This window comes from Enterobacter cloacae complex sp. IR5412, from assembly GCF_049237385.1.
Lineage (GTDB): Bacteria > Pseudomonadota > Gammaproteobacteria > Enterobacterales > Enterobacteriaceae > Enterobacter > Enterobacter intestinihominis.
Map to the genome: position 1 here is coordinate 119,038 of NZ_JBMKHQ010000008.1, position 43,451 is coordinate 162,488.

Annotated in this window: 50 protein-coding genes; 32 read left to right on the forward strand and 18 right to left on the reverse strand. The window is 56.7% G+C overall.

Translation table 11 applies throughout. The annotated features are described in order from the left end of the window. A partial coding sequence (locus ACOTX2_RS15685) for a signal recognition particle receptor subunit alpha (protein ID WP_421625940.1) occupies positions 1-692 on the reverse strand: 692 nt, incomplete at its 3' end. A 126-nt stretch (positions 693-818) separates the two neighbouring features. Here ACOTX2_RS15685 and rsmD point away from each other — a divergent pair. Together rsmD and ACOTX2_RS15695 are read left to right on the forward strand one after the other, a co-directional pair. Further along, complete coding sequence (gene rsmD / locus ACOTX2_RS15690) at positions 819-1,421, forward strand: 16S rRNA (guanine(966)-N(2))-methyltransferase (RefSeq protein ID WP_022649669.1); 603 nt, start codon at positions 819-821, stop codon at positions 1,419-1,421. Then, positions 1,405-1,686, forward strand: a complete 282-nt coding sequence (locus tag ACOTX2_RS15695) for a DUF1145 family protein (protein ID WP_046620682.1) — start codon at positions 1,405-1,407, stop codon at positions 1,684-1,686. The genes rsmD and ACOTX2_RS15695 overlap by 17 nt, the downstream gene beginning before the upstream one ends. 87 nt (positions 1,687-1,773) lie before the next feature. On the opposite strand, the gene ACOTX2_RS15700 is transcribed toward ACOTX2_RS15695, so the two are convergent. Continuing rightward, entirely contained in the window at positions 1,774-2,133 is a 360-nt protein-coding gene (locus ACOTX2_RS15700; RefSeq protein WP_022649671.1) for a DUF2500 domain-containing protein, read from the reverse strand. A 129-nt stretch (positions 2,134-2,262) separates the two neighbouring features. Between ACOTX2_RS15700 and ACOTX2_RS15705 the strand changes: the two genes are divergently transcribed. Continuing rightward, positions 2,263-2,889 carry a lysoplasmalogenase gene (locus ACOTX2_RS15705; RefSeq protein ID WP_022649672.1) on the forward strand — a complete coding sequence of 209 codons (627 nt, stop codon included), beginning with the start codon at positions 2,263-2,265 and terminating at the stop codon, positions 2,887-2,889. Between the two features lie 76 nt (positions 2,890-2,965). Further along, positions 2,966-5,137, forward strand: a complete 2,172-nt coding sequence (zntA, locus tag ACOTX2_RS15710) for a Zn(II)/Cd(II)/Pb(II) translocating P-type ATPase ZntA (protein ID WP_063148116.1) — start codon at positions 2,966-2,968, stop codon at positions 5,135-5,137. 89 nt (positions 5,138-5,226) lie between these two features. On the opposite strand, the gene ACOTX2_RS15715 is transcribed toward zntA, so the two are convergent. The 4 genes from ACOTX2_RS15715 to tusA form a co-directional block, all read right to left on the reverse strand. Continuing rightward, the gene (locus ACOTX2_RS15715) at positions 5,227-6,513 is read right to left on the reverse strand and encodes a TRAP transporter large permease (RefSeq protein WP_022649674.1); all 1,287 of its coding nucleotides are present in this window, start codon (positions 6,511-6,513) and stop codon (positions 5,227-5,229) included. A gap of 10 nt (positions 6,514-6,523) precedes the next feature. Then, the gene (locus tag ACOTX2_RS15720) at positions 6,524-7,033 is read right to left on the reverse strand and encodes a TRAP transporter small permease (RefSeq protein WP_023298808.1); all 510 of its coding nucleotides are present in this window, start codon (positions 7,031-7,033) and stop codon (positions 6,524-6,526) included. Positions 7,034-7,045: 12 nt separating this feature from the next. Next, positions 7,046-8,017 carry a TRAP transporter substrate-binding protein gene (locus ACOTX2_RS15725; RefSeq protein ID WP_022649675.1) on the reverse strand — a complete coding sequence of 324 codons (972 nt, stop codon included), beginning with the start codon at positions 8,015-8,017 and terminating at the stop codon, positions 7,046-7,048. A gap of 234 nt (positions 8,018-8,251) precedes the next feature. Beyond that, positions 8,252-8,494, reverse strand: a complete 243-nt coding sequence (gene tusA / locus ACOTX2_RS15730; RefSeq protein ID WP_000130627.1) for a sulfurtransferase TusA — start codon at positions 8,492-8,494, stop codon at positions 8,252-8,254. Positions 8,495-8,663: 169 nt separating this feature from the next. Between tusA and ACOTX2_RS15735 the strand changes: the two genes are divergently transcribed. The 20 genes from ACOTX2_RS15735 to acpT all read left to right on the forward strand — a co-directional run bounded on the left by ACOTX2_RS15735 (position 8,664) and on the right by acpT (position 25,315). Next, entirely contained in the window at positions 8,664-9,329 is a 666-nt protein-coding gene (locus tag ACOTX2_RS15735) for a 7-cyano-7-deazaguanine/7-aminomethyl-7-deazaguanine transporter (protein WP_063148115.1), read from the forward strand. Between the two features lie 72 nt (positions 9,330-9,401). Continuing rightward, positions 9,402-9,959: a DcrB family lipoprotein gene (locus ACOTX2_RS15740; RefSeq protein WP_022649677.1), complete on the forward strand. Its 558-nt coding sequence runs from the start codon at positions 9,402-9,404 to the stop codon at positions 9,957-9,959. 135 nt (positions 9,960-10,094) lie between these two features. Beyond that, positions 10,095-11,144, forward strand: a complete 1,050-nt coding sequence (locus ACOTX2_RS15745; protein ID WP_003861270.1) for an AI-2E family transporter — start codon at positions 10,095-10,097, stop codon at positions 11,142-11,144. A 125-nt stretch (positions 11,145-11,269) separates the two neighbouring features. Then, complete coding sequence (locus tag ACOTX2_RS15750; RefSeq protein WP_063148114.1) at positions 11,270-11,992, forward strand: beta-ketoacyl synthase chain length factor; 723 nt, start codon at positions 11,270-11,272, stop codon at positions 11,990-11,992. Further along, positions 11,989-12,804, forward strand: coding sequence for a lysophospholipid acyltransferase family protein (locus tag ACOTX2_RS15755; protein WP_058677289.1), 816 nt, complete (start codon positions 11,989-11,991; stop codon positions 12,802-12,804). The genes ACOTX2_RS15750 and ACOTX2_RS15755 overlap by 4 nt, the downstream gene beginning before the upstream one ends. Beyond that, positions 12,785-13,042: a phosphopantetheine-binding protein gene (locus tag ACOTX2_RS15760; protein ID WP_003861263.1), complete on the forward strand. Its 258-nt coding sequence runs from the start codon at positions 12,785-12,787 to the stop codon at positions 13,040-13,042. Before ACOTX2_RS15755 ends, ACOTX2_RS15760 begins: the two co-directional genes overlap by 20 nt. Before the next feature lie 11 nt (positions 13,043-13,053). Continuing rightward, complete coding sequence (locus ACOTX2_RS15765; RefSeq protein WP_022649680.1) at positions 13,054-13,305, forward strand: acyl carrier protein; 252 nt, start codon at positions 13,054-13,056, stop codon at positions 13,303-13,305. Next, positions 13,277-13,876, forward strand: a complete 600-nt coding sequence (locus ACOTX2_RS15770; RefSeq protein WP_058677288.1) for a hypothetical protein — start codon at positions 13,277-13,279, stop codon at positions 13,874-13,876. Before ACOTX2_RS15765 ends, ACOTX2_RS15770 begins: the two co-directional genes overlap by 29 nt. Beyond that, complete coding sequence (locus ACOTX2_RS15775) at positions 13,869-15,215, forward strand: AMP-binding protein (protein ID WP_063148113.1); 1,347 nt, start codon at positions 13,869-13,871, stop codon at positions 15,213-15,215. The genes ACOTX2_RS15770 and ACOTX2_RS15775 overlap by 8 nt, the downstream gene beginning before the upstream one ends. Continuing rightward, the gene (locus ACOTX2_RS15780) at positions 15,202-15,552 is read left to right on the forward strand and encodes a (3R)-hydroxymyristoyl-ACP dehydratase (protein WP_022649683.1); all 351 of its coding nucleotides are present in this window, start codon (positions 15,202-15,204) and stop codon (positions 15,550-15,552) included. The genes ACOTX2_RS15775 and ACOTX2_RS15780 overlap by 14 nt, the downstream gene beginning before the upstream one ends. Next, positions 15,543-17,234, forward strand: coding sequence for a glycosyltransferase family 2 protein (locus ACOTX2_RS15785; protein WP_038416876.1), 1,692 nt, complete (start codon positions 15,543-15,545; stop codon positions 17,232-17,234). Before ACOTX2_RS15780 ends, ACOTX2_RS15785 begins: the two co-directional genes overlap by 10 nt. A 3-nt stretch (positions 17,235-17,237) precedes the next feature. Beyond that, positions 17,238-17,660: an acyl-CoA thioesterase gene (locus tag ACOTX2_RS15790; RefSeq protein WP_006812302.1), complete on the forward strand. Its 423-nt coding sequence runs from the start codon at positions 17,238-17,240 to the stop codon at positions 17,658-17,660. Beyond that, positions 17,657-18,262, forward strand: a complete 606-nt coding sequence (locus ACOTX2_RS15795; RefSeq protein WP_421625941.1) for an outer membrane lipoprotein carrier protein LolA — start codon at positions 17,657-17,659, stop codon at positions 18,260-18,262. The genes ACOTX2_RS15790 and ACOTX2_RS15795 overlap by 4 nt, the downstream gene beginning before the upstream one ends. Further along, positions 18,231-20,552, forward strand: coding sequence for an MMPL family transporter (locus tag ACOTX2_RS15800; protein WP_063148112.1), 2,322 nt, complete (start codon positions 18,231-18,233; stop codon positions 20,550-20,552). Before ACOTX2_RS15795 ends, ACOTX2_RS15800 begins: the two co-directional genes overlap by 32 nt. Continuing rightward, positions 20,549-21,127 carry a DUF3261 domain-containing protein gene (locus tag ACOTX2_RS15805; protein ID WP_022651978.1) on the forward strand — a complete coding sequence of 193 codons (579 nt, stop codon included), beginning with the start codon at positions 20,549-20,551 and terminating at the stop codon, positions 21,125-21,127. The genes ACOTX2_RS15800 and ACOTX2_RS15805 overlap by 4 nt, the downstream gene beginning before the upstream one ends. A 1-nt stretch (position 21,128) precedes the next feature. Continuing rightward, entirely contained in the window at positions 21,129-22,295 is a 1,167-nt protein-coding gene (locus ACOTX2_RS15810; protein ID WP_063148111.1) for a beta-ketoacyl-[acyl-carrier-protein] synthase family protein, read from the forward strand. Continuing rightward, positions 22,295-22,768, forward strand: a complete 474-nt coding sequence (locus ACOTX2_RS15815) for a hypothetical protein (RefSeq protein ID WP_063148131.1) — start codon at positions 22,295-22,297, stop codon at positions 22,766-22,768. The genes ACOTX2_RS15810 and ACOTX2_RS15815 overlap by 1 nt, the downstream gene beginning before the upstream one ends. Then, complete coding sequence (locus tag ACOTX2_RS15820; protein ID WP_032626847.1) at positions 22,762-23,493, forward strand: 3-ketoacyl-ACP reductase FabG2; 732 nt, start codon at positions 22,762-22,764, stop codon at positions 23,491-23,493. The genes ACOTX2_RS15815 and ACOTX2_RS15820 overlap by 7 nt, the downstream gene beginning before the upstream one ends. Beyond that, positions 23,490-24,719, forward strand: a complete 1,230-nt coding sequence (locus tag ACOTX2_RS15825; RefSeq protein ID WP_023298820.1) for a beta-ketoacyl-ACP synthase — start codon at positions 23,490-23,492, stop codon at positions 24,717-24,719. The genes ACOTX2_RS15820 and ACOTX2_RS15825 overlap by 4 nt, the downstream gene beginning before the upstream one ends. A gap of 2 nt (positions 24,720-24,721) precedes the next feature. Further along, a complete protein-coding gene (acpT, locus tag ACOTX2_RS15830; RefSeq protein ID WP_022649693.1) occupies positions 24,722-25,315 on the forward strand; it encodes a 4'-phosphopantetheinyl transferase AcpT in 594 nt (197 codons plus the stop codon). 59 nt (positions 25,316-25,374) lie between these two features. Here the strand turns inward: acpT and ACOTX2_RS15835 are convergent, their stop codons facing one another. Then, the gene (locus ACOTX2_RS15835; RefSeq protein ID WP_022649694.1) at positions 25,375-25,881 is read right to left on the reverse strand and encodes a phenolic acid decarboxylase; all 507 of its coding nucleotides are present in this window, start codon (positions 25,879-25,881) and stop codon (positions 25,375-25,377) included. Between the two features lie 99 nt (positions 25,882-25,980). Here ACOTX2_RS15835 and ACOTX2_RS15840 point away from each other — a divergent pair, with 99 nt between their 5' ends. The 3 genes from ACOTX2_RS15840 to ACOTX2_RS15850 all read left to right on the forward strand — a co-directional run bounded on the left by ACOTX2_RS15840 (position 25,981) and on the right by ACOTX2_RS15850 (position 28,458). Then, entirely contained in the window at positions 25,981-26,862 is an 882-nt protein-coding gene (locus tag ACOTX2_RS15840) for a LysR family transcriptional regulator (protein ID WP_023298821.1), read from the forward strand. 32 nt (positions 26,863-26,894) lie between these two features. Continuing rightward, positions 26,895-27,689, forward strand: coding sequence for an SDR family NAD(P)-dependent oxidoreductase (locus ACOTX2_RS15845; RefSeq protein ID WP_022649696.1), 795 nt, complete (start codon positions 26,895-26,897; stop codon positions 27,687-27,689). Between the two features lie 106 nt (positions 27,690-27,795). Beyond that, on the forward strand, positions 27,796-28,458 hold the full coding sequence (locus tag ACOTX2_RS15850) for an HAD family hydrolase (RefSeq protein ID WP_063201337.1): 663 nt from the start codon (positions 27,796-27,798) through the stop codon (positions 28,456-28,458). 83 nt (positions 28,459-28,541) lie between these two features. On the opposite strand, the gene ACOTX2_RS15855 is transcribed toward ACOTX2_RS15850, so the two are convergent. After that, on the reverse strand, positions 28,542-29,567 hold the full coding sequence (locus tag ACOTX2_RS15855) for a TerC/Alx family metal homeostasis membrane protein (protein ID WP_063148110.1): 1,026 nt from the start codon (positions 29,565-29,567) through the stop codon (positions 28,542-28,544). A gap of 328 nt (positions 29,568-29,895) precedes the next feature. On the opposite strand from ACOTX2_RS15855, the gene ACOTX2_RS15860 reads away from it, so the two are divergent. Then, positions 29,896-31,230 (forward strand): MFS transporter, encoded by a 1,335-nt coding sequence (locus ACOTX2_RS15860; protein WP_045308786.1) that lies wholly within the window; start codon positions 29,896-29,898, stop codon positions 31,228-31,230. 36 nt (positions 31,231-31,266) lie between these two features. On the opposite strand, the gene ACOTX2_RS15865 is transcribed toward ACOTX2_RS15860, so the two are convergent. After that, complete coding sequence (locus tag ACOTX2_RS15865; RefSeq protein WP_063148109.1) at positions 31,267-32,004, reverse strand: IclR family transcriptional regulator; 738 nt, start codon at positions 32,002-32,004, stop codon at positions 31,267-31,269. Positions 32,005-32,173: 169 nt separating this feature from the next. On the opposite strand from ACOTX2_RS15865, the gene ACOTX2_RS15870 reads away from it, so the two are divergent. Both ACOTX2_RS15870 and ACOTX2_RS15875 read left to right on the forward strand, forming a co-directional pair. Next, entirely contained in the window at positions 32,174-32,866 is a 693-nt protein-coding gene (locus ACOTX2_RS15870; RefSeq protein ID WP_022649701.1) for an RraA family protein, read from the forward strand. Next, positions 32,866-33,810, forward strand: coding sequence for a hydroxyacid dehydrogenase (locus ACOTX2_RS15875; protein WP_045622202.1), 945 nt, complete (start codon positions 32,866-32,868; stop codon positions 33,808-33,810). Before ACOTX2_RS15870 ends, ACOTX2_RS15875 begins: the two co-directional genes overlap by 1 nt. Before the next feature lie 368 nt (positions 33,811-34,178). Here the strand turns inward: ACOTX2_RS15875 and pcoE are convergent, their stop codons facing one another. The 7 genes from pcoE to pcoA form a co-directional block, all read right to left on the reverse strand. Then, positions 34,179-34,613 carry a copper resistance system metallochaperone PcoE gene (gene pcoE / locus ACOTX2_RS15880; RefSeq protein ID WP_000723069.1) on the reverse strand — a complete coding sequence of 145 codons (435 nt, stop codon included), beginning with the start codon at positions 34,611-34,613 and terminating at the stop codon, positions 34,179-34,181. Positions 34,614-34,830: 217 nt separating this feature from the next. Next, complete coding sequence (gene pcoS / locus ACOTX2_RS15885; protein ID WP_001211180.1) at positions 34,831-36,231, reverse strand: copper resistance membrane spanning protein PcoS; 1,401 nt, start codon at positions 36,229-36,231, stop codon at positions 34,831-34,833. Further along, positions 36,228-36,908, reverse strand: a complete 681-nt coding sequence (pcoR, locus tag ACOTX2_RS15890) for a copper response regulator transcription factor PcoR (RefSeq protein ID WP_001188930.1) — start codon at positions 36,906-36,908, stop codon at positions 36,228-36,230. Before pcoR ends, pcoS begins: the two co-directional genes overlap by 4 nt. Positions 36,909-36,962: 54 nt before the next feature. Beyond that, complete coding sequence (gene pcoD, locus ACOTX2_RS15895; RefSeq protein WP_229692861.1) at positions 36,963-37,841, reverse strand: copper resistance inner membrane protein PcoD; 879 nt, start codon at positions 37,839-37,841, stop codon at positions 36,963-36,965. A gap of 55 nt (positions 37,842-37,896) precedes the next feature. Beyond that, positions 37,897-38,277 (reverse strand): copper resistance system metallochaperone PcoC, encoded by a 381-nt coding sequence (pcoC, locus tag ACOTX2_RS15900; RefSeq protein ID WP_000025662.1) that lies wholly within the window; start codon positions 38,275-38,277, stop codon positions 37,897-37,899. Between the two features lie 39 nt (positions 38,278-38,316). Further along, positions 38,317-39,207 carry a copper resistance outer membrane transporter PcoB gene (gene pcoB, locus ACOTX2_RS15905; protein WP_001378118.1) on the reverse strand — a complete coding sequence of 297 codons (891 nt, stop codon included), beginning with the start codon at positions 39,205-39,207 and terminating at the stop codon, positions 38,317-38,319. Positions 39,208-39,212: 5 nt separating this feature from the next. Beyond that, positions 39,213-41,030 (reverse strand): multicopper oxidase PcoA, encoded by a 1,818-nt coding sequence (gene pcoA, locus ACOTX2_RS15910; RefSeq protein WP_000925240.1) that lies wholly within the window; start codon positions 41,028-41,030, stop codon positions 39,213-39,215. Positions 41,031-41,264: 234 nt separating this feature from the next. On the opposite strand from pcoA, the gene ACOTX2_RS15915 reads away from it, so the two are divergent. After that, entirely contained in the window at positions 41,265-41,714 is a 450-nt protein-coding gene (locus tag ACOTX2_RS15915; protein ID WP_001023257.1) for a copper resistance protein, read from the forward strand. Positions 41,715-42,002: 288 nt separating this feature from the next. Continuing rightward, positions 42,003-42,740 (forward strand): peptidoglycan DD-metalloendopeptidase family protein, encoded by a 738-nt coding sequence (locus ACOTX2_RS15920; RefSeq protein WP_000287501.1) that lies wholly within the window; start codon positions 42,003-42,005, stop codon positions 42,738-42,740. A gap of 33 nt (positions 42,741-42,773) precedes the next feature. On the opposite strand, the gene ACOTX2_RS15925 is transcribed toward ACOTX2_RS15920, so the two are convergent. Further along, the gene (locus ACOTX2_RS15925; RefSeq protein ID WP_000843494.1) at positions 42,774-42,971 is read right to left on the reverse strand and encodes a DUF2933 domain-containing protein; all 198 of its coding nucleotides are present in this window, start codon (positions 42,969-42,971) and stop codon (positions 42,774-42,776) included. Between the two features lie 40 nt (positions 42,972-43,011). Beyond that, positions 43,012-43,451, reverse strand: a 440-nt coding sequence (locus tag ACOTX2_RS15930) for an HAD-IC family P-type ATPase (RefSeq protein ID WP_421625942.1), incomplete at its 5' end; no start/stop codon positions are given.

The window sequence follows — 43,451 nt, forward strand, 5'->3', positions numbered from 1 at the left end:
ACGCCCACGTCCGCAATCAGCAGTTGCTCTTCCAGCTCCTCAAACAGATCGTCGTCGATCTTCTTGCCGCGGAACAGACTGATAAATCCGGAACCTAAGTTTTCTTTGGTTTTGAGCAGGCTGCGCTTCAGGCGCGCGAAGAAACCTTCTTTGGTCGGTTTTTCCTGCTCCTGAACGATCTCTTCTACGGCCTGCTCTTCCACCGGCACGACGATGACCGCTTCTTCAGCCGCTTCCGCCGCCAGCGCCTGGGCCTCCAGCTCTTCGTTGGTCAGCTCTGGCTCAAGGGCCGCTTCTTCTTCCACCGCCTCAACAATTTCAACGGTTTCCGCTTCGGCCTGCCACTCTTCGGCAGAAACTTCTTCAGCTTTCACCTCTTCCGGCAGCGGCAGCGCTTCGTGTTCGATAGCGGCCTGCGGCGCTTCGGTAAGGGTTTCAACGATAACCGGCTCTGGTTTTTCGCTCTCCTGAACCTGTTCAGTAACCTCAACCACCTCTTCAGCAAAGGATTCAATCTCTTCTTTGCTGTGGGCTGGCTCTTCCGCTTCGACAACCGCAGCGGTTTCGACAGGCGTTTCAGGCTGTGACTGCTCTTCTACAACCTGCTGTTCTTCGGTTTTCTGTTCTGTTTCTTGCTCTTTTTCACCGAAACCCAACCAGGAAAAGAAGCCACGTTTTTTTTGTTTTGCCATCTGCGACTACACTCCTCGCGGCGCTATATACAGGGAAGCTAAAAAAATGATGAAATAGTCTAACACTTTACTTAATTGACATCACCGCCCGCAATCGCAGGGCATTGTTAACAGAGCTTTCCTGAGATGAAGAAACCCACCCGCGCCCCGGCCGGACAAATTCGCATTATCGGCGGTCAGTGGCGAGGCCGGAAATTACCGGTGCCGGACAGCCCCGGTTTACGCCCTACCACGGACCGCGTTCGCGAGACGCTGTTTAACTGGCTCGCCCCGTCAATGGTAGACGCCCATTGCCTGGACTGCTTCGCCGGAAGCGGTGCATTAGGGCTGGAAGCGCTGTCGCGCTATGCTGCGAGCGCCACGCTGCTGGAGATGGAGCGCGGCGTCGCGCAGACGTTGCAGCAAAATTTGGCTACGCTGAAAGCAACCAACGCCAAAGTGGTGAATACCAACACGCTGAGCTTCCTCGCGCAACAGGGGACGCCGTTCAACGTGGTGTTTGTTGACCCGCCGTTCCGTAAAGGGCTGCTGGAAGAGACATTATCGTTGCTGGAAAAAAATGGCTGGCTGGCAGACGACGCGCTGATTTACGTTGAAAGCGAAGTGGAAAATGGTCTGCCGCCCGTTCCCGTTCACTGGGATCTGCACCGCGAGAAGGTCGCCGGCCAGGTGGCTTATCGTCTGTATCATCGTCAGGCACAAGGAGGATCCGATGCCAGTACTGATTAACGTAGGGCGCTTGCTGATGCTGGGCGTCTGGGCATTTTTGATTTTGAATCTGGTGCACCCGTTCCCGCGTCCGCTGAATATCTTCATTAACGTGGCGCTGATTTTCACCGCGTTCATGCATGCCTTGCAGATGGTGATGCTGAAAAACGGACTGCCGAAAGATAGCCCACCGATGACCGGCTGGCAGCAGCTGCGGGTGTTTATTTTCGGCGTATTTGAGCTGCTGGTGTGGATGAAGAAGTTTAAGACGCAGGTGAAGAAGTAACCCCCTCACCCTAACCCTCTCCCCGAAGGGGAGAGGGGACGCTTACACCCTCTCCCCTTCGGGGAGAGGGCCGGGGTGAGGGGAAAATTACTGCTCCGGTTCAAACCCTTCAAACCGCGACCCTTTGTAGCTCAGCGTGCCTTTCTCCCCCACCGTCAGCTGGTGGTACTGCTGCGCCTCCAGTCGGAAGGTCATCTCCAGCCCGCCGGTTTCCGGCTTAAAGCTCGCTTCATAGCGCATCGTTGTGCCCGCAGGCGTCACCTGCTGCTGGCGGGATCGGCGGTCATTAAGCGGTTTCTCGCGCTTGTTCGTCACCACCACGCGCTTTTGCATCAGCGGCGCGGCATCGTTGTCGGCCTTCTCACGGCGCTGCTGCACGAAGCGAAACGAGGCGGCAATGACGATAATCGCCAGCACGACAATAAAAAACAGCGGCATCTTGCTCATTGAAAAATCCCATCAGATTATGCGGAATTCAGGATACCTCGCCTGCCCCGGCATTGCCAAACGCCCGCTCGCGTCACTACACTGGATCAGAAACTGATCATTCAGCCTCAACAGTTACAGGGAGTTAATATGCTTTGGTCATTTATCGCTGTCTGTTTTTCCGCATGGCTTTACGTCGATGCGTCTTACCGTGGCCCAGCCTGGCAGCGCTGGTTGTTTAAACCCGTCACGCTATTGCTCCTGCTGTTGCTTGCCTGGCAGGCACCGATGTTTAACGCCATCAGCTATCTTGTCCTCGCGGGGCTGTGTGCGTCCCTGATTGGCGATGCCTTAACCCTGCTGCCGCGCCAGCGTCTGCTGTACGCCGTGGGGGCATTCTTCCTGTCGCATCTGCTCTATACCATCTACTTTGCCAGCCAGATGACGCTCTCCATCTTCTGGCCGCTGCCGCTGGTGCTGCTGGTGATTGGCGCCCTGCTGATCGCGGTGATCTGGTCGCGTCTGGAAGAGATGCGTCTGCCGGTGTGTACGTTTATCGCCATGACGCTGGTGATGGTGTGGCTGGCGGGCGAGCTGTGGTTCTTCCGTCCGACAGCGCCTGCGATGTCCGCGTTCTTCGGTGCCGCACTGTTGCTGTTGGGTAACATCGTCTGGCTGGGCAGCCACTATCGCCGCCGCTTCCGTGCGGATAATGCGATTTCTGCCGCCTGTTACTTTGCCGGACACTTCCTGATTGTGCGTTCGCTGTATATCTAAATAACGCTTGACTCTGGAGTCGACTCCAGAGTGTATGCTGCGGTTAATGAGAAAATTATCATTACCGGAGACTGCCATGTCGACTCCAGAAATACCTAAAAAAGTTCCCAAATTCTCGGCACTTAAGCTCAGCCCGGTTCCGCCAAAAGAGGACTGCTGCTGCGAGGGCGCATGCGAAACGCAAACTCAAACGCTGCCTGAAAGCGGCAATCACTACAGCTGGGTCGTCAACGGCATGGACTGCGCGGCCTGCGCCCGCAAAGTGGAAAACGCGGTGAAGCAGGTGCCGGGTGTGAACCACGTTCAGGTGCTGTTCGCCACTGAAAAGCTGCTGGTCAGCGCCGAAAACGACGTCAGCAGACAGGTTGAAGCCGCCGTCAGCAAAGCGGGTTATACCCTGCGCAGCGAAACGGCGCCCGCAGAAAAAACGTCTCCGCTAAAAGAAAATCTGCCCCTTATCACCCTCATCATCATGATGGCCCTGAGCTGGGGGCTGGAGCAGATCAACCACCCGTTCGGCAACCTGGCGTTTATCGCCACCACGCTGGTTGGCCTGTTCCCGATTGCCCGTCAGGCGCTGCGTCTGATGAGAAGCGGCAGCTGGTTTGCCATCGAAACGCTGATGAGCGTGGCGGCTATCGGGGCGCTGTTTATTGGCGCGACGGCGGAAGCGGCGATGGTGCTGCTGCTGTTCTTAATTGGCGAACGCCTTGAGGGCTGGGCGGCGAGCCGGGCGCGTAAAGGGGTGAGCGCGCTGATGGCGCTAAAGCCGGAAACCGCCACGCGGGTTATTGATGGTCAGCGTGAAACGGTCGCCATCAACACCCTGCGCCCGGGTGACGTGATTGAAGTGCCCGCAGGCGGACGTCTGCCAGCCGATGGGGCCCTCGTTACCGCCACCGCAAGTTTTGACGAAAGTGCCCTGACCGGGGAATCCATCCCGGTTGCGCGCGCGGCGGGTGAAAAGGTGCCTGCGGGCGCCACCAGCGTCGACCGACTGGTGCAGTTGACGGTCCTTTCCGAACCGGGCGACAGCGCCATCGACCGCATCCTCAGGCTGATTGAAGAGGCCGAGGAGCGCCGCGCGCCGGTAGAACGCTTTATCGATCGCTTCAGCCGGATTTACACCCCCGCCATCATGCTGGTGGCGCTGCTGGTCACCGTCGTCCCGCCGCTGTTCTTCGGCGCACCGTGGGAGGGCTGGATTTACAAAGGGCTGACGCTGCTGCTGATCGGCTGTCCGTGTGCGCTGGTGATCTCCACCCCGGCGGCGATTACCTCCGGGCTGGCGGCGGCGGCACGTCGCGGGGCGCTGATTAAGGGCGGCGCGGCGCTGGAGCAACTGAGTCAGGTCCAGCACATCGCCTTCGATAAAACCGGCACGCTGACCGTCGGCAAGCCGCAGGTGACCGGCGTGTATCCGCAGGACATCAGTGAAGACGCCCTGCTGACGCTGGCCGCTGCCGTGGAGCAGGGCTCCACCCACCCTCTGGCGCAGGCGATTGTGCGTGAAGCGAAGGGCCGCGGGCTGAACATCCCTCCGGCAACGGCCCAGCGAGCGCTGGTCGGGTCAGGGATTGAAGCTGTGGTCGAAGGCAAAAAAGTGCTGATCGCCGCGGCGGACGCGCGCTCTACTCCACAGGTTGAGGCGCTGGAGCAGGCCGGGCAGACGGTCGTTACCGTGATGCAGGACGGTGTGTCGATGGGCATGCTGGCGCTGCGCGACACCCTGCGTGACGATGCGAAAGACGCCGTCGACGCGCTACACAGGCTGGGAGTACAGGGCGTGATCCTGACCGGCGATAATCCGCGCGCGGCGGCGGCGATTGCAGGCGAGCTGGGGCTGGAGTTTAAGGCCGGATTGTTGCCTGCGGATAAAGTCAGCGCGGTAACCGAGCTGAACAGCAACGCCCCGCTGGCGATGGTCGGGGACGGAATAAACGATGCCCCGGCAATGAAAGCTTCCACCATCGGCATTGCGATGGGCAGCGGCACCGACGTGGCGCTGGAGACCGCCGACGCGGCGCTGACGCACAACCGCCTGACCGGGCTGGCGCAGATGATAGAACTTGCGCGGGCGACGCGCGCCAATATTCGGCAGAACATCGGCATTGCGCTGGGTCTGAAGGGGATTTTCCTGATCACCACGCTGCTCGGCATGACCGGACTGTGGCTGGCGGTACTGGCGGATACGGGGGCGACGGTGCTGGTTACGGCGAACGCGTTGCGGTTGTTGCGTCAAAGGTAAAAGTGAAACGGCAACCGGGTTGCCGGTTCTCGTGTTTACCCCCTCTCCCCGCGGGAGAGGGCCGGGGTGAGGGCATCAGGCCGCACGCGTCACTGCATTCCTAACAGCCCCGGCAACCACAATGAAATCGCCGGAATGTACGTCACCATCCCCAGCACGACCAGCAACATACCGTAAAACGGCAGCATCGCCCGCACCACGTGTTCGATCTTCTGCTTACTCACCGCACTCGCCACAAACAGCACCGACCCGACCGGCGGCGTGATCAGCCCAATTCCCAGGTTAACCATCATGATCATCCCAAAATGCACCGGGTCGATACCCAGTGCATTGGTCACCGGCAGCAGCACCGGCGTCAGGATCAGGATGATCGGCGCCATGTCCATCAGCGTGCCAATCAGCAGCAGCATGATGTTGAGGTACATGAGGATCACGTACTTGTTATCGGAGAGCGATGTGAAGAATTCGGTGATGCGCATCGGCAGTTGCATGTAGGTCATCACCGCCCCAAACGCCGCGGCAAAGCCGATTAAAATCATCACGATGGTGACGGTTTTCACCGTGCGGCACATCAGCTTCGGCAGTTCGCTCCACTTGTAGTCGCGGTAGATAAACATGGTGACGAAGAACGCCCACAGGCAGGCCACGGCGGCAGATTCGGTGGCGGTAAAAATCCCGGACAAGATCCCGCCGAGGATAATCACCACCGTCATCAGCCCCCACAGGGCATCGAGCATAATTTTCAGCGCCTGCCTGAACGGGATTTTGTCCCCCTTCGGGTAGCCGCGCTTGCGGGCGAAGCACAGGCAGAGCACCATCAGGCTCACGCCCAGCAGCAGGCCCGGCAGCACGCCCGCGATAAACAGCGTGGCGATGGAGACCGTTCCCCCCGCCGCCAGGGAGTAAATCACCGAGTTGTGGCTGGGCGGGATCAGAATCGCCTGCACCGACCCGCTGGCCGTCACCGCCGCCGCGTATTCGCGCGGATAACCCTTCTTCTCCATCTCCGGGATCATCACGCTGCCGATAGACGCCGTATCCGCCACCGACGAGCCGGAAATCGCGCCGAAGAACGTCGAGGCGACAATGTTCACCAGCGACAGCCCACCGCGGATAAAGCCGACGAACACGTAGGCGAAATTCACCAGCCGTCGGGCAATGCCCCCTTCCGCCATGATCGCCCCGGCAAGAATGAAGAACGGGATTGCCAGCAGGGTAAATTTATTGACCCCGCTGGTGATCTGGATCATCAGCGCCTCCAGCGGCAGGTCAATCCACAGCGCGCCCGCCACGGCGCTTAAGCCGACGGCGAAGGCCACCGGCATCCCCAGCGCCAGCAAAATGGCGAGGGTGAATAACAAAACAAAAGCATCCATTGTTCACCCCTTAACTGTGATTGCCGATCAGCACGACCGGACGGTTTTCCTGCGAGCCAAACAGCAGGCGTTCAAGCACAAACAGGATCAAAATGGCCGACCCGACAGGCAGAGGCAGATAGCTTTCGCCGGAGGTCAAGAGCGGAAACTCCGCCACCGGCTGCTCCCACAGCTCAACGCACAGCCAGTAGCTGTACCAGCACATCAGGCCAGAAATAAGCAGCATCAGCAGATCCACTACCCGCGCGCACAGCCTTTGCAGCGACGCGGGCAGGCGGTCGGTAAGCATGTTGACCGCAATATGCGACCCGGCGCGGTAGCTCACCGCCGCGCCGATGAAGGTAAACGTCACCATGCAGATAATGGCGATCGGTTCCGGCCAGGATTCGCCGCGATTGAGCACGTAGCGTGAGAAGATGCCGATGGGGATGACAATCGTCATCACCAGCAGCGAGAGACCCGCCACCGCCATGGCGAGCAGGTACAGACGATCCATCCACTTCAGGTAGAGTTCGGACATACGTACTCCGGATTACTGAACGTCAGCGATGGCTTTCATCAGATCCTGATGCTTGTCGCCATACTGCGCGCGCACCGGCTCAGTGGCTTTGATGAACACCGTTTTGTCGATATCGTGGAACTTCACGCCGCCAGCCTTCATTTTTGCCAGCGCCTGGTCGTTATACGCATTCCACAGCTTGCGCTGCTCGAACTGCGCTTCGCGGGCCAGCGTCAGGATCTTTTGCTGTTCGTCAGCGCTGAGCTTGTCCCATTTCACTTTGGAGTAGAGCAGCATTTCCGGAGTGATAAAGTGGCCGCTCAGCGTGTAGTTTTTGGCGATCGGCATGTAGTTGTGGGCGATAAAGGTTGGCGGGTTGTTCTCCGCGCCATCGATCACCCCGGTCTGCATGCCGCTGTAAACCTCGCTGACGCCCATCGCCACCGAGTTCGCCCCCATCGCTTTCAGCGTGGCCAGCGCCACCGGGCTACCCTGGACGCGGATCTTCTTCCCTTTCAGGTCTTCCGGTTTAACGATCGGCTCTTTGGTGATCAGGTTGCGGGTGCCGGAATCCATCCAGCCGAGGAAGACCAGGCGCGATTTCGGGTTGGCGGTCAGCTTGTCGCCAATCTGCTTGCCGATATCCCCGTCGATCACCTTGTGCATGTGGTCTTCATCGCGGAATACGTAGGGCAGCGTAAACACTTCGATATCCGGCAGGATGGCGGCAACCGGCGCCATAGAGACGCGGATCATGTCTATCGCCCCCATCTGCGCCTGCTCAATCATCTGCTTTTCATCCCCCAGCACGCCGCCGGGGAAGACCTTAATCTCCAGCTTGCCATCGGTTTGTTGTTTGAGTTTTTCACCCATCTGCTGAACCGCCACCACGTTCGGGTAGCCTTCAGGATGCACATCGGCGGCTTTGATGGTCTGGGCAGAAACGGTGCAGGCAAAAGCAGACAGGCACAGAGCAGCCAGTAACGGCTTGAGGGTCGTTTTCATTGAGTCAACTCCAGGGTAGTGAAATAAGCGTTAAAACGATGTTTTAGTTTTTGACGTTTAAAAATTAGACTACGGCTGGAAAAAGGAGGGTGAAGCGCCTCACAAAAAGCGCGAAATTTTGAAACGATGGTTCGAAATTGTGATGGGTGCTTGTCGGGTGGCGGCTGCGCCTTACCCGACCTACTACACCCGTAGGCCCGTGCAAGCGAAGCGCCGCCGAGCATCAGGCCGCACTTACCCCTTACGAATCAAATACCGGTACGGCAAGGTCTCGGTTTGCTGCGCTACCAGTTCATGTTCCATAAAGGTACAAAAACCGGGAATATCGCGGGTAGTGGCCGGGTCATCGGCGACGATCAGCAGCGTTTCGCCGCTCTGCATGTTACGGACGGTCTTACGCACCATCATTACCGGCTCCGGGCAACGGAGGCCCTGAGCATCAAGCGTGTGGTCTGGGCTGGAAAACAGGTCGGTCATGTTCTTCTCGTTCAGGTAAAAACGGCTGTAGTTTACGCCCCGCTATCGCCAATGCAAACCAGGTTAACGATTGCGTGAAAATTAGCCATTGCAAAGTGTCGTTAAAGCAGTATCATGCGGCGGCTTTATTGGGTTCCCTCACCCCAAATATTAATCAAAAAGGTACAATATGAACTCCTTTACACAATCGCAACGCGTCAAGGCGTTGTTCTGGCTTTCGCTATTTCATCTGCTGGTGATCATCTCCAGTAACTATCTGGTACAGCTCCCCATCTCCATTTTTGGTTTCCATACCACCTGGGGCGCGTTCAGTTTCCCGTTCATTTTCCTTGCGACGGATTTAACCGTGCGTATTTTTGGCGCACCGATGGCGCGGCGGATTATTTTTGCGGTGATGATCCCGGCACTGTTTGTCTCCTACGCCATCTCCTCGCTGTTTTACATGGGAAGCTGGCAGGGCTTCGAAGCCCTGACGCATTTCAACCTGTTCGTCGCGCGTATTGCCGCCGCCAGCTTTATGGCCTATGCCCTGGGGCAGATCCTCGATGTCCACGTGTTTAACCGCCTGCGTCAGAACCATCGCTGGTGGATGGCACCAACGGCTTCCACGCTGTTCGGTAACGTGAGCGATACGCTGGCCTTCTTCTTCATTGCCTTCTGGCGCAGCCCGGACGCCTTCATGGCAGAACACTGGATGGAAATCGCTCTGGTGGACTACGCCTTTAAGGTGCTTATCAGCCTGGTCTTCTTCCTGCCGATGTACGGCGTGCTGTTGAATATGCTGCTGAAAAGACTGGCAGATAAATCTGAAATGTCCGCATTGCAGGCAGGTTAAGGGTTCGCTTTATCAGTTGTGATAAGATGAACGAATGAGCCGCTATGGCCGTTTATCGAAAGGAAGAAGTCAATGCGCAATCTGGTTAAATATGTCGGGATTGGCCTGCTGGTTGTTGGCCTTGCAGCCTGTGATAACAGCGACACCAAAACGCCTGCTCAGGGCGCGTCAGCAGAAAGCAACGCCACCGGTCAGCCGGTGAGCCTGATGGATGGCAAACTCAGTTTCTCTCTGCCCGCGGACATGACCGATCAGAGCGGTAAGCTGGGCACCCAGGCGAACAACATGCACGTCTACTCCGATGCCACCGGGCAAAAAGCAGTCATTGTGATTGTCGGTGACGATACCAGCGAAGATCTGGGTGTGCTGTCCAAACGTCTGGAAGATCAGCAGCGCAGCCGCGACCCGCAGCTTCAGGTGGTGACCAATAAGTCTATCGAGCTGAAAGGCCACACGCTGCAACAGCTGGACAGCATCATCTCCGCCAAAGGCCAGACCGCTTACTCCTCCGTGGTTCTCGGCAAGGTAGATAATAAACTGCTGACCATGCAGATCACTCTGCCTGCAGATAATCAGCAAAAAGCGCAGGCAACCGCTGAAAACATCATTAACACCCTCGTGATCCAGTAATCGTTCACCAGGATGACGTGGCCTCCGTCGCTTGCGCCGGGGGCCATTTTTTTTCCATGACTTTAAGACTAACGCTCCAGACGAAGCGAATCCGGCGCACTACAATTAGCAAGCCCCCCGGAAAAAGGAATTCTTATGACTGCCAGCCCGCCCGACAAAGCCGGACTTCATATTTTATTAAAACTCGCCTGCCTGGTGGTTATCCTTGCGGGTATCCATGCGGCGGCGGATATCATTGTTCAGCTTCTGCTGGCGCTGTTTTTCGCCATCGTCCTCAACCCGCTGGTGACGTGGTTTTTACGCCGGGGCATCAGCCGCCCGGTCGCGATTACCATTGTGGTGATGGTGATGCTGGTTGTCCTGACGGCGCTGTTCGGCGTGCTCGCCGCCTCGCTGAGCGAATTTTCCACCATGCTGCCGCAGTACAATAAAGAGCTGACGCGCAAGCTGGTCGATCTCCAGCGCATGTTGCCGTTCGTGAATCTGCATATCTCACCGGAACGGATGCTGCGCCGGATGGATTCCGAGAAGGTGATGACCTACGCCACCACGTTGATGACCGGGCTTTCCGGGGCAATGGCCAGCATTCTGCTGCTGGTGATGACGGTGGTGTTTATGCTGTTCGAAGTGCGCCACGTGCCGTATAAGCTGCGTTTTGCCCTGAACAATCCGCAGATCCACATTGCCGGCTTGCATCGCGCGCTGAAGGGTGTGTCCAAATATCTGGCGCTGAAAACGCTGTTAAGCCTGTGGACCGGCGTGATCGTCTGGCTGGGGCTGGTGCTGCTGGACGTGCAGTTCGCGCTGATGTGGGGCGTGCTGGCGTTTTTACTGAACTACGTGCCCAATATCGGCGCGGTGCTTTCTGCCGTTCCGCCGATGATCCAGGCGTTCCTGTTTAACGGTTTTTATGAGTGCATGCTGGTAGGGGCGCTGTTCCTCGTCGTGCATATGGTGCTGGGCAATATTCTCGAACCGCGCATGATGGGTCACCGTCTGGGCATGTCGACGATGGTGGTGTTTTTATCGTTACTGATCTGGGGATGGCTGCTGGGACCGGTGGGCATGCTGCTCTCCGTGCCGCTCACCAGCGTCTGTAAAATCTGGATGGAAACCACGAAAGGAGGCAGTAAACTCGCCATTCTGCTGGGTCCGGGTCGGCCAAAAAGCCGTTTGCCGGGATAACCGGGTGGAAAGGGTTAAAAGTGACGTTTATTCGCCAGCGCGACGACAACATTGTACGATGTGCGCAGCAAATCGCGCTGGCGAAGAAAAAGTCACAGAAACAAGTTTATCGCGGACGCGCGTAGATGAAATTTACACTTACCCTTATCGACTGGCAGGCAAGAGCGCCAGGACTCAGCGATGCCGACGAATGGCAGGCATGGTCACGCCGGTCTGACGCCATCAATCCTGATGCACCGCTGGCGAAACTGACCGATCTGCCGATGATGACCGCCCGCCGCCTGAATTCAGGCAGCAAGCTGGCCGTCGATCTTGGCCTGATGATGCTGCGCAAACACCGCATCGACGCCGTCGTCTACAGCAGCCGTCACGGGGAGCTGGAACGCAATTTTCGTATTCTCCAGGCCCTGGCGGCAGATCAGCCCGTTTCCCCCACCGATTTTGCCATGTCGGTACACAACTCGGCGGTCGGCAATCTCACTATCGCCGCGCGTCAGCCTGTTGTCTCTTCGTCGGTTTCCGCCGGTATGGATACCTTCCAGCAGAGCTTATGCGAGGTGCTGAGTCTGCTACATGCGGGCTACTCACGCGTGTTGCTGGTAGATTTCGACGGTCTGCTGCCGGAGTTTTATCACGCCGGGCTGCCGCCGCAGATGCCCGTCTGGCCCTACGCGCTGGCGCTGGTAATTGAGGCCGGAAATACGCTCAGCTGTGAAACGCACGCCAACCGCAGGCCTGAAGAGCCCGCGCTGCCGCAAAGCCTGCAGTTCCTGCGCCATTACCTGCGGGACGAGCGCCAGTTTACCCTGCCGGGCGAGCGCCTGCTGTGGCAATGGACGCGCCAATGAGAGGGTTACGTTCCCGCCTCGATCGGGTATGGCGCATGCTGATGACCGGATTGTGCTTCGCCCTGTTCGGCCTCGGCGGGCTGACGCTGTCGCTGGTGTGGTTTAACCTGCTGCTGATTTTCCAGCGTGACCGCACCCAACGTCGCCGCCTGGCACGCCGCACTATTTCTGCCAGTTTCCGCCTGTTCCTCGCGGTGGTACGCGGTGTAGGGGTACTGGATTACCGTTTCAACAACCTGGACGTTTTGCGCGCCGAGCGGGGCTGTCTGGTGATTGCGAACCATCCCTCGCTGCTGGACTACGTTCTGCTGGCGTCGGTGATGAACGAAACTGACTGTCTGGTGAAAAGCGCGTTGCTGCGTAACCCGTTCGTCAGCGGCGTGATCCGCGCGGCGGACTATCTGATTAACAGCGAAGCCGACACGCTGCTTGCCGCAAGCCAGCAGCGTCTGGCCCAGGGCGACACCCTGCTTATCTTCCCTGAAGGCACCCGCACCCGAGTGGGGGAAGCCATTACCCTGCAACGTGGGGCGGCGAATATCGCCGTTCGCTGCAACAGCGCCGTGCGCGTGGTGGTGATCCACTGTAGCGAACGGATGCTGGATAAACAGAGCAACTGGTATAACGTGCCCCCCAACAAACCTGTTTTCACCGTGGATGTTCGCGAACGCATCAACATTCATGATTTTTATGATGCGAGTCAGCACGAACCCGCGCTGGCAGCAAGGCAGTTAAACCGGCATATGCAGCATCAGTTAACAACCGGTCTTCAATCTTTGTCAGGAACGAAAGATGCAAGCGCTCTATCTTGAAATTAAGAATCTCATTATCTCTACGCTGAATCTGGAAGAACTTACCCCAGAGGATATTGATACAGACGCCGCGCTCTTTGGCGACGGCCTCGGTCTGGACTCAATCGACGCCCTTGAGCTGGGGCTGGCGGTAAAAAATCAGTACGGCGTAGTGCTTTCTGCCGAAAGTGACGAGATGCGTCAGCACTTCTATTCCGTTGCCACGCTCGCGGCTTTTATTCATCAACAACGCGCCTGAGAATGACCGCTATGACAGAACAACAAACGATTTATCAGGAAGTCTCTGCGCTTCTTATTACGCTGTTTGAAGTCGCCCCGGAGGATATTACCCCTGAGGCACGGCTTTACGAGGATCTGGATCTCGACAGCATTGATGCCGTCGATATGGTAGTGCACCTGCAAAAGAAAACGGGCCATAAAATCAAGCCCGAAACCTTCAAAGCGGTGCGCACGGTGCAGGACGTCGTGGACGTTGTGGAACAGCTTCAGCGCGACGCGTAACGTGCGTTCGATTCCAGTTCTTCCCGCCCTGACGGGGCTGATGCTGCTGGCATGGCCGTTTTTGATCGGCTTCGGGCTGGCGAATAATAGCCTGCACGGGATACTGCCCGTGATGGCGCTGGTGCTGCTGTTACGCGTCTGCCAGGCCCGTCGGCAGGGCGGTCCCCTGCGTTATCTTTTCGTGAGCGTGGCGCTGGCTGGCATAGCGCTTTGCGCGGCGAGCTACGTCCTGCACGCGCACCAGTGGGTGCTGTTTTATCCGGTGGTGGTGAATCTGGTGATGCTGGCGGTGTTTGGCGGTTCGCTGTGGACGGCAATGCCTGTCGTTGAACGGCTGGCGCGCCTGCGTGAACCGGACCTCTCCCCTGTCGGGGTACGTTACACGCGCCGGGTTACCCGGGTCTGGTGCGGCTTTTTTATTATTAACGGGGCGATCGCGCTGTTTACCGTATTACACGCCGATATCCGTCTGTGGACGCTGTGGAACGGAATGATAGCCTATCTCCTGATGGGCACGCTGATGGCCGGCGAGTGGCTGGTGCGACAACGGGTGATGAAAAACGATGCTTAACCCTCTCCCGCTTAGCCAGTGGCTCAGTGCCCCCCGCCCTGACGACACCCCTGTCGCCTGGCAGGACAACCATCTCTGGACGCTTGGCGATCTGCGCCACGATGTCACTCAGCTGGTCGACACGCTGCGTGATGAAGAAGGCGAGCGCTGGGCGCTGTGCATCGAAAACGGCTATCTGTTTATTGTCGCGCTGCTGGCGACGCTGCATGCGGGTAAAACGCCGGTCCTCCCTGGGCACAACCGGGCGGCGCAGCTTAACGAACAGCGGGCGCTGTTCAGCGGCGTCCTGAGCGACACCACGCTCGATTTTCAGGGGCGACAGCTGCGGGTGGCTTCCGCTCAGCGGGCAGGCCATCCCTTTTCACCGCTGCCTGCCATCGATGAGATGCGCACGATCGAGCTTTACACCTCCGGCTCGACCGGCACGCCGCAGCGGGTGAGTAAGCCGGTGGTCAGCCTGGATCGTGAGGCTCGTCTGCTGGCGGAACATTTTGGCGATCGTCTGGCAGGCTGTCACGTCGTCGCTTCCGTGGTGCTGCACCACCTGTATGGCCTGACGTTTCGTGTCGTCTTACCCATGGCGCTCGGCCTGCCGCTGCACGCCAGCCTGCTCAACTATGCCGAGCAGCTCTCTGCCCTTCCCGACGATAAACGCTATCTTTTCATCAGCAGTCCGGCGTTTCTCAAGCGGCTGGACGCGTCGCTGACGCCGCCCCCCGTCAACCTGCTCTTCTCCGCTGGCGGCGCGCTGCCCTGGCAGGAGGTCGCCGCGGTTCAGGCCTGGCTCAACGTCTGGCCGGATGAAATATACGGCAGCACAGAAACGGGGGTTATGGCCTGGCGCTACCGTCAGGAGGAAAGCATCCGCTGGCAGCCTTTCCCCGGCGTGACGTTTCACGGCGATCGCGTGACGTCGCCGCTGATCCCCGAGGCGGAGGGGGTCCTGCTGGATGATATCCTGCACTTCACGGCTGACGGGCAGTTCAGCCTCGTCGGGCGCCGCGGTCGGGTGGTCAAAATTGAAGATAAGCGCATTTCGCTCGATGACATTGAGCGCCGCCTGCTGGCGCTGGACGGCATCCGCGAAGCCGCCGCGCTGACGGTGACGCGCGGCGGGCGTCAGGGTATTGGCGTATTGCTGGTGCTGAATGAAGCGGTGCGTCAGCAACACGAACAGAGCAAAAAAGCGCAGGAGCTCGCCTGGCGTCGCGCCCTTCGCCCCTGGCTTGAACCGGTTGCCGTGCCGCGCTACTGGCGGATCGTTGATGAAATTCCGGTCAACAGCATGAACAAGCGCGTAACTGCCCAGCTACAGGAGTTGTTTCATGAAAATCCCTGAAATCGAACGCCGCGAGCCTGGCCCCGGGTATCTGGAGATAACCCTTTATCTTGATCCTGACCTGCTCTGGTTTAAGGGACATTTCGCCGTACAGCCGCTGCTGCCGGGCGTGGCCCAGCTCGACCGGGTGATGCATTACGCTGCCGCGCTGGCGCCGGGCTACCGTTTTCACAGTATTCAGAACGTAAAGTTCGCCGCCCCGCTGTTGCCGGAGAACACGGTCACGCTGCTCCTTGCCTGGCAGCCCGAACGCCAGATGCTGACCTTTAGCTACCAGCGCCATGCGGGTAACGAGCGCCACACCGCCAGCAGCGGGAAGATTCGCTTATGTCAGTAACCTTCCGTCCCTGCGTGCTGATCCCGTGCTACAACCACGGGGCGATGATGGCTTCGGTGCTGGCGCGCCTGGCGCCTTTCGATCTGCCCTGTCTGGTGGTGGACGACGGCAGTGATGAAACCACGCGCCGCACGCTTGAAGCGCTGGCGGCGGATCGTCCGCAGGTCACGCTGCTGCGCCTCGCCGAAAACAGCGGCAAAGGCGCGGCGGTGATGCAGGGGCTGAAAGCCTGTGCCGATCGCGGCTTCACCCACGCCGTTCAGGTGGACGCTGACGGCCAGCACGCTATTGAAGACATCCCCAAACTGCTGGCGCTGGCCGAACGCCATCCCGATGCGCTCATTTCCGGTCAGCCCGTTTATGATGACTCGATCCCCCGTTCGCGCCTGTACGGGCGCTGGATAACACACGTCTGGGTCTGGATTGAAACCCTCTCCCTGCAACTGAAAGACAGCATGTGCGGGTTTCGCGTTTACCCGATAGCGCCGGTAATGCGCCTGGCGGCGGGCACGCCGCTTGGCAGGCGGATGGATTTTGATACTGAAGTGATGGTGCGCCTCTACTGGCAGGGCAACACCAGCTATTTTCTGCCCACCCGCGTGACCTATCCGCCGGACGGGGTATCCCATTTCGATGCCCTGAAAGACAACGTGCGCATCTCGTTGATGCATACCCGTCTGTTTCTCGGCATGCTGCCGCGCATTCCTTCCCTGCTGATGCGTCGCCGCTCGCAGCACTGGGCGCAGCAGCAGGAGGTGAAAGGATTATGGGGCATGCGCCTGATGCTGCGCGTCTGGCAGTTGCTGGGGCGAAAGGCGTTTACCATCCTGCTGTGGCCGGTTACGGCCGTCTACTGGCTGACCGCCCGCGCTGCGCGTCAGGCGTCGCAGCAGTGGCTGACGCGGGTTAAAACGGTGATGGCACAGCGGCAAATGCCGCAACCCGCACGGCTTAACAGTTTTTCCCACTTCCTGCGCTTCGGTCATGCCATGCTGAACAAAGTGGCCAGCTGGCGCGGCGAAATGAAGCTTCATCGCGATCTGGTCTTTGCGCCAGGCGCGCAGGAGGCGCTGGGTCTTGACGATCCTCAGGGCAAACTGCTGCTCGCGTCGCATCTTGGCGATGTGGAAGCCTGCCGGGCGCTGGCCCAGCGCGAAGGGGCGAAAACCATCAACGCGCTGGTCTTTAGCGACAATGCTCAGCGTTTTAAACAGGTGATGGAGGAGATGGCGCCGCAAGCGGGCATTCACCTGATGCCGGTCACCGACATTGGCCCGGAGACCGCCATCCTCATTAAAGAGAAGCTGGATCGCGGCGAATGGGTGGCGATCGTGGGCGATCGCATCGCCGTCACCCCGCAGCGCGGCGGCAGCTGGCGGGTGATATGGAGCGAATTTATGGGCCAGCCCGCGCCGTTCCCGCAGGGACCGTTTATCCTGGCGTCCCTATTGCGCTGCCCGGTGGTGCTGATTTTTGCCCTCTGCCAGCAGGGAAAGCTGACCCTGCACTGCGAGCCGTTTGCCGACCCGCTGCTGCTGCCGCGCGGCGAACGCCAGCAGGCGCTACAGCAGACCGTCGATCGCTATGCGCAGCGGCTGGAGCATTACGCGCTCTTGTCGCCGCTCGACTGGTTTAATTTTTTCGATTTCTGGCAGCTGCCAGAGGTCAACGAGAAGGAGTAAAGGGTGCTGACCGATCCCCGCTTTACGGCTGAAGTTGAAATCACCGTTCCGTTCCACGACGTCGATATGATGGGCGTGGTGTGGCACGGCAACTATTTCCGCTATTTTGAGATTGCCCGCGAAGCGCTGCTCAACCAGTTTGATTACGGCTATCGCCAGATGAAAGCGTCCGGCTACGTCTGGCCGGTGGTGGATACGCGGGTGAAATACCGCGACGCGGTGACCTTCGAGCAGCGCATTCGCGTCCGCGCCCATATTGAAGAGGTTGAAAACCGTCTGCGCATCGCCTATCAAATCTTCGACGCGCAAACCGGGAAACGCACCACCACCGGCTACACCATTCAGGTGGCGGTGGAAGAAGCAAGCCGGGAGATGTGCTTTGTCAGCCCGGCCATTCTGTTCGAACGCATGGGGATCGCGCCATGAAGTGGATAACGCTACTCGCGCTGCTGGTAAGCCCGCTGGTGAACGCGGTCACGCTGGATGAACTGCAACAGCGGTTTGCGGAGCAACCGGTGGTGCGCGCACACTTCGAACAGACCCGCACGATAAAGGACATGCCTCAGCCCCTGCGCTCGCAGGGGGAGATGCTGATCGCCCGTGACAATGGCCTGCTGTGGGATCAAAAAGCGCCGTTCCCGTTGACGCTGCTGCTGGATGACAAACGGATGGTGCAAATCGTCAACGGTCAGCCGCCGCAGACCATTACCGCCGACACTAACCCGCAGATGTTCCAGTTCAACCATCTGCTGCGGGCGCTGTTCCAGGCCGACCGCAAGGTGCTGGAAGAGAACTTCCGCGTCGATTTCAAAGACCTGGGCGAAGGCCGCTGGTCGCTGGTACTGACGCCCGTCACCACGCCGCTGGACAAGATTTTCTCCACCCTTGATTTGAAGGGCGCGATCTATCTGGAATCCATTCGCCTGAACGATAAGCAGGGCGACACGACGGATATCGCCCTCTCCCGCCACCAACTGACCCCCGCCCGCCTGACCGATGCAGAACGCCAGCGCTTTGCCGCACCGTAACGCCCTGCGCCCGGCGCTGCTGTGGGCCGCGGTATGCCTGATCCTGCTGGGCGTGCTGCTGTCGCTGCTGCCCGGCGCGCGGCTGAACAGCAGCGTGCTCGCCATGCTGCCGAAACAGACGCTCGGCGCGATCCCTCCCGCCCTCAACGACGGATTTATGCAGCGCCTCGACCGCCAGCTCATCTGGCTGGTCAGCCCTGGTAAACAGCCGGACCCGCGCGTGGCGCAGCAGTGGTTAACCCTGCTGCAACGCAGCCAGGCGCTGAGTGTCGTAAAAGGTCCGCTGGATGCCGCCGGGCAACAGGCCTGGGGAGATTTCTTCTGGCAGCACCGCAATGGCCTGGTCGATCCGGCCACCCGCGCCCGCCTGCAAAACGGCGGTGAAACGCAGGCTCAGTGGATCCTGTCCCAGCTCTACTCCGCCTTTTCCGGCGTGAGCGGCAAGGAGCTGCAAAACGATCCGCTGATGCTGATGCGCGGCGCGCAGCTCGCGCTGGCGAAGAACAGCCAGAAGATGCAGCTGATGGACGGCTGGCTGGTGACAAAAGATGCGGCCGGGAACTACTGGTATCTGCTGCACGGCGAGCTGGCAGGCTCGTCGTTTGACATGCAGCAAACCCACCAGCTGGTGACCACCCTCAACGCGTTGCAGCAGACGCTGAAAAGCCAGTATCCACAGGCGCAGCTGCTGTCGCGCGGGACGGTGTTCTACAGCGATTACGCCAGCCAGCAGGCTAAAAAAGATATTTCCACGCTCGGCGTCGCCACGGTGCTCGGGGTGATCCTGCTGATTGTGTCGGTGTTTCGCTCCGTGCGTCCGCTGCTGCTGAGCCTGCTCTCCATTGCCATCGGCGCACTGGCGGGGACGGTCGTGACGCTCCTGCTGTTCGGTGAGCTGCACCTGATGACGCTGGTGATGAGCATGAGCATCATCGGCATCTCGGCGGACTATACGATTTACTACCTCACGGAGCGGATGGTGCACGGCGCGGAACACTCGCCCTGGCAAAGCCTGGCAAAAGTGCGTAACGCGCTGCTGCTGGCGCTGCTGACTACCGTCGTGGCGTATCTCTTCATGATGCTGGCCCCCTTCCCCGGCATTCGTCAGATGGCGGTGTTCGCCGCCGCAGGGCTGAGCGCCTCGTGCCTGACGGTAATTTTCTGGCACCCGTGGTTGTGCCGTGGCATGCCGGTTCGCCCGATCCCCCTGAGAGGGATGATGCAGCGCTGGCTGAACGCCTGGCGCGACAGCAAAGCCCTCTCCGTCGGGCTGCCGGTAGCACTGGCGCTGCTCTCCGCCATCGGGATCGCCAGCCTGCGGGTGGATGACGATATCGCCCGGCTTCAGGCGCTGCCGCAGGACATTCTGGCGCAGGAAAAAACCATCACCGCCCTGACCGGGCAAAATGTCGATCAGAAGTGGTTCGTGGTGTATGGCGCGTCGGCTCAGGAAACGCTGGAGCGGCTGGAGGCGTTTACCCCAGCGCTGGCGCAGGCGCAAAAAGCCGGAGAATTAACCCGCTGGCGCACCCTGCCGCTGAACTCGCTGGCGCGGCAGAACAGCGATCTGCAACTTCTGCGTAACGCCGCGCCGACGGTGACGAAAATGCTGCAAAGCACGGGGCTGAATGCCGTCGCCCCGAATCTGAACGCCATGCCTGTCAGCGTGGAGGCGTGGCTCGCCAGTCCGGCCAGCGAGGGCTGGCGTTTGCTGTGGCTGACGCTGCCGGATGGCAAAAGCGGTGTGCTGGTCCCGGTCGATGGCGTCAGAAACAGCGCTGCGCTCGGTGAGCTGGCCGCCCGCCATCCCGGAGTCGTCTGGGTTGACCGTAAGGCCAGCTTCGACAGCCTGTTTGCACTCTACCGCGCGCTGCTGACGGGGCTGCTGGGCGTGGCGCTGGCGGTGATAGCCTGCGGCGCGGTGGTGCGCCTCGGCTGGCGAAAAGGGCTGGTGGCGCTGGTGCCGTCCGTGCTGTCGCTGGGCGGCGGGCTGGCGGCGCTGGCCGTGACGGGCCATCCGGTGAACCTGTTTTCCCTGCTGGCGCTGGTGCTGGTCCTCGGCATTGGCATCAACTACACGCTGTTTTTCAGCAACCCGCGCGGCACGCCGCTGACCTCCATGCTGGCGATTACCCTCGCCATGATGACCACCCTGCTGACGCTGGGGATGCTGGTGTTCAGCACCACTCAGGCCATCAGCAGCTTTGGCATTGTGCTGGTGAGCGGTATCTTCACCGCGTTCCTGCTCGCCCCGCTGGCGATGCCGACTAACAAAGAGAACTTACCATGACCCGTTTCATTCGCCTGGCGGCAGTGATGATGGCCCTGTTGCTGGCGGGGTGTAGCCATACGACGAACCGCGATGACGCGCGCCCTCAGGCCTGGCTCCAGCCCGGTACCCGTGTCACGCTGCCACCGCCGGGCATCACGCCTGCCATCCGCGCGCAGCAGTTGCTTACCGGCAGTTTTAAAGGCCAGACCCAGTCGCTGCTGGTGATGCTGAACGCCGATGGAAATAAAGTGACGCTTGCCGGCCTCTCCTCCGTCGGGATCCGCCTGTTCCTCGCCACCTACGACGACACCGGGATCCACACCGAGCAGTCGGTTGTGATGCCGCAGTTGCCGCCCGCCAGCCAGGTGCTGGCCGACGTGATGCTCAGCCACTGGCCGCTCAGCGCCTGGCAGCCGCAGTTGCCGAAAGGCTGGACGCTGAACGATACTGACACCAGACGCGAACTGCGCAACCCCGATGGCAAGCTGGTCACGGAAATTGCCTACCTGAACCGTAACGGCAGGCGCGAACCGATTAGCATTGTGCAGCACGCTTTTCACTACCACATCACCATTCAATATCTGGGTGACTGAGATGATTTATCTTTCTGCCGTTGGCATGGTCAACGCGCTCGGCAACTCGGCTGATGAAATAGCGGCAAACCTGAACGCTGGCGTGGCCCCCGGGATGCGCCAGCGTGCGGGCTGGCTACAGGGCTTACCCGAGGCCGTGCTGGGCGGGGTGGAGGGTGATCTTCCCCCTGTTCCCGGGTCTTTTTCTGCGCATCGAAGTCGCAACAACCAGCTGCTGCTGGCGGCGCTGGCGCAAATCCGGCCCGCCGTCGATGCGGCCATTGCGCGCGTGGGGCGCGACCGCGTGGCGGTGGTGCTGGGCACCAGCACCTCCGGACTGGACGAGGGTGATGAGTACGTGCGCCGCGCGCAGAACGGCGAGCGCAGCCCGCAGTGGCAATATCCGCAGCAGGAGCTGGGCGATCCGTCGCGCTTTCTCGCCAGCTGGCTTGCGCTGGACGGCCCGGCGTATACCATCTCGACCGCCTGCTCCTCCAGCGCACGGGCGATCATCAGCGGCCGTCGCCTGATCGACGCCGGTCTGGTGGACGTCGCCATCGTCGGCGGGGCCGACAGCCTGAGCCGAATGCCGGTCAACGGCTTCAACAGCCTGGAATCCTTCTCCCCGACCCTGTGCGAACCGTTTGGCCGCAACCGTCGGGGGATCACCATTGGCGAAGCGGCAGCACTGATGGTACTGACCCGCGAGCCGGGCGAGATTGCGCTCCTGGGCGCGGGGGAATCCAGCGATGCGTACCATATTTCCGCCCCACATCCGCAGGGCGAAGGGGCGATCCGCGCCATCACCCAGGCGCTGAACGAGGCGGGCATGACGGCGGCGGACGTCGGTTATATCAACCTGCACGGCACCGCCACGCCGCTGAACGATCGCATTGAGGCGCAGGTGATCCACGAACTCTTTGGCGACCGCGTGCCGTGCAGCTCCACGAAACATCTTACCGGCCACACGCTGGGTGCCGCGGGGATCACCGAGGCCGCCCTGAGCTGGTTGATCCTGACCCGAGACCTGCCGCTGCCGCCGCAGGATTTTTCCCGCTACGCGCCGGACGACACCCTGCCCGCCTTCGGCCTACTGCACCAGAGCGCACCGCTGAATAAACCAGTGATCCTGTCAAACTCCTTCGCGTTTGGCGGCAACAACGCCAGCCTTCTGCTGGGGAGAGTATGATGCGCTACTTACCACCCGGGGATTATCTTCCTCACGACACGCCGATGCTGCTGCTTGAGAGCGTGGAAAGCGTCACCGATGACCGCGCCGTTTGCAACGTGACGGTGAACGATCGGGGCGTTCTGGCGCCGTTTCTGGACGCAGGCGGCAACCTGCCCGGCTGGTTTGCGCTGGAGCTGATGGCTCAGACCGTGGGCGTCTGGTCTGAATGGCATCGGATGCAAAAAGGGCTGCCGCACTGTGCGCTGGGCATGGTGCTGGGCGCGCGCGAGCTGGTGTGCGACGCAGGGCATTTTGCCGCAGGCAGCACGCTGACCATCACCATCGAACGTCTGATGCAGGATGAACGCTTTGGCAGCTTCGAGTGCACCATTCATGCGGATAGTGTCTCCCTCGCCACGGGCCGCGTGAACACCTTCCAGCCGAGCGAGGAAGAATTAACCACACTTTTCAACCAGGGAACACCATCATGAGATCCGTACTGGTCACCGGCGCCAGCAAAGGCATTGGCCGCGCTATCGCCCTTCAGCTTGCGGCGGACGGTTTCACCGTCGGCGTGCATTACCATCGTGATGAAGCGGGCGCGCAGGAGACGCTGGAAGCGATTGTCCAGGCAGGCGGCGCGGGCCGTTTACTCACCTTTGACGTGGGCAACCGCGAGCAGTGCCGTACGGTGCTGGAACAGGCGATCGCTGACCACGGCGCGTGGTATGGCGTGGTCAGTAACGCCGGTATTACCCGCGACGGCGCATTTCCGGCGCTCAGCGACGATGACTGGGACAGCGTGATCCACACCAATCTCGACAGTTTTTATAACGTCATTCATCCCTGCATTATGCCGATGATCGGCACCCGCAAGGGCGGGCGGATCATCACCCTGTCGTCGGTGTCAGGCATTATGGGCAACCGTGGGCAGGTGAACTACAGCGCGGCGAAAGCCGGGATCATCGGCGCCACCAAAGCGCTCGCCACCGAGCTGGCAAAACGCAAAATCACCGTCAACTGCATCGCGCCGGGGCTGATTGATACCGGTATGATCGAGATGGATGAAGCCGCGCTGAACGCGGCGATGTCGATGATCCCGATGCAGCGTATGGGCCAGGCCGAGGAAGTGGCCGGGCTGGCGAGCTACCTGATGTCGGATAAAGCAGGCTATGTGACGCGACAGGTGATATCGATCAACGGAGGCATGCTATGACCCGCCGGGTAGTGATTACGGGCATGGGCGGCATCACCGCATTCGGCGAGGACTGGCCGACCATCTCGCGCCGTCTGCGCGAGTATGAAAATGCGGTACGTACCATGACGGAGTGGCAGGCGTATGACGGCCTGCAAACCCTGCTCGCCGCGCCGATTGAAGATTTCACCCTCCCCGCTCACTATACCCGTAAGCGCATTCGCGCCATGGGCCGCGTGTCGCTGCTCTCAACCCGCGCCACCGAGCTGGCGCTGGAGCAGGCGGGACTGATCGACGACGCGGTGCTGACCAACGGTCAGACCGGCATCGCCTACGGCTCGTCGACGGGCAGCACCGGACCGGTCAGCGAGTTTGCCTCCATGCTCACCGAAAAGCACACCCACAACATCACCGGCACCACCTACGTGCAGATGATGCCGCACACCACGGCGGTGAATACCGGACTGTTCTTTGGCCTGCGCGGACGGGTGATCCCCACCTCAAGCGCCTGTACCTCTGGCAGCCAGGCGATTGGCTACGCCTGGGAAGCGATTCGTCACGGCTACCAGACCGTGATGGTGGCAGGCGGCGCGGAAGAGCTGTGCCCGTCGGAAGCGGCGGTTTTCGATACCCTGTTTGCCACCAGCCAGCGTAACGACGCGCCCAAAACCACGCCGTCGCCGTTTGACGTTCAGCGCGATGGCCTGGTGATTGGCGAAGGGGCGGGCACGCTGGTGCTGGAAGCGCTGGATCACGCCAGAGCACGCGGGGCGACAATCTATGGCGAGATCGTGGGCTTTGCCACCAACTGCGATGCGGCGCACATCACCCAGCCCCAGCGTGAAACCATGCAGGTGTGTATGGAGCAGTCGCTGGCGATGGCGGGTCTTAGCCCGCAGGACATTGGCTACATTTCTGCCCACGGCACGGCAACCGATCGCGGGGATATCGCCGAGAGTCAGGCGACCGCCGCTATTTTCGGCGACAGCGTGCCCATCTCATCCTTAAAGAGCTATTTCGGCCATACCCTGGGTGCCTGCGGCGCGCTGGAAGCCTTGCTGAGTCTGCATATGATGCGGGAGGGCTGGTTCACGCCGACGCTCAATTTAAGACAACCGGATGAGCAATGCGGCGCTTTAGATTATATTATGGGGGAAACCCGCCCGATTGATTGCGAATTTATTCAGAGCAATAACTTTGCCTTTGGCGGCATTAATACCTCGATAATCATTAAACGCTGGGCGTAACTATGTACCAGTTTGTACTGGGGAAGATCTCCACCCTTAGCGCGGACCCGCTGGCGTCAACGCTCGCAGACATGGCACCTCAGGGTGCGCGATACGCTTCCTGGCTTGCAGGCCGGACGCTGCTCGCGAGAACTTTATCCCCCTCACCGCTTCCCGAGATAATCTACGGCGAGCAGGGAAAACCGGCCTTCGCTAACGGCCATCCGCTGTGGTTTAACCTGAGCCACAGCGGGGACGATATTGCCATGCTGATAAGCGATGAAGGCGAGGTTGGCTGCGATATCGAAGTGATCCGCCCGCGGGAGAACTGGCAGGCGCTGGCGAATGCCGTTTTCAGCCTCACCGAGCATGACGAGCTGGAGCGTGAAGCACCGGAAGAGCAGCTTTCCGCATTCTGGCGCATCTGGACGCGCAAAGAGGCGATCGTCAAACAGCGTGGCGGCAGCGCGTGGCAGATTGTCAGCATTGACAGCACCGCCCAGTCGCTCCCGGTCAGCCAGCTTCGCTTCGGCTCGCTGAGCCTGGCGGTCTGTACTCCTACGCCTTTCACCTTAACGGCGGAATCGGTGACTTACTCCGGTATTTCTGCAGCATAAAAAACGGCCATTCGGGTTAAAACCGAAATGGCCGTTGTGCATTTAACGCGTTGCTAAGCTTATTTTAAATTATCAGGAAAGTTTTTTGGCAACTCGCTGGCAGCACACGCAATAACGCTATCGTCATTCGCACCGCAGTCGCGTACAAAAGTAATCGTCGCAAATTCATCAATCACTTCGGTTGGATACGCTGGCCCGGCATCACGGTAGCTGTTCATCAGCGGAATGTGATCGTTCTGGAAGCAGACGGTTTTTTCCGGATTATTCATGACCCAGCGTGGGAAGAAGATGGTGCCGTGGAACAGGCGGTCGCCCAGGTTCACAATCAGGCTCACGTCGGTACCGGTTGGCTCCGTCCAGGAAATTTTATAGATGCTTTCCCCGACGCGGACAATGTAGGCCTGCTGATCTTTCACCCAACGATTGCCCACCAGACCGCTGTGAATACGGTAGTCGAGCGTGTTCTCGTTTTTAACGTAAATTTCGTAGTTCCAGCCATTGTCGTAGGTATATACCAGATGTTTGCCGACGAAGCCGCTTAAATCATGTTTATCGAAGGTGCTCATAAGATGTCTCCTTTGTTTTGATGAGACGATCGTACCCCTTCAAAAAATGAATGAATAACGCTATGTTTGAATCAAATTCATCCAAAATTTAGATTAATCATGCACAAGACGACGCTCGAACAGTGGGCCTTGCTGGAAAGAGTCATCGAGGCTGGCAGCTTCGCTAAGGCGGCGGAAGAGACCCATCGCAGCCAGTCCTCGGTCAGCTATAACCTGTCGCTTTTGCAGGAGCGGCTGGGCGTAGCGCTCCTGATGACAGAGGGACGCCGTGCCGTGCTGACCCCGGCGGGTGAGCTGTTGCTGAACCAGGTTAAACCGCTGCTGAAAGCCTTCGCCTATGTTGAAACGCGCGCTGCGACCCTGCGCAGCGGGATGCGAACCCGTATCGACCTGATGGTAGACAGTATTTTTCCGCGCAGCCGGCTGTTCGCGATTTTGCGCCAGTTTCAGCAGCTGTACCCGCAAACGCAGGTGCGGCTTACCGAGGTGCTGGAAAACAGCCGCGCAGATGCGCTCAATGATGAGGCCGACGTGATGGTCTTAACCCGCCGCCAGGACATTACCGGCCTGGGCGAATGGCTGATGAATATCGATTTTGTTGCCGTCGCGCATCACGCGCACCCGCTGTTTGCGCTGGATACACCGCTTAACGACGAGATGCTTCGACCGTGGCCGCGCATTCAGATCGCAGACAGCCAGCCCACCGTTCGCCCCACCGGGGAGTCGTGGACATTCTCCACCATCGATGCCGCGATCGAAGCAGTGATGTATCAGGTTGGATATGGCTGGTTACCGGAAGAACGCATTCAGACCCCGCTCCAGCAGGGCATCCTCAAAATCCTGCCCCTCAGCCACGGCGTTCGACGCGCCACGCCGCTGCACCTCATCGTTAAACGCTCCCTCAGCCCGCTGGACGAGCAGGTTGAGACGCTGTTGCGCCTTTTTAAACAGGAGCCGTCATCGTCAACTGCTACGCTTTAAGTTTTGAACCATAAAACGACAAGGAGTGAACGATGAAAATCGATTTAACGGGGAAAGTAGCGCTGGTGACCGCGTCCACCGGCGGTATTGGGTTTGCCATCGCCCGCGGACTGGCGGAGAGCGGTGCGGAAGTGATCGTCAACGGGCGCAGCGTCGACTCGGTGAACAAAGGCATTCAGGCGCTCCAGCAGGTGGTGCCTGGCGTACAGGTCCGTGCCGCCATCGCCGACCTGAGCTCGCAGGAGGGCGTTGACGAACTGCTCAGGGTCGCCACGCACGTCGATATTCTGGTGAATAACGCCGGGATCTATGGCCAGCAGGATTTTTATTCCACCGACGACGAGACCTGGGAACGCTACTGGCAAACCAACGTGATGTCCGGCGTGCGCCTCTCCCGTGCCCTGCTGCCCGGTATGGTACAAAAAGGCTGGGGTCGGGTAGTGTTTATCTCGTCAGAATCGGCCTGCAATATTCCTGCGGATATGATCCACTATGGCGTGACAAAAACCGCCCAGCTCTCGCTGGCGCGCGGTCTGGCGAAGTTCGTGGCAGGCAGCGGCGTCACGGTGAACAGCGTGCTGCCGGGCCCGACAATGTCGGACGGTTTTGCCGCAATGATGAAAGACGAGATGGAGAGAACCGGCAAATCGCTGGAGCAGCTGGCGAAAGCGTTCGTGATGGAGAATCGCCCCAGCTCGGTTATTCAGCGCGCCGCAACGGTAGAAGAAGTGGCGAATATGGTGGTGTATGTCTGTTCCATGCAGGCCTCCGCGACTTCCGGCGCGGCGCTGCGCGTTGACGGTGGCGTGGTGGATGACATAGTTTGACCCGTCAGGCCACAGGTTCGAGAAAAAATGAGATCGGATAGAAGGACTGTGAAGGTAAAGCAGGTAAACTAGTGAACAGAATGTGTATTTCAGCTAAGACGTATTTATGACCAATATGATTGCCGACGAAGCCGTGGCGAAGTCCAGCGTGCTCTCTGTCTTTGACTTTGATGGTACGTTGACGCACCACGACAGTTTTATTCCGTTCCTGCGCTTTGCCTTTGGCAAGCGCTACTTTGCGGGTCGCCTGGTGCGCATGGCCCTGCCTACGCTGCACTGCGTGCGTCGCAAGCTGACGCGTGATGAGCTGAAAGAGGTGTTGATCAAAACCTTCCTGACGGGGGTGGATGAGCACTGGTTACGTCAGCAGGCAGAGGCCTTCTGTGAAAAATACTGGAACAAGCTTATGCGCCCGGAAGGGGTCATGGCTGTCGCCAACGAAGTTAATTCCGGTGCGGAAGTGACGATTTGCTCCGCCTCCCCGGCGCTGGTATTGCAGCCGTGGGCCGATAAGCTCGGCATTAAGCTGATTGGCACGCAGCTGGAAGTGAAAGACGGCAAGCTGACCGGGCGGATCACCGGTAACAACTGCCGCTGCGCGCAGAAAGTGGCGAGGCTGGAAAAGGTGTATGGCGATCTGAACGCATATCACCTGCGCGCCTGGGGCGACACGCGTGGCGACCACGAGCTGCTGGCGGCGGCGCAGGATCCGCACTGGCGCCATTTCCATCATCCGCGCAAGCGCCGAAACTCACCGATAATAAAGTAGCCTTTTGCCGGGTGACGGCTGCGCCTTACCCGGCCTACATCCCAGTCGTAGGCCCGGTAAGCGAAGCGCCACCGGGCGATACATCAGGCCTCACGTTTCCCCGGGAACATCACGCTCGCAATAATCCCCAGCGCCAGTACCCCCAGCACCACAAACAGGCTTGCCGTGGCACCGATGTTATAACCGTGATGCCAGAAGTGATCGGTCGCATTCAGCCCCAGCTTGAACGCCACGAAGAACAGCAGTAACACTACCGCTTTCTCAAGATGCACCAGATACTGCTTCAGCGCTTCCAGCACGAAGTAGAGGGTACGCAGGCCGAGGATCGCGAACATCATGGCGCTGTAGATAATCAGCGGCTCGCGGCTGACGGCAATGATCGCGGGAACGGAGTCGAAGGCGAACATCACGTCGGACAGCTCTACCACCGCCACGCAGAGCAGCAGCGGCGTCGCGTAGCGCTTCGCCTTCTTCACGCGACCTACCATCACATCCTTGTTTACAGGCTTCTCCAGCTCGGCGTCCACCTCTTTTTGGGTCAGGATAAACGCGTGGCTGCTGATTTTTGGCCAGACCGGATAGAAGCGTTTTACCAGGCGGTACGCCAGATGGTTGGAGTAATCCTCGACTTCATCACTCTCTTCATTGCGTTTCAGCATCATCACCGCCGTCCAGCCGACGACCAGCGCAAAAATCACCTCAACGTATGGCCCCAGGCTCAGCAGGCTGGTGCCGATGGCAACAAAAATACCGCGGAACACAATCGCCCCCAGCACGCCCCAGTAGAGCACGCGGTGACGATACTTATCCGGCACGCCGAACCAGGCGAAGATCGCCATCATCACAAACAGGTTGTCGACGGAGAGCACCTCTTCCAGTGCATAGCCGGTGAGGAAAAGACTGGCCATCTCCGCGCCGTGGTGCACGTATAAGAAGCCAGCAAACGCCATCGCCATCATGACCCAGAAGATGGACCACATGGCCGCGCTTTTCAGCGAGATCGGTTTATCGTGACGGTGCATGAAGAGGTCGATAAACATCGCCCCAACGGCCATCACCACAAAGACAACAACGGTTTCCGTCGGGAAACCGAGATGAGCAGCAGACATAGACAACCCTTTTAAGAAGACAAAACACAACACCATGCAGGCTGGCGTAAACCAGAAGTGAGAATGGGGGAGCGTGTTATTCGCCTATACCCCACAAAACCGCAGCTCTTTGGCTGCGCAAGGTGTGTACTTTACCTCACAACGGGGGGTGGCGCATCTGTCGTTTAGGCTCACGAGGTAAAGCCCGTTAACTGTGAGTCACGTCTTATTTACATCATTTAAACCTTCCATTAACTGGATAAAAAGAAGGCGCCGACGCTATAGTGGTTTTGTTTAATAAAACCGAGTTGTACCTTATAAAACCAAGAACAGACCCTGCGAGGAACACATGACAGAACATATTCGTAATGGCACTGCCGCCACTGAGGACATAGAAAGAGAGACTATGCGCAAGGTGATCTGGCGTATCCTCCCGTTTCTGATAGTCAGTTATCTGGTCTCCATTATCGATCGCGGCAATATCGGCATGGCTTCGCTACAGATGAATGAGGATCTCGGTCTCAGCAAAGCGGCGTTTGGCTTCGCCAGTAGCCTCTATTTCGTGGCGTATTTTCTGTTTGAAGTTCCAAGCAATCTGGCAATGCAGAAAGTTGGCGCACGTCTGTGGATCCCCCGCATTATGATCAGTTGGGGGGTGGTATCCATGTGTATGGCACTGGTACAAAACACGACGTCGCTTTATATCGTGCGTTTTCTGCTGGGTGCCGCGGAGGCGGGCTTCTTCCCCGGCGTCGTACTCTTTCTGACCTGGTGGATCCCTTCCCGCTACCGTGCGCGAATTATCGCGTCCTTTATGGTCGCGATCCCGCTGGCCAATTTTATTGGCTCGCCGCTGTCCGGGTTGATTCTGTCGCTGGATGGATGGCTGGGTCTGCGCGGCTGGCATCTGCTGTTTATCATTGAAGGTTTACCCGCCGTCCTGCTGGGTATTGCCGCCTGGTTTGTTCTTCGCGATCGTCCGCACCAGGCTAACTGGCTTAACGCGGAACAGAAAAAATGGCTGGAAACGACGCTTGAAACCGAGCGTCAACAGCAAAAAAATATCGGACACCAGACGACATGGCAGTTGCTCAGGCATCGTCAAATCTGGCTGCTGGCGCTGATTTACGCAGGCGCGTCATCAGCGGGCACCACCATCAGCGTCTGGTCACCGCAGCTGCTGAAATCGTTCCACCTTGATAATCTGGAGACGGGTCTGTTCAACGCCATTCCTTACGGTCTGGCATCCGTACTGATGATTGTGTGGGGACGCAGTTCGGACCGAACCAACGAACGCCGCTGGCATACCGCTCTGACCCTTTTCATTATTGCCGCAGGCGTATTTGCCGCCTTTGTCAGCGTCTCTCTTTCCGCCACCATTGTTATCCTGAGCATCATGCTGATAGGGGCGTATTCAATGAAGGGGCCTTTCTGGGCGCTGGCGTCAGGCTGGATGAGCAGCACGTCGGCGGCTGCGGGGCTGGCTGCAATTGGCGCCATCGCTAACCTTATCGGCGGTGCGGTGATGGTCAACGCTTACGGTATTATCAACGAACGGACGGGTAGCCACACGCTAGCCATGCTTCCTCTGGCGGCGTTATGCGTCACGGGGGGTATCGCGGTATTGGTGATGGGACGCCAGGCCCGCAATGCTCAGTTGCATGAAAAGCAGGTCACCCATTAGACATAACAAAAGCGGGACGCACGTCCCGCTTTATGCTTAGAGACTCTCTTCCGCAGTATCCTGCGTTTCCCCATAAAACTGCTGGCAAAAAGGCTTACTGGCCCCCATTTTCTGTGACAGGCGGCTGGCGGTGGCATGCATTAGCTGGCTGATCCCCTGTTCACGGCGATCTTCAGTCAGTCTGGAGATGGGCCCGGTCAACGCCAGCGCCGCAATCAGCTTGTCATTGACGCCGAAGACGGGCATTGCGAACGCCGCAGTATGCGGGTCACGGGCGCCTGCGGTATAGAGCGGAACAGCGGGCTCCCCCTCTGGCAGCGGGTCATTAAGGCCCCAGTGGCGAAGCACTTTACTGATGGCAGAATCGTCCAGCGGAAACTGAGTACCCGGCAGATTGCTGTGACGCAACCCGTGCGATGCTTCTGCCCGGAACAGGCACAGACGTTGCCCGCCTTCTAACACATACCAGCTGGCGCTCTCCTGAGAGGCCTGTGATAACGCCTGAAGCTCAGGCTGCACCACCCGGGAAAGATGGAAAGATTGTTCATAAAGTTTGCCAAGGTAAAGCAGACGTGGGCCAAGCGCATAATTGCCGTCATCATGCCTGACGACATAGTTCATTCGCTCAAGCGAATTCATTAACCGGTAAACCGTGGTTTTGTGATAACCCGATAGCTGCGCCAGCGCGGTCAGCGTCAGGCTCTCATCGCCGGGACGGAAGCAATCCAGTAAAGCCAGCGCCTTTTCGACCGCTACAACGCCTTCGTTACCCATCATCATCTCCTTTTCTGCTCGGCAGTGAGTGTACCTCAATTTTTGTGAGTCACTTCGTGTTTACATCACAAACGCCATCGCAGATCTGGCTAATGGGAAAGTAACACCGCTATAGTTGTTTTGTATTGTACACCTGCATTGTACACAGTAAAACAATATGGAGGCATATATGTCCGTTTCTGAAAAATCATTGATTAATCGTCAGGTCGAACGCGTATCGGCTGAACAGGTTCACCAGGCTGCCGAGTATCAGGCCGCCATTCTGGCGGATGTTGCCGGTCGCCGCGGTACACTCCATGGTCGTATCAAACCGCTCGCGCCTCACATGGCCGTTGCGGGCCCGGCAGTCACCGTGGAGGTGCGCCCGGGAGATAATCTGGCCATCCATGCCGCAATGGCCGTAGCACAGCCTGGCGATGTGTTGGTTGTTGACGGGAAAGGCGACCTGACCTGTGCGCTGCTCGGTGAGATTATGGCGACGCAGGCCCAGGCAAGCGGTATTGCGGGCATCATCATTGACGGGGCGGTACGTGATGCCGATACCCTGAGTAAAGGGCACTACCCCGTCTTCGCCGCCGGTCTTAACCCCTGTGGCCCGACAAAATCCATTCCTGGCCGGGTTAATCACCCCATCTCTATCGCTGGTGCAACGGTACGAGCCGGGGATCTGGTGGTCGCGGATATCGACGGCGTGGTGGTGATCCCGCGTGATGAAGTGCAGGCCGTTATCGCCATGGCCAAAGGGAAACTTGAAACAGAGACCCGACGTCTTGCTGCTATTCGTGAGGGCGATTTACGTCCACACTGGCTTAACGACGCGCTGCGTAAGGCAGGCATGTTATCTGACGGGGAGACGCTGTAATGGAAGACAAACGCGTTGTACTGGTCACGGGGTGCGACCTGGCGGACCAGGCTGTCAGCATGCTGCGAGACTTTGACGTGGTGTATGCCGGTCACCAGCCCACAGAAGATCAGCTGGTTACGCTGTGCGAACGGCACAATCCTGTGGCCATCCTGGTGCGTTACGGCAAAATAACCGCAAGGATCATGGATGCAGCCCCTGCATTACAGGTTATATCGAAACACGGAAGCGGCATTGACGTGATAGACCAGCCAGCGGCAGCGGCGCGTAATATCGCCGTTCGTTCCGCCCCCGGCGCCAATGCGGCAGCGGTTGCAGAACATACCTGGGCATTGATTCTGGCCTGTGCCAAATCCGTGGTCACCCTTGATAAACGCCTGCGCGACGGGCACTGGGATAAAGCCACGCACAAATCTATCGAGCTGGAAGGCATGACGCTGGGGCTTATCGGTCTGGGGGCGATTGGCTCGCGGGTTGCGCTGGTGGGACAGGCATTCGGCATGCAGATTGTGGCGTATGATCCTTACGCTAAAACGATGCCATCTGGTTGTGAACGGGCAAACACCTTACCCGACCTTTTATCCCGTGCCGATGTTATCTCATTGCATTGTCCGCTCACTGACGACAACAGAGGAATGATCAACGCAGACACGCTCGCGCACTGTAAACGTAACGCGATTCTGGTGAACACAGCGCGCGGCGGGTTAATTAACGATGAAGCCCTGTTACACGCGCTGAAGGATGGAACCTTGCACAGCGCGGCACTCGACAGCTTTACCAGCGAGCCACTGACCGCCCCGAACCTGTGGCAGACCGTCGATAACGTCATCATTTCGCCGCATATTGGCGGCGTCAGCGCAGCGTCATACATCAAGATGGGAACCGTGGCCGCCAGCAATATTCTGGACGTTGTACACCTGACTGACGTCGCCGTCAGCCCCTAAAATGCAATGATGAATGACCGCGCCCGCTTGTCATTTACCCTCAGCTGTGTAGAGACATTAAAGTTGTATCCTTTAACCTGAAAAAGACTTTAAAGTTGTAAAGTTTTAAAAAAACACATACAAAACATGATGCTAAGTGTGTATCACACGCTGTTCCAACATTATGCCTTGATGTTCTTGCAGGAACTGCAATTTACAGGAGGAAAAAGGTGTTTTTGTAGTTATCTGGCGTTACGTGACAGTGTTGGTCAGATACTTCCACCTCTTCAGAGTTAAAGTTTGATATATGGGAAAAAAAACGCTCCCGGACGGGAGCGTAAGCCAGTGACTTCGGCGTCAAATGAGGGTCTAACAAGTGGAGCTGCGGGTTAATTCTGGGTGATCTGACTGCGATGCTTATCAGCCTGCTGCTGGTGAACAACGGAAGACTGACCATTATTCGCCTTCTCATGTACAGCTGCGGCCTTCTCATGCTCGCTCATTTCAGAAAATGACTTTGCTGTTTCGTTGGTAGCTCCGGGTTTAGCTTTCATCATTTTTTTATGCATTTCAGCCATGTCCTGGTGGGCAGCAGAATTGCTGTTTTGCATCATGTCATGGGACATTGCGGCCTGATCGTGACTGCTCATATCCATCATTGTCATGCTGTCTCCCTGAATTGCACTTTTTTCAGCAGATGACTGCATCTGGTGGGCAGGTGCCTGTGCATTATTTACCTGGTCATGCATGTTCATTGTCTCTGCAGCCATGGCAGATGAAGCGGCAGCCATAATGGCAACAAATGATACGAGAATCTTTTTCATGGTTGGGTCTCCGGTGTTTACATACCCAAACAATCAATGGCTTATAACAGAGAAAGCAGTTGATCTCAGGGCGGGTTAATCATCACTCCAGGAACCAGGTGATTGTGTTATCACGCTGCTCCTGATTTATGAATAATTATAAAAAACCGCCTCTGTTTATCGCGTGACTGAATGATGACAATTTTGTCACCTTCCAGGTTTCTCCTGAACAACGGGATTAATCCATTAACAGGCGCACTTTGAACACAATTTCACGCCCCTGCTGTTCTGCTGACAGCTCGCCGCCGTGAGCATGAATGATCGACCTTGTAATTGATAATCCCAGCCCCGCGCCTTCCGTGTTGTAGAACCTTGATGAGTCTGCGCGATAGAACCGGTCAAACAAACGTTCCAGATTAGCGGGAACCTGGCCGGACATCGTATTCGTAATCATCACGTTCACACAGTCACTGTCACGCTCAAGGTGTATCGCTGTACAGGTGTTATCGGGAGAATACTTGATTGCATTGGAAAGCAGGTTACTGAAAGCACGTCGGAGCATATCGCTGTCTCCGGCAACAACGCCCTCTCCTTCAACCGTGATTGTCTTTCCTGTTTCGTCTGCCAGGGGCTCGAACAACTCACGTAATTCATTCAGTTCGGCTGCCAGATCCACATCATGTTTATCCAGCCGCAGCAGACCATGCTCTGAACGTGCCAGAAAAAGCATGTCACTGGTCATTCGTGACAACCTTTTCAGTTCTTCCAGGTTAGCGAATAAAATTTCGCGGTAATGCGAAACATCCCTTTCCTTAGCCAGTGCAAACTGCGTCTGCATCATCAGATTACTGACTGGTGTGCGCAGCTCATGCGCGATGTCAGACGAGAAATCTGACAGTTTCCGGAATGCCCCCTCCAGGCGATCAAACATATTATTGAACTCCTGCATGGTCTCAGAGATTTCCGGCGGAGCCAGATCGGGATTTAGACGCTGATCCAGGCTGTGTACGGTCATGGAGGAAGCCAGACTGGTCATTTCCCGTAGCGGTTTCAGACCAATACGTGTGGTCAGCCAGCCCAGAAAAACAGAAATAAAGACCAGACCGATATTGAACCAGAACAGCCAGGTACTGAGTTTGTCCATAAACAGGGTGTGATACCCAGTATCCGTGGCAACCGTAATGATGACATGTTTGCTTTTACCCTGTTCCGGCGTCACGGCAACCCGCCGCGAGATACTGCGGTACACGGTGTTATTTTCTTCCGTCTGGATCATATAGTCGAGAATATCACCCGACTTATTAAGCAGGACCGCTGGAACAACAGAATTTTTGGCATAGAGTTCAACAATTTTTTCATTTTCCATGTTTTTTATAGAAATGAATAAGCCATTGTGCCCCACCATCGCATCGTTTATTTTTTCTGATAATGACTTAATATCCGTTTTGTTCCTGAACGTCTCTGTTTTAAGAAACTCTTCGGTGAGCTGAAGTTTACCTGTCAGAAAATCGCGGTCCTGATTATCGAAATAGCCATTAAGGGTGCTAATCAGGATAAAACTTGATAACCACCATACCGTAAGCATCACCGCAGAAAAAATCAGGCTCAGGCGTGTGGTCAGGGAAATTTTGAACCTCACTCTTCTCTGATCTCCAGGACATATCCGGCACCGCGAACGGTATGGATCAGTTTTGGCTCAAAGTCATCATCAATTTTACTTCTCAGACGTCTCACGGCGACATCAATCACATTCGTATCACTGTCAAAATTCATGTTCCAGACCAGGGACGAGATAAGACTCCTGGGTAACACTTCTCCGGTGCGTTGCAGCAGCAACTCAAGCAGAACGTATTCTTTACCGGTGAGATGGATCTTCTTCCCCGAACGGATCACGGTCCGGCGCACCATATCAACGGTCATATCGGCGATGGTGCAGACTGTTGCGGCCTGCGAGCGTGCCCGGCGCAGTAGGGTTCTTACACGTGCAACCAGCTCCGTAAAATCAAAGGGCTTAATCAGGTAGTCATCTGCGCCAAGCTCCAGTCCTTTCACTTTGTCCCGCACGTTGTCCTTTGCGGTTAAAAACAGGACCGGTTCTTCGTGCCCGGACTCCCTCAGTGCGCTGATGATTTGCCACCCGTCGAGGAAAGGCAGCATCACGTCCAGTATTATCAAATCATACTGTCCCTTCGACGCGGCCCCGAGACCATCGCGGCCATTATTAAAGAGATCGGCCTGATAGCCTTCCTCAACCAGTCCCTGCTGCAGGTAACGACCTGTTTTTTGTTCGTCTTCAACGATTAAAATACGCTGCATGGTCAACTCGCTGATATGAAAGTAAAAATCTCACGCATGAGCTTTGGCTGTCCCCTAGCTGACCTGAGACGGAGCAAGCATTCCGAGCCACGCTACGGCGCCCAGAATGATAATCGCAACAACGAATTCTGTCAGGATGCTGTTTCGCATCAGGGCAACGCTGCGATCATAATTCCCTTCCCTGACCATAACTTCAAGCCGGGGACCCAGGTGAAACCGGTTTGCTGCAGCCAGAAGAAGCATCAGAACAAACAGAGCCGTCTTGGCAAGCAATATCCTCCCCCAGGAACTGTTGAATAAGGGAGTTAAGTTACCCTCAGCAATATACAGATAGTTGACCAGCGCACTCAGGATCAGGGCTACAACAATCACCGTTCCTGCCGTGGCAAATTTTGCCAGGGAGTCAGATATCACAATGACGCTCTGTGCATTATGCTCGTTTCTGCGCATCAGCAGGATAGCAAATGCAACCAGAGCACCTGTCCAGGCACCTGCAGCGCCGAGATGGGTCAGATCGCTCAGTAAATGGAGATAGTAATGCAGACCGTCATGCATAACGGCGTGTCCTCCCCAGGCAAGTGTAGCCAGCGCCACGCCCCCACTCATCGTCATCAGCAGGCAGGACAATACTCTCTTATTAGTGTAAAGGAACAAAGCACCGAGTGTGGTAAACAGGGCACAGAGCCTGACAATCCAGCTAATACCCACATCAGTTTCTTCTATCACCATCTCGATAACATGGATGGATAATTCTCTGAGGTCAGTTACTCCACTCATGGCATTAGATACCAGGAGCATATTAATGCCAGTAAGAATGATGCCTGTAACAACAGCAAAAGTTATAAACGACCTGAAATTAGTCAGGTTATAGGTTTCATGTCTGACACCGCTTATTCCATATATCTGAAAAAATGGCAATCCAAATATTACCATCAAATCCAGATAAAGAAGAAAACGAATAACAATCATAATCAGGTCGTTCATAATATTACTTCACTGTAAAGGTGTAATTACCGGTAATAGGGTGCGTATCTGAAGAAACCGCGCGCCAGTCAACACGATAAGTGCCAGCGGGTAAAGGCTCTCGCGGAATAATGACCATCGATTTAGGGTCAGCGCCTGGCGCCACTTTTGCCGCGACCGGCATCGGAGAATGTGATGACATGCCTTTCATACCCGTCATCGTTAATTTTGCACCTGAGAATTTCACGGTCAGATTTTCCGAGAAATTAAGCTGAATCTTTTCCGGGGCCGCTACGGCTGAATCAGCCTGTGGCACAGAGCTTTTTAATTCCGGATGGGCCATAGCAGAGAAAGCAACGCCCATAACGAGGCCACCTGTAAGAATGGCTTTATTTAAAATCGACATTTTATTTACCTGTTTAGTTGAGTGTTTTATATCAGTGCGTTAAAACCAGATTCTGGCTCCCGCCAGGAATACTACCTGATGGTCTTTCTCACCTTCTCTTTTCGCCATATCGGATGTTTTCCCGTAAAGTTGATTCCAGGAAACGCCTATATAGGGTGCAAACTCACGGCGTATTTCATAGCGCAGCCGGAGCCCCAGCTCTGTGTCAGTCAGTCCCCTGCCGCGACCCCGCGATTCATCATCCTGACTGTAGAAATTCACCTCATAGGATGGCTGGAGTATGAGCCGGTTAGTCAGTAAAACGTCGTATTCTCCTCCCAGACGAAGGGCTGCTTTTCCGCCATTACTGACAAAACCCGTAATTTCAGACTCAAAATTATAGAGTGCCAGCCCCTGAAAACCGACAGCAGCCCAGGTCCGGGCAGAAGCAGGTCTGAAATCCTGCCTGACACCCGCAACCAAATCCCACCATGGGCCAACCGCATGTCCCCAGAGTAACTGCGCTTCAGCCGCCTCCGTTTCCCCATTGCTTCGTTCACCTTCACTCTTTAGCCAAATCCGATCTGTGTCGCCTCCAATCCAGCTGTTAACACTCCAGCTGAAATTGTTGGTGTTATCCGACCGTTGCCATTCCAGTTGATCCAGCAGAACCAGATAATTAATCGCACTGTCGTGAATCGCATGCCCCTGTAAATTGCCGAATGCAGCCTTCCGGTCGGCATCGGTAACAGGCGGAATTGGCGTTCTGCTCTCAGTTACAATGGGCTCCATTGACGTCATCTCAGTGAAATTCTCATCTGCTGGCATCTGCATGGCAGACATGTCGTGCCCGGCGTGGGGATCTGCAGAGACGGAGCCCGCCGCAATAGAAAGCTGTGAGGTAAACAAACCGGCGACCAGAACAGGTATGGCCTTCAAATTTCTCTTCATTCGCATCATTCCTCCACCCGGACTTCACGAAACATTCCCATTTCCATGTGATAGAGCAAATGGCAGTGATACGCCCAGCGGCCAAGCGCATCTGCTGTCACTCTGTAACTGCGTTTTGTACCAGGGGGAACATCTATTGTGTGTTTACGAACCATGAAATTACCGTTTTCATCTTCCAGATCGCTCCACATACCATGCAGGTGAATGGGGTGAGTCATCATGGTATCGTTGATCAGCGTGATCCTGAGCCGCTCACCGTATTTCAGCAGCACCGGTGCGGCATCTGAAAACTTGATTCCGTTAAATGACCAGGCAAACTTTTCCATGTGGCCGGTTAAATGCAGTTCTATGGTACGGCCAGGTTCACGTCCGTCAGGATCCTCAAAGCGGCTTTTCAAATCCGCGTACGTGAGAACCTTTCTTCCGTTATTTCGAAGACCAATACCCGGATCATTTAATTTCGGAGAGACGCTCATCGCCTGCATATCAACCAGTGGGTTATCCGTTTCTGACGCAGGATGACTTTGCATACCCGGCATTCCGGCCATCCGGGAATGATCCATACCGGCCATGCTGCTGTGATCCATGGGCGCGGAGGATGTCCCGCTATCCGGAAGGTCAGCACCGTCCATAGACATCATCTCTCCGCTGTTATCCATGCCTCCCATCTGGCTGTGGTCCATTCCTGCCATATCATGTCCCATTCCCCCCATACCCATATCTTCCATGGTCAACAGAGGACGGGGATCGAGGGGGGGAACGGCAGCACTTAACCCCTCTCTCGTGGCCAGTGTCCCTCGAGCGTAACCGGTCCTGTCCATGGATTGTGCGAAGATGGTATAGGCCTCACCCTGAGGCTCCACAATGACATCATAGGTTTCGGCAACGGCAATCCTGAATTCGTCAACGGTAACCGGGTTTACATACTGGCCATCTGCAGCCACGACCGTCATTTTCAGCCCGGGGATACGGATATCGAAATAGGTCATTGCCGAGCCGTTGATAAACCGTAAGCGTATCTTTTCACCGGGACGGAACAGTCCGGTCCAGTTTTTCAGCGGGGCCTGCCCGTTCATGAGATAGGTGTAGGTGTAGCCACTGACATCCGCGAGGTCAGTCGGATTCATTTTCATTTCAGCCCACATTTTCCGATCGGCAATGGTGGCTGACAGCCCCCTGGTATTCACGTCGCGGAAAAAAGAGCCAACGGTTGGTTTATTGAAATTGTAGTAATCCGACTGTTTTTTTAATTTTTTCAGCAGGCTGTGAGGATTTTCATCGGTCCAGTCAGACAACATGACCACATGCTCACGATCGTAAGTAAACGGTTCTGGCTCCCCGGCATCGATGATAATGGCACCGTATACCCCCTCCTGTTCCTGCAGACCGGAATGGCTGTGGTACCAGTAAGTCCCGTTCTGCTTAACCTTAAAGGTGTAAACGTAGGTATCATCAGGCTCTATGCCCATAAAACTCAGCCCCGGAACACCATCCATATTGGCCGGAAGAATAATGCCGTGCCAGTGAATGGACGTCTGTTCATTAAGACGGTTTTTGACCTTCAGGGTAATGGTGTCACCTTCTTTCCAGCGAAGAACGGGCCCCGGCAGGCCTCCATTGATTGTTTTGGCCTGACGCTCACTGCCCGTGATATTGACGGCCGTTTCACCAATGGTCAGGTCAAACTGAGTACCCTGCAGGGATGCGGCAACTGGCAGGCTCAGACTGGAACGCGCATTGAAACTCCATACGCCAAGACTTCCGGCTACGCCAGAGAGGGTTAACCCCTTCAGGAAAGTTCGTCGAGACGTTTTCAACAGCATGCGCATTCCCTTATTTAAAGTATGGTTACTGACAGAATTCGAGAACCGATTTAAATTAAATTACTGGTTCATCCACTTACAATGAAATGAATCTAGCACACCTTAAGAAACAAATTCATTACAATCGTGTAATGTACATAGCTGTATTACATTTACGTCATCTTCCCCACAGGTTGATTATTTTTATATATGATCATAAGGACATCTTTTATGTACCTCAGAAGGTAATTACACATGAATATATTAATCACGACCACTGCGTTTACAGCTTTATTTTGTGGGGCAGCTTTTGCTCAGTCCAGTGATATTGCCCATGAAGCACATCGATTTGTTAATAATGCCTCAGCCGTCAGTCATGTGAATTCCTCGACGCATGAAAACTTACCGGACAGGGTTAATAAAAACAACACGCCCTCATTCTCTGAAATGAATGAACATGAAAGGGCCATTGTTGCTCATTCATTTATGAACAACAGCGCGTCCTATGCGCATCAGAAAATGATTGAGGAACATAAAAAAATGCTGTCCGGCAGTGATGCAAATTCAAAGACCTCGTCTTCTTCTTTTAACGAACTGAATGCCGGAGAAAAAGCCGCTCTCGTGCATGAGCAGGTCAATAATGCCGGTGCGGAAGCACATCAGACGCAGGCAAGAAAGCTTCGCGGGCTGTATTCGACCAGGTAACTGCAGGCGGGTTAGTGCTTAGCGTCAGGTGCGCAGCAGGGCTTTACTGACGGGTTACGTAGCAGGACATGAGCCCCATATTGCTCTGCCGTAACCTGTTTCAGTCCCGTTAATCATCACCGTCGGGCTGGTCATACAGTTCCCAGAGCTTCAGGAGCAAACGGGAAACAAGATATGTTACAAAAATGACGACCATCAACGGTGCTCCCGATTAACTGACAGATGACACGCCTCCTGAAAACCCCTAGCATACGCCGCAGTGTTCATGCTAACGGCGAATTCCAGTAAATGTATTCTACCGATGTCGTAAAAGAAAATGCCTACCTTTCAGCCACCCGCTCGGGGCTGGAATCGAACGAGATCGCTACTCTTCAGCGCTCCTTGCCTTCCCGGTTTAATCTGCGGCATTTGAAAAAAAATGAATCATTAAAACTCGTACTGCAAAAGAAAGCGGGAAAATCACGTGTCGTGGCCTATAAATTTACGTCCGGTTCATTTAATTACACGGCGTATCGTATATCAGATAAAAAGTTCTATAACCTTTCCGATACTTCCGGGAAAGGCAGTCTCGATTATCCGTTACCGGCCACAGCAAGACTCAGTTCGCCTTTCAATCCTGCAAGACTTAACCCGGTATCGGGAAAAGTGAGTCCCCATAATGGCATTGATTATTCCATGCCCATGAACACGAAAATAGTCAGCGTCATCGACGGAAAAATCACCCGGGCCGAATACAACAGTACCATGGGATATTTTGTTGAAGTAACGGGAAAAGCCGGTGTTAAAACTCGCTATCTCCACCTCAATAAAATACTCGTTACTAAAGGGGCCAGGGTTACACGGGGAGGTGCTATTGCGTTATCCGGTAACAGCGGACGTTCATCCGGTCCTCATCTGCATTACGAGCTGGTCATCAATAACAACCCTGTTAACTCTCTGGCGTTCCGGGCAGCGGCACCCGCTGATAACAAACTCGAACAGCATGCCTTTGCGCATGCCAGAGACTACGAACGATACCTGGACTGATAACGGGACCGCGACGCGGCCCCGTCTGCCGGATTAATTTTTTTTATCGTTTTCACTTCCGTGATGTTGATGATCTCCATGCCCTCCGTGGCCGTGGAAAAGATGCATTAGCGGGCAGACCAGCAATAACAGATATGGCCAGTAACCTGCCACATGTGACCAGTGTTCGCGCAGGAGGGCAAATGCCGCGATCGCGGCGACAGCAATAAGCGCATAGGTGGTACTTTTCATACTGGACTCCTTCTGTTCGTAACTGACCCTTCACTCAGTGTTATTTCCCGAGCCTGACACTTTTCAGACGCAACGCATTCACAATGACGCTGACGGAGGAAAGAGCCATGGCCGCCGCCGCAATAACTGGCGACAGCAGTATTCCATACACAGGATAAAGCAGACCTGCAGCCACAGGCACGCCAAGTGCGTTGTAGATAAATGCAAAAAACAGATTCTGACGGATATTTTTCATGGTGATCTCTGACAGATGACGGGCCCTGTTCAGTATCATCAAGTCGCCTTTGAGAAGGGTGACTCCGGCACTTTCAATTGCCACATCTGTACCCGTTCCCATGGCTATACCCACGTCAGCCGCTGCCAGCGCCGGGGCATCATTCACACCGTCTCCGGCCATCGCAACCACATGGCCAGACTCTTTCAGTCGGGTTATCACTGCTTTTTTGCCATCCGGCAGAATTCCGGCTTCAACCTCATCTA

Excerpts from the sequence above, each read along its gene's own strand:
- rsmD (WP_022649669.1), top strand. The coding sequence starts at position 819 with ATGAAGAAACCCACCCGCGCCCCGGCCGGACAAATTCGCATTATCGGC.
- ACOTX2_RS15695 (WP_046620682.1), top strand. The coding sequence starts at position 1,405 with ATGCCAGTACTGATTAACGTAGGGCGCTTGCTGATGCTGGGCGTCTGG.
- ACOTX2_RS15700 (WP_022649671.1), bottom strand. The coding sequence starts at position 2,133 with ATGAGCAAGATGCCGCTGTTTTTTATTGTCGTGCTGGCGATTATCGTC.
- ACOTX2_RS15705 (WP_022649672.1), top strand. The coding sequence starts at position 2,263 with ATGCTTTGGTCATTTATCGCTGTCTGTTTTTCCGCATGGCTTTACGTC.
- zntA (WP_063148116.1), top strand. The coding sequence starts at position 2,966 with ATGTCGACTCCAGAAATACCTAAAAAAGTTCCCAAATTCTCGGCACTT.
- ACOTX2_RS15715 (WP_022649674.1), bottom strand. The coding sequence starts at position 6,513 with ATGGATGCTTTTGTTTTGTTATTCACCCTCGCCATTTTGCTGGCGCTG.
- ACOTX2_RS15720 (WP_023298808.1), bottom strand. The coding sequence starts at position 7,033 with ATGTCCGAACTCTACCTGAAGTGGATGGATCGTCTGTACCTGCTCGCC.
- ACOTX2_RS15725 (WP_022649675.1), bottom strand. The coding sequence starts at position 8,017 with ATGAAAACGACCCTCAAGCCGTTACTGGCTGCTCTGTGCCTGTCTGCT.
- tusA (WP_000130627.1), bottom strand. The coding sequence starts at position 8,494 with ATGACCGACCTGTTTTCCAGCCCAGACCACACGCTTGATGCTCAGGGC.
- ACOTX2_RS15735 (WP_063148115.1), top strand. The coding sequence starts at position 8,664 with ATGAACTCCTTTACACAATCGCAACGCGTCAAGGCGTTGTTCTGGCTT.
- ACOTX2_RS15740 (WP_022649677.1), top strand. The coding sequence starts at position 9,402 with ATGCGCAATCTGGTTAAATATGTCGGGATTGGCCTGCTGGTTGTTGGC.
- ACOTX2_RS15745 (WP_003861270.1), top strand. The coding sequence starts at position 10,095 with ATGACTGCCAGCCCGCCCGACAAAGCCGGACTTCATATTTTATTAAAA.
- ACOTX2_RS15750 (WP_063148114.1), top strand. The coding sequence starts at position 11,270 with ATGAAATTTACACTTACCCTTATCGACTGGCAGGCAAGAGCGCCAGGA.
- ACOTX2_RS15755 (WP_058677289.1), top strand. The coding sequence starts at position 11,989 with ATGAGAGGGTTACGTTCCCGCCTCGATCGGGTATGGCGCATGCTGATG.
- ACOTX2_RS15760 (WP_003861263.1), top strand. The coding sequence starts at position 12,785 with ATGCAAGCGCTCTATCTTGAAATTAAGAATCTCATTATCTCTACGCTG.
- ACOTX2_RS15765 (WP_022649680.1), top strand. The coding sequence starts at position 13,054 with ATGACAGAACAACAAACGATTTATCAGGAAGTCTCTGCGCTTCTTATT.
- ACOTX2_RS15775 (WP_063148113.1), top strand. The coding sequence starts at position 13,869 with ATGCTTAACCCTCTCCCGCTTAGCCAGTGGCTCAGTGCCCCCCGCCCT.
- ACOTX2_RS15780 (WP_022649683.1), top strand. The coding sequence starts at position 15,202 with ATGAAAATCCCTGAAATCGAACGCCGCGAGCCTGGCCCCGGGTATCTG.
- ACOTX2_RS15785 (WP_038416876.1), top strand. The coding sequence starts at position 15,543 with ATGTCAGTAACCTTCCGTCCCTGCGTGCTGATCCCGTGCTACAACCAC.
- ACOTX2_RS15795 (WP_421625941.1), top strand. The coding sequence starts at position 17,657 with ATGAAGTGGATAACGCTACTCGCGCTGCTGGTAAGCCCGCTGGTGAAC.
- ACOTX2_RS15800 (WP_063148112.1), top strand. The coding sequence starts at position 18,231 with ATGCAGAACGCCAGCGCTTTGCCGCACCGTAACGCCCTGCGCCCGGCG.
- ACOTX2_RS15805 (WP_022651978.1), top strand. The coding sequence starts at position 20,549 with ATGACCCGTTTCATTCGCCTGGCGGCAGTGATGATGGCCCTGTTGCTG.
- ACOTX2_RS15810 (WP_063148111.1), top strand. The coding sequence starts at position 21,129 with ATGATTTATCTTTCTGCCGTTGGCATGGTCAACGCGCTCGGCAACTCG.
- ACOTX2_RS15815 (WP_063148131.1), top strand. The coding sequence starts at position 22,295 with ATGCGCTACTTACCACCCGGGGATTATCTTCCTCACGACACGCCGATG.
- ACOTX2_RS15825 (WP_023298820.1), top strand. The coding sequence starts at position 23,490 with ATGACCCGCCGGGTAGTGATTACGGGCATGGGCGGCATCACCGCATTC.
- acpT (WP_022649693.1), top strand. The coding sequence starts at position 24,722 with ATGTACCAGTTTGTACTGGGGAAGATCTCCACCCTTAGCGCGGACCCG.
- ACOTX2_RS15835 (WP_022649694.1), bottom strand. The coding sequence starts at position 25,881 with ATGAGCACCTTCGATAAACATGATTTAAGCGGCTTCGTCGGCAAACAT.
- ACOTX2_RS15840 (WP_023298821.1), top strand. The coding sequence starts at position 25,981 with ATGCACAAGACGACGCTCGAACAGTGGGCCTTGCTGGAAAGAGTCATC.
- ACOTX2_RS15845 (WP_022649696.1), top strand. The coding sequence starts at position 26,895 with ATGAAAATCGATTTAACGGGGAAAGTAGCGCTGGTGACCGCGTCCACC.
- ACOTX2_RS15850 (WP_063201337.1), top strand. The coding sequence starts at position 27,796 with ATGACCAATATGATTGCCGACGAAGCCGTGGCGAAGTCCAGCGTGCTC.
- ACOTX2_RS15855 (WP_063148110.1), bottom strand. The coding sequence starts at position 29,567 with ATGTCTGCTGCTCATCTCGGTTTCCCGACGGAAACCGTTGTTGTCTTT.
- ACOTX2_RS15860 (WP_045308786.1), top strand. The coding sequence starts at position 29,896 with ATGACAGAACATATTCGTAATGGCACTGCCGCCACTGAGGACATAGAA.
- ACOTX2_RS15865 (WP_063148109.1), bottom strand. The coding sequence starts at position 32,004 with ATGGGTAACGAAGGCGTTGTAGCGGTCGAAAAGGCGCTGGCTTTACTG.
- ACOTX2_RS15870 (WP_022649701.1), top strand. The coding sequence starts at position 32,174 with ATGTCCGTTTCTGAAAAATCATTGATTAATCGTCAGGTCGAACGCGTA.
- ACOTX2_RS15875 (WP_045622202.1), top strand. The coding sequence starts at position 32,866 with ATGGAAGACAAACGCGTTGTACTGGTCACGGGGTGCGACCTGGCGGAC.
- pcoE (WP_000723069.1), bottom strand. The coding sequence starts at position 34,613 with ATGAAAAAGATTCTCGTATCATTTGTTGCCATTATGGCTGCCGCTTCA.
- pcoR (WP_001188930.1), bottom strand. The coding sequence starts at position 36,908 with ATGCAGCGTATTTTAATCGTTGAAGACGAACAAAAAACAGGTCGTTAC.
- pcoD (WP_229692861.1), bottom strand. The coding sequence starts at position 37,841 with ATGGTAATATTTGGATTGCCATTTTTTCAGATATATGGAATAAGCGGT.
- pcoC (WP_000025662.1), bottom strand. The coding sequence starts at position 38,277 with ATGTCGATTTTAAATAAAGCCATTCTTACAGGTGGCCTCGTTATGGGC.
- pcoB (WP_001378118.1), bottom strand. The coding sequence starts at position 39,207 with ATGAAGAGAAATTTGAAGGCCATACCTGTTCTGGTCGCCGGTTTGTTT.
- pcoA (WP_000925240.1), bottom strand. The coding sequence starts at position 41,030 with ATGCTGTTGAAAACGTCTCGACGAACTTTCCTGAAGGGGTTAACCCTC.
- ACOTX2_RS15915 (WP_001023257.1), top strand. The coding sequence starts at position 41,265 with ATGAATATATTAATCACGACCACTGCGTTTACAGCTTTATTTTGTGGG.
- ACOTX2_RS15920 (WP_000287501.1), top strand. The coding sequence starts at position 42,003 with ATGTATTCTACCGATGTCGTAAAAGAAAATGCCTACCTTTCAGCCACC.
- ACOTX2_RS15925 (WP_000843494.1), bottom strand. The coding sequence starts at position 42,971 with ATGAAAAGTACCACCTATGCGCTTATTGCTGTCGCCGCGATCGCGGCA.